The organism is Marinobacterium nitratireducens, from assembly GCF_014645375.1.
Taxonomy (GTDB): Bacteria; Pseudomonadota; Gammaproteobacteria; order Pseudomonadales; family Balneatricaceae; genus Marinobacterium_A; species Marinobacterium_A nitratireducens.
The window spans coordinates 173014-230684 of the sequence record NZ_BMLT01000007.1 but is presented as its reverse complement, the minus strand read 5'-3'; the positions used below and the strand labels follow the sequence as shown (position 1 = coordinate 230684).

The 57671-nt window shown below is 62.0% G+C and carries 48 protein-coding genes (1 of these 48 running past the window's edge); 18 read left to right on the top strand and 30 right to left on the bottom strand.

The genetic code is table 11. The annotated features are described in order from the left end of the window. The 19 genes from IEX85_RS15080 to IEX85_RS14990 form a co-directional block, all read right to left on the bottom strand. Positions 1-621: the 5' portion of an SDR family NAD(P)-dependent oxidoreductase gene (locus IEX85_RS15080; RefSeq protein ID WP_188861435.1), read on the bottom strand. Its footprint begins 153 nt before the window's first position; the window shows 621 of its 774 coding nt (coding positions 1-621); it begins with the start codon at positions 619-621; its stop codon lies off the left edge, out of view. Beyond that, positions 618-821: a hypothetical protein gene (locus IEX85_RS15075; protein WP_188861434.1), complete on the bottom strand. Its 204-nt coding sequence runs from the start codon at positions 819-821 to the stop codon at positions 618-620. The genes IEX85_RS15080 and IEX85_RS15075 overlap by 4 nt, the downstream gene beginning before the upstream one ends. Positions 822-889: 68 nt before the next feature. Then, entirely contained in the window at positions 890-2074 is a 1185-nt protein-coding gene (locus IEX85_RS15070; protein WP_188861433.1) for an acetyl-CoA C-acyltransferase, read from the bottom strand. A gap of 29 nt (positions 2075-2103) precedes the next feature. Then, positions 2104-4203, bottom strand: a complete 2100-nt coding sequence (locus tag IEX85_RS15065; protein ID WP_188861432.1) for a 3-hydroxyacyl-CoA dehydrogenase NAD-binding domain-containing protein — start codon at positions 4201-4203, stop codon at positions 2104-2106. Positions 4204-4252: 49 nt separating this feature from the next. Beyond that, entirely contained in the window at positions 4253-6058 is a 1806-nt protein-coding gene (locus IEX85_RS15060; RefSeq protein WP_188861431.1) for an acyl-CoA dehydrogenase, read from the bottom strand. Positions 6059-6214: 156 nt separating this feature from the next. Then, positions 6215-8005, bottom strand: coding sequence for an acyl-CoA dehydrogenase C-terminal domain-containing protein (locus IEX85_RS15055; protein ID WP_188861430.1), 1791 nt, complete (start codon positions 8003-8005; stop codon positions 6215-6217). Positions 8006-8169: 164 nt separating this feature from the next. Then, positions 8170-10890, bottom strand: a complete 2721-nt coding sequence (locus IEX85_RS15050; RefSeq protein ID WP_188861429.1) for a winged helix-turn-helix domain-containing protein — start codon at positions 10888-10890, stop codon at positions 8170-8172. Next, on the bottom strand, positions 10883-13294 hold the full coding sequence (locus IEX85_RS15045; RefSeq protein ID WP_188861428.1) for an efflux RND transporter permease subunit: 2412 nt from the start codon (positions 13292-13294) through the stop codon (positions 10883-10885). The genes IEX85_RS15050 and IEX85_RS15045 overlap by 8 nt, the downstream gene beginning before the upstream one ends. A gap of 16 nt (positions 13295-13310) precedes the next feature. After that, positions 13311-14396 carry a WD40/YVTN/BNR-like repeat-containing protein gene (locus tag IEX85_RS15040; protein WP_188861427.1) on the bottom strand — a complete coding sequence of 362 codons (1086 nt, stop codon included), beginning with the start codon at positions 14394-14396 and terminating at the stop codon, positions 13311-13313. Between the two features lie 120 nt (positions 14397-14516). Further along, positions 14517-15890: a DUF1329 domain-containing protein gene (locus IEX85_RS15035; protein WP_188861426.1), complete on the bottom strand. Its 1374-nt coding sequence runs from the start codon at positions 15888-15890 to the stop codon at positions 14517-14519. 26 nt (positions 15891-15916) lie between these two features. Then, complete coding sequence (locus IEX85_RS15030; protein WP_188861425.1) at positions 15917-17758, bottom strand: DUF1302 domain-containing protein; 1842 nt, start codon at positions 17756-17758, stop codon at positions 15917-15919. Between the two features lie 162 nt (positions 17759-17920). Beyond that, a complete protein-coding gene (locus IEX85_RS15025) occupies positions 17921-18499 on the bottom strand; it encodes an RBBP9/YdeN family alpha/beta hydrolase (protein ID WP_229721951.1) in 579 nt (192 codons plus the stop codon). 367 nt (positions 18500-18866) lie between these two features. After that, positions 18867-19877, bottom strand: coding sequence for a YeiH family protein (locus IEX85_RS15020; RefSeq protein ID WP_188861423.1), 1011 nt, complete (start codon positions 19875-19877; stop codon positions 18867-18869). Beyond that, entirely contained in the window at positions 19874-20197 is a 324-nt protein-coding gene (locus tag IEX85_RS15015; protein ID WP_188861422.1) for a Rieske (2Fe-2S) protein, read from the bottom strand. The genes IEX85_RS15020 and IEX85_RS15015 overlap by 4 nt, the downstream gene beginning before the upstream one ends. After that, a complete protein-coding gene (locus tag IEX85_RS15010; protein ID WP_188861421.1) occupies positions 20194-20862 on the bottom strand; it encodes a DsbA family oxidoreductase in 669 nt (222 codons plus the stop codon). The genes IEX85_RS15015 and IEX85_RS15010 overlap by 4 nt, the downstream gene beginning before the upstream one ends. Continuing rightward, positions 20859-22184 carry an MFS transporter gene (locus IEX85_RS15005; RefSeq protein WP_188861420.1) on the bottom strand — a complete coding sequence of 442 codons (1326 nt, stop codon included), beginning with the start codon at positions 22182-22184 and terminating at the stop codon, positions 20859-20861. The genes IEX85_RS15010 and IEX85_RS15005 overlap by 4 nt, the downstream gene beginning before the upstream one ends. Before the next feature lie 102 nt (positions 22185-22286). Then, a complete protein-coding gene (locus IEX85_RS15000) occupies positions 22287-23342 on the bottom strand; it encodes a beta-keto acid cleavage family enzyme (protein ID WP_188861419.1) in 1056 nt (351 codons plus the stop codon). 74 nt (positions 23343-23416) lie between these two features. Next, positions 23417-24265: a TauD/TfdA dioxygenase family protein gene (locus tag IEX85_RS14995; RefSeq protein ID WP_188861418.1), complete on the bottom strand. Its 849-nt coding sequence runs from the start codon at positions 24263-24265 to the stop codon at positions 23417-23419. 11 nt (positions 24266-24276) lie between these two features. Then, the gene (locus IEX85_RS14990; RefSeq protein WP_188861417.1) at positions 24277-25257 is read right to left on the bottom strand and encodes a quinone oxidoreductase family protein; all 981 of its coding nucleotides are present in this window, start codon (positions 25255-25257) and stop codon (positions 24277-24279) included. Between the two features lie 238 nt (positions 25258-25495). Between IEX85_RS14990 and IEX85_RS14985 the strand changes: the two genes are divergently transcribed. The 3 genes from IEX85_RS14985 to IEX85_RS14975 all read left to right on the top strand — a co-directional run bounded on the left by IEX85_RS14985 (position 25496) and on the right by IEX85_RS14975 (position 29165). Further along, complete coding sequence (locus IEX85_RS14985; protein ID WP_229721950.1) at positions 25496-26482, top strand: AraC family transcriptional regulator; 987 nt, start codon at positions 25496-25498, stop codon at positions 26480-26482. A 137-nt stretch (positions 26483-26619) separates the two neighbouring features. Next, complete coding sequence (locus IEX85_RS14980; RefSeq protein ID WP_188861415.1) at positions 26620-28272, top strand: fatty acid--CoA ligase; 1653 nt, start codon at positions 26620-26622, stop codon at positions 28270-28272. A gap of 155 nt (positions 28273-28427) precedes the next feature. Continuing rightward, positions 28428-29165: a GntR family transcriptional regulator gene (locus IEX85_RS14975; protein WP_188861414.1), complete on the top strand. Its 738-nt coding sequence runs from the start codon at positions 28428-28430 to the stop codon at positions 29163-29165. Here the strand turns inward: IEX85_RS14975 and IEX85_RS14970 are convergent. The 8 genes from IEX85_RS14970 to IEX85_RS14935 all read right to left on the bottom strand — a co-directional run bounded on the left by IEX85_RS14970 (position 29144) and on the right by IEX85_RS14935 (position 37672). After that, positions 29144-30616: an inorganic phosphate transporter gene (locus IEX85_RS14970; protein WP_188861413.1), complete on the bottom strand. Its 1473-nt coding sequence runs from the start codon at positions 30614-30616 to the stop codon at positions 29144-29146. The two genes, IEX85_RS14975 and IEX85_RS14970, sit on opposite strands and share 22 nt — an antisense overlap. A gap of 11 nt (positions 30617-30627) precedes the next feature. Next, on the bottom strand, positions 30628-31287 hold the full coding sequence (locus IEX85_RS14965; protein WP_188861412.1) for a DUF47 domain-containing protein: 660 nt from the start codon (positions 31285-31287) through the stop codon (positions 30628-30630). A 116-nt stretch (positions 31288-31403) separates the two neighbouring features. After that, positions 31404-32207: a histidinol-phosphatase gene (hisN, locus tag IEX85_RS14960; protein WP_188861411.1), complete on the bottom strand. Its 804-nt coding sequence runs from the start codon at positions 32205-32207 to the stop codon at positions 31404-31406. Positions 32208-32250: 43 nt separating this feature from the next. Continuing rightward, a complete protein-coding gene (locus IEX85_RS14955) occupies positions 32251-33117 on the bottom strand; it encodes an ABC transporter permease (protein ID WP_188861410.1) in 867 nt (288 codons plus the stop codon). A gap of 1 nt (position 33118) precedes the next feature. Next, positions 33119-34051 (bottom strand): ABC transporter permease, encoded by a 933-nt coding sequence (locus IEX85_RS14950; RefSeq protein ID WP_188861409.1) that lies wholly within the window; start codon positions 34049-34051, stop codon positions 33119-33121. After that, entirely contained in the window at positions 34051-35073 is a 1023-nt protein-coding gene (locus IEX85_RS14945) for an ABC transporter ATP-binding protein (protein ID WP_229721949.1), read from the bottom strand. Before IEX85_RS14945 ends, IEX85_RS14950 begins: the two co-directional genes overlap by 1 nt. Beyond that, positions 35070-36062, bottom strand: a complete 993-nt coding sequence (locus tag IEX85_RS14940; RefSeq protein WP_188861408.1) for an ABC transporter ATP-binding protein — start codon at positions 36060-36062, stop codon at positions 35070-35072. The genes IEX85_RS14945 and IEX85_RS14940 overlap by 4 nt, the downstream gene beginning before the upstream one ends. 62 nt (positions 36063-36124) lie before the next feature. Then, entirely contained in the window at positions 36125-37672 is a 1548-nt protein-coding gene (locus IEX85_RS14935) for an ABC transporter substrate-binding protein (protein ID WP_188861407.1), read from the bottom strand. A gap of 207 nt (positions 37673-37879) precedes the next feature. On the opposite strand from IEX85_RS14935, the gene IEX85_RS14930 reads away from it, so the two are divergent. From IEX85_RS14930 to IEX85_RS14915, 4 genes are all read left to right on the top strand, one after another. Next, the gene (locus IEX85_RS14930) at positions 37880-38590 is read left to right on the top strand and encodes a GntR family transcriptional regulator (protein WP_188861406.1); all 711 of its coding nucleotides are present in this window, start codon (positions 37880-37882) and stop codon (positions 38588-38590) included. Beyond that, complete coding sequence (locus tag IEX85_RS14925) at positions 38587-39615, top strand: sugar phosphate isomerase/epimerase family protein (protein ID WP_188861405.1); 1029 nt, start codon at positions 38587-38589, stop codon at positions 39613-39615. The genes IEX85_RS14930 and IEX85_RS14925 overlap by 4 nt, the downstream gene beginning before the upstream one ends. 263 nt (positions 39616-39878) lie before the next feature. Further along, complete coding sequence (locus IEX85_RS14920; RefSeq protein WP_188861404.1) at positions 39879-40091, top strand: hypothetical protein; 213 nt, start codon at positions 39879-39881, stop codon at positions 40089-40091. 2 nt (positions 40092-40093) lie between these two features. After that, positions 40094-41584: a purine-cytosine permease family protein gene (locus tag IEX85_RS14915; protein ID WP_188861403.1), complete on the top strand. Its 1491-nt coding sequence runs from the start codon at positions 40094-40096 to the stop codon at positions 41582-41584. 158 nt (positions 41585-41742) lie between these two features. Here the strand turns inward: IEX85_RS14915 and IEX85_RS14910 are convergent, their stop codons facing one another. Further along, positions 41743-42666: a LysR family transcriptional regulator gene (locus IEX85_RS14910; protein ID WP_188861402.1), complete on the bottom strand. Its 924-nt coding sequence runs from the start codon at positions 42664-42666 to the stop codon at positions 41743-41745. 278 nt (positions 42667-42944) lie between these two features. Beyond that, the gene (betA, locus tag IEX85_RS14905) at positions 42945-44630 is read right to left on the bottom strand and encodes a choline dehydrogenase (RefSeq protein WP_188861401.1); all 1686 of its coding nucleotides are present in this window, start codon (positions 44628-44630) and stop codon (positions 42945-42947) included. A 351-nt stretch (positions 44631-44981) separates the two neighbouring features. Between betA and IEX85_RS14900 the strand changes: the two genes are divergently transcribed. The 7 genes from IEX85_RS14900 to IEX85_RS14870 all read left to right on the top strand — a co-directional run bounded on the left by IEX85_RS14900 (position 44982) and on the right by IEX85_RS14870 (position 53451). After that, a complete protein-coding gene (locus IEX85_RS14900) occupies positions 44982-46493 on the top strand; it encodes an aldehyde dehydrogenase family protein (RefSeq protein WP_188861400.1) in 1512 nt (503 codons plus the stop codon). Between the two features lie 61 nt (positions 46494-46554). After that, positions 46555-47523, top strand: a complete 969-nt coding sequence (locus IEX85_RS14895) for an agmatinase (protein ID WP_188861399.1) — start codon at positions 46555-46557, stop codon at positions 47521-47523. 545 nt (positions 47524-48068) lie between these two features. Continuing rightward, positions 48069-48341 carry a GNAT family N-acetyltransferase gene (locus IEX85_RS14890; protein WP_373290917.1) on the top strand — a complete coding sequence of 91 codons (273 nt, stop codon included), beginning with the start codon at positions 48069-48071 and terminating at the stop codon, positions 48339-48341. A gap of 108 nt (positions 48342-48449) precedes the next feature. Then, positions 48450-48938: a cyclic nucleotide-binding domain-containing protein gene (locus IEX85_RS14885; RefSeq protein WP_188861398.1), complete on the top strand. Its 489-nt coding sequence runs from the start codon at positions 48450-48452 to the stop codon at positions 48936-48938. Between the two features lie 322 nt (positions 48939-49260). Continuing rightward, entirely contained in the window at positions 49261-50241 is a 981-nt protein-coding gene (locus IEX85_RS14880; protein WP_188861397.1) for a tripartite tricarboxylate transporter substrate binding protein, read from the top strand. 15 nt (positions 50242-50256) lie between these two features. Then, the gene (locus IEX85_RS14875; RefSeq protein WP_188861396.1) at positions 50257-52272 is read left to right on the top strand and encodes a tripartite tricarboxylate transporter permease; all 2016 of its coding nucleotides are present in this window, start codon (positions 50257-50259) and stop codon (positions 52270-52272) included. A gap of 108 nt (positions 52273-52380) precedes the next feature. Further along, entirely contained in the window at positions 52381-53451 is a 1071-nt protein-coding gene (locus tag IEX85_RS14870; RefSeq protein WP_188861395.1) for a tartrate dehydrogenase, read from the top strand. A gap of 82 nt (positions 53452-53533) precedes the next feature. Here IEX85_RS14870 and IEX85_RS14865 read toward each other — a convergent pair whose 3' ends face one another. After that, positions 53534-54454, bottom strand: coding sequence for a LysR family transcriptional regulator (locus IEX85_RS14865; protein ID WP_188861394.1), 921 nt, complete (start codon positions 54452-54454; stop codon positions 53534-53536). A gap of 221 nt (positions 54455-54675) precedes the next feature. Between IEX85_RS14865 and ttdA the strand changes: the two genes are divergently transcribed. The 4 genes from ttdA (at position 54676) to thmT (ending at position 57424) form a co-directional block, all read left to right on the top strand. Then, positions 54676-55575, top strand: a complete 900-nt coding sequence (ttdA, locus tag IEX85_RS14860; protein WP_188861393.1) for a L(+)-tartrate dehydratase subunit alpha — start codon at positions 54676-54678, stop codon at positions 55573-55575. Continuing rightward, positions 55572-56180, top strand: a complete 609-nt coding sequence (gene ttdB / locus IEX85_RS14855) for a L(+)-tartrate dehydratase subunit beta (RefSeq protein ID WP_188861392.1) — start codon at positions 55572-55574, stop codon at positions 56178-56180. The genes ttdA and ttdB overlap by 4 nt, the downstream gene beginning before the upstream one ends. A gap of 107 nt (positions 56181-56287) precedes the next feature. After that, positions 56288-57127: an isocitrate lyase/PEP mutase family protein gene (locus tag IEX85_RS14850; RefSeq protein ID WP_188861391.1), complete on the top strand. Its 840-nt coding sequence runs from the start codon at positions 56288-56290 to the stop codon at positions 57125-57127. A gap of 105 nt (positions 57128-57232) precedes the next feature. Beyond that, positions 57233-57424 carry a 2-hydroxymuconate tautomerase gene (thmT, locus tag IEX85_RS14845; RefSeq protein ID WP_188861390.1) on the top strand — a complete coding sequence of 64 codons (192 nt, stop codon included), beginning with the start codon at positions 57233-57235 and terminating at the stop codon, positions 57422-57424. Positions 57425-57671: the final 247 nt, after the last annotated feature.

Here is a 57671-nt window from a genome sequence, read left to right as displayed (position 1 = left end):
GCCCTGATCGGAGGCGAAGAAGTCCTGGTTCATCTCGGTGCAAAAGTAACCCGGCGCGATGCTGTTGACGCGGATGCCGTGGCGGGCGAGCTCGAGTGCAAGCGCGCGGGTCAGCTGCACCACGCCCGCCTTGGCAACGGCGTAATGGCTGAGCTGACTGCCGACACGCAGACCCAGGATCGAGGAAATGTTGATAATGCTGCCCGGCTGTCCCGCCTTGACCAGGCGCTTGCTGGCTTCCTGGCCGATGCGCCAGGCACTCTTGAGATTGACGTCCATCATGCCGTCCCAGGCCGCTTCGGCCATTTTCAGGAAAGGCTGGGGATCGCCAATACCGGCGTTGTTGACCAGCACATCGATCACCCCGAATTCCGCTTCGGCGCGATCGAAGGCCTCAACGATGGAGCCGCTGTCGGTCACATCCATCGCCATGGCGAGGGCCCTGCCGCCGGCCGCTTCTATCTGCGCCACCAGGGCGTCGAGGCGTTCGAGGCGCCTTGCCGTGACCACCACCGCGGCGCCGGCGTCGGCGAGCACCCTGGAGAAGTGCCAGCCCAGACCACTGGATGCGCCGGTAACCAGGGCATTTCGGCCCTGCAGTGAAAAGCGTTCAGGGTTCATGTTCTTCTCCTGGCAGAGGGGTGAAACGATCCCATCCAGTGGCGGACGAGGCTGTTGTACAGCAGGTAGGTCGGCATACCGCCCCCCCAGGACGACAGGGGGCTGCGACGTGCGCGCCTTTGCGGGATTGGGGTGGCCGGCTCGTTTTTGGGTTTCTGGTTATCGGGTCTCAGTTCGTCGAGATCGTTGGCGGTCAGCATATCGACTTCCTCGCGCGTCGGAGTGTGGAAAAGACGCCGGGCCAATCCAGCCCGGCTGCCGGGTGTGATCAGCAGACCTCGAACAGACCCGCCGCGCCCATACCGCCGCCGACGCACATGGTGACGACGACATAGCGGACGCCGCGACGTTTGCCCTCGATCAGTGCGTGGCCGATCATGCGGGCGCCGCTCATGCCGTAGGGGTGGCCGATGGAGATGCTGCCGCCGTTGACGTTGAGCCTGTCGTTGTCGATCCCAAGCCGGTCGCGGGAGTGGATCACCTGGCAGGCAAAGGCTTCGTTCAACTCCCAGAGGCCGATATCGTCGATACCAAGGCCATGCTGCTTCAACAGCTTCGGTACGGCGTAGACCGGGCCTATGCCCATCTCCTCGGGCGCGAGCCCCGCGACGGCGATGCCGCGGTAGACGCCAAGCGGTGAAAGGCCGCGCTGTTCGGCGAGGCTGCGCTCCATCAGCACGCAGGCAGCGGCGCCGTCGGACAGCTGGCTGGCATTGCCCGCGGTGATCGCGCCACCATCGATGACCGGCCTCAGATCGTTCAGACTCTGCAGGGTGGTTTGGGGACGGTTGCCCTCGTCCTGACTCAGGGTGACGTCGCGGTAGCTGGTTTCCTGGGTGTCCCTGTTCAGTACCGCCTGGGTCACGCTGATCGGCACGATTTCATCGTCGAACCTGCCGGCGGCCTGGGCGGCTGCGGTACGCTGCTGGGACTGCAGCGCATAGTCGTCCTGGGCTTCGCGACTGATACCGTACTTGCGCACCACATTTTCGGCCGTCTGCAGCATCGGCATATAGGCGTGTTCGGCATGCCTGAGCACCTGTTCGTCCCTGGCCTCGAAGGCCCAGGCCAGGGCCTGGTTCTGCACCGCGCTGATGTTTTCCTGGCCGGCGCCGATCACGACGTTCATGCCATCGACCATGATCTGCTTGGCTGCGACGGCAACGGCCATGAGTCCCGAGGCGCACTGGCGGTCCAGGGTCTGGCCGCTGACGGACAGGGGCAGGCCGGCGGCCAGGGCGCTCATGCGGCCAAGGTTCCAGCCGGCGGTGCCACCCTGCATGGCGCTGCCCATCACCAGGTCGTCAATCTCGCCAGGATCGACGCCGGCGCGTTCAACGGCGGCGCGAATCGCGTGCGCCGCAAGGCTTGGTGAGGTGGTGTTATTCAGGGCGCCCCGGAATGCCTTGCCGATAGGTGTGCGGGCGGTGGATACAATAACGGCTTCTCTCATGGTGACTGACTCCGTGGTGGATGATGGGCTTAGCAGGAAAAGCGCTTGCCTTCGGCGACGAGCCGCTCGAGCAGCGGGGACGGGCGAAACCACATCTCGCCGTAGCTGCCCAGGGATTCGCGATAGTGCCTGATTGCCTCCAGTACCGGTTCGAGACCGATCTCGTCGGCATACTGCAGCGGGCCGCCGCGCCAGGCCGGGAAGCCGTAGCCATTGACCCAGACGAGGTCGCAGTCGCCGGACCGGCAGGCGATCCCCTCGTCGAGGATCTGGGCGCCTTCGTTGATCAGCATGTAGATGCAACGTTCGAGCACTTCACGGTCGGATATCTCGCGCCGCTCGATACCAAGCTCCCCGGCGATGGTTTGGGCCAGGGCCAGCAGCTCTGGATCCTCGCGCTTGTCCCGGCCCTCGTAGATATAGAAGCCACGGCCGGTCTTCTGGCCGTAACGGCCGAGGGCGTAAAGTCGGTCGGCGATGAGGTTGTAGCTCGGGTCATGACCGATGGCGTCGCGGCGCGATTCGCGGACCATAAAGCCGACGTCGATGCCGGCCAGGTCGTACATGGACAGGGGCCCCATCGCCAGGCCAAAGTCGGTCAGCACCCGGTCGATCTGGGCCGGTGTTGCGCCTTCGAGTAAGAGCCGGTGCGCTTCGCGGGCGTAGGGCTCGAGCATGCGGTTGCCGACAAAGCCGAAGCAAACCCCGACCACCACCGGCACCTTGCGGATCGTCCTGGCGACGTTCAGCGCGGTGACGATGACGTCGTCGGCGGTCTGCCTGCCGCGGACGATCTCGAGCAGGCGCATGACGTTCGCCGGGCTGAAGAAGTGCAGGCCGATCACGTCCCCGGGACGGCGGGTGAAGGACGCGATACGGTCGAGGTCCAGGGTCGAGGTGTTGGAGGCGAGGATGGCGCCGGGCTTGCAGACCTGATCGAGCTTTTCGAACACCGCTCGCTTGACCTCCAGGCTCTCGAACACCGCCTCGATCACCAGATCCGCATCGGCCAGGTCGTCGTAGTCCAGGGTGCCCTGCAGAAGCGTCATGCGTTCCTGGACCTGGCGCTCGGTGAGGCGCCCTCTGGCGGCGGAAATCTCGTAATTCCCCCGAATCTGTGCGAGGCCCCGTGCCAGGGCATCCTCCTTGAGCTCGAGCAACTTCACCGGGATCCCGGCATTGGCGAAGTTCATCGCGATACCGCCGCCCATGGTGCCGGCGCCGACAATGGCGACCTGGCGAATGCTGCGCGCTGGCGTCTTGGGGTCGACGCCTGGCACGCGGTTTGCCGCGCGCTCGGCGAAAAACAGGTGTTGCTGCGCGCGCGCCTGGGGGGTATCCAGGCAGGCATTGAACAGCTCGCGCTCCTTCTCAAGTCCCTGCGCCAGCGGCAGCTCGCAGGCGGCTTCGATCGCCTGGATGCAGCATTCGGGGGCGAAGTAACCGCGGGTTTTGCGAGCGATGCCGGCACGGAAATCGTTGAAGTAGCGCTCCGGCAACTGGCCCATGTCGACGGTCAGATCGGCGCAGGAGCGTACCGGTGCGTCGGAGTCGAGCAACTCCTGCGCAAAGGCGAGGGCGGCGGCGAGAAGGTCGCCCTCGGCCACGCGGTCCACGAGCCCTGAACTGGCGGCCTCGGTGGCGCCGATCGGTTGACCGGAGGTGATCATGTCCAGTGCCAGCCCGACATTCGCCAGGCGTGGCAATCGCTGGGTGCCGCCGGCGCCCGGCAGCAGCCCGAGGTGGACTTCGGGCAGGCCGAGCCGGGCAGATGCGTCGCAGATGCGGTAGTCGCAGGCCAGCGCCAGTTCCAGGCCGCCGCCAAGGGCCATGCCGCCGATTGCCGCGATCAGGGGTTTGCCGGAGTCTTCCAGCTCGTCGCACAGCTGCGGCAGCGCGGGGTCTCGCCAGGTGAGGTCGGTACCGAACTCTGCGATATCGGCGCCGCCGCAGAACAGGCGGCCCTCGGACGTCAACAGGATGGCGTCGACGGTCTCGTCGGCCAGGGCCTGGCGGTAGCAGTTCCGCAGGCCCGCGCGGGTCTGGAACCCGAGCGCGTTAACCGGTGGATTGTCGAGGCTGATGATGGCGATACGGCCCCGGGTGCGATAGCGTACGGTGTTTGTCATGTTCTGGTTCCCGTCAAAAGGGTGCAGTCGAGTGGTAGCGGGGCAGCATTCAGAACCAGCTGTCCTGCATATCGAAACAGACGCTGTTACCCTGCCTGAGCAGCTCGGCCTGAGGGCCTGTCTGCGGCAGTTCCCAGTCCAGGTAATAACGTGCCGCCTGCAGCTTGCCGCGATAGAAAGCCGCGTCCGCCTCACTGATACCGGGGCGGGTCAGCCCCTCGGCGGCCTTCTGCGCCTGGCGCAGCCAGATCCAGGTGGCGACGATGCGCCCGAACAGATCCAGGTAGAGGGTGGCGTTGGCGAGGCCCTGGTCGATCTGGTCGCCCATCCGGCACTGCAGGCTGTCGGTGACCTCGTCGAGGGTGTGCAGCGCGGACTCCAGCGGGGCGATGAAAGGCGCCGTTTCGCTGTAACGGGCCGCCAGGGCCAGGCTCTCGCGCACGTCGGTCTTGAAGTCGTCGTAGGCGGCCATGCGATTGAGCGAGACCTTGCGCCCCAGCAGATCCAGGCCGTGGATCGCCTCGGTGCCCTCGTGGATCGGATTCAGGCGGTTGTCGCGGTAATACTGCTCGACCGGGTACTCGCGTATGTAACCGGATCCGCCGAGCACCTGGATCGCCAGCTCGTTCGCCTGCAGGCAGTACTTCGACGGCCAGGATTTGACGATCGGCGTCAGCAGGTCCAGCAGGCCCGCCGCACGCCGGCGCGCTTCGGGCGTTTCGGCCGTACGCTGGTCCTCGAACAGCGCGCTGGCGTAGAGGCACATCGACAGAGCGCCCTCGGCGTAGCTTTTCTGCGCCAGCAGCATGCGCCTTACATCGGCGTGTTCGATGATAAACGCCTGCTTGCTGAGCGGATCCTTGTTCGAGGGAAGGCGGCCCTGGGGCCGCTGGCGGGCGTAGTCGAGCGAGTACTGGAAACCCTGGTAGCCGAGCGCCGCCGCGCCGAGCGCAACGCCGATGCGGGCTTCGTTCATCATCTGGAACATGTACTGCAGGCCCTTGTGGGGCTCGCCGACCAGGTAGCCGATGGCGCCATCCTTCTCGCCGAAGTTCAGCACCGTCGATGTGGTGTTGCGGTAGCCCATCTTGTGCAGCAGGCCCGCCAGGGCGACGTCGTTGCGCGCCCCGGTACTGCCGTCGTCATTGACCAAAAACTTCGGAACCACGAACAGCGAGATGCCGCGTACGCCGGCGGGGGCGCCGTCGATCTTGGCCAGCACCAGATGCACGATGTTCTCGGTCAGTTCATGATCGCCGCCGGAAATGAACATCTTGTGGCCGCGGACAAGGTAATGACCCTCGTCGGCGGGGGTGGCGCGGGTCCTGATGTCGCCCAGGGCCGAGCCCTGGCCCGGCTCCGTCAGGGCCATGGTGCCGCTGAAACGGCCTTCGAGCATCGGCGGCAGAAAACGGGCCTGCAGCGCTTCGCTCGCAAAGGATCGGATCAGGTTGGCGGCGCCGATGCTGAGAAAGGGATATCCGGTGGTGGCGATGTTGGCGGCGTTGAAATAGGCCATCGAGGCACGCAGTATCACTTCCGGCAGCTGCATGCCACCGTCCTCGAAGTCGTGATGCGCCGCCAGGAACCCCGCCTCGGCAAAGGCATCCCAGGCATCCTGGGTCTGCGGAATCAGCTGCACCTTCTTGCCGTCGAACGTCGGCTCGTGGGCATCGCCCTCCCGGTTGTGGTTGGCGAAATACTTTTGCGCGATCCGGCGCCCGGTGTCCAGGGTGGCCGCGAATACCTCGAGGGAGTGATCCTGATAGCGCTCACGCTGCAGCAGGGCCTCGGTGTCCAGCACTTCGTACAGCTGAAACGCGATATCCCGTTCGTTCAGTAGTCTTTCGGTCATCGGTAATTCCTTGGCCCTATCGGGGACGGGCGTCCAATTGGAGATGCGAGACTAGTTGTAACAGTGCGCCCGGTGGGGCGGCTTCCACCCCCGGGTGGATTTGGGGGTGGAAATTGGCGCGCCGGGATCGGGGAGCTTCTCGGCTCACGGCTGGCGTCAGATCGCGAAATCCGCTTCGTCCATCGCCATCAGGCTCTGTGCGCCGGCATTGACCGATGCGACCAGCGAAAGCGTACGGGGCAGCAGGCGCTGGAAGTAGAAGCGGGCGGTCTGAAGCTTGGCGCGGTAGAAGCCGGTATCGTCGCAGCCTTCATCCAGGTGCGCCTGAGCGGTGACGGCGCTTAACGCCCAAAGGTAGGCGAGCACCGTGTAGCCCGAGTACATCAGGAAATCGACGGCCGCCGCGCCGACTTCGTCCGGGTCCTGCCGGACGGCGTCGCCGATCTGCCGGCTCAGTGTCAGCCACTGGCGTACCTGCAAACGCAGCGGCCCGATAAACTCGCCGAGCCTGTGCTGCTGCGCATCACAGAAGGCTTCGATCTCGCCCGTGAACGCCTCGAGCAGTCCGCCGTCGGCGTCGAGCACCTTGCGGCCGAGCAGGTCGATCCCCTGGATGCCGTTAGTGCCCTCGTAAATCGCCGTGATGCGGGCGTCCCGTGCGATCTGTTCCATGCCCCATTCGCGGATGAAACCGTGGCCGCCAAGCACCTGGATACCGAGGCTCGCGGCCTCCTGAGCGGCTTCGGTGAGAAAGCCCTTGGCGATCGGTGTCAGCAGCGCCAGCCGCTGCCCGGCGGTGCGGCGCACCTCGGGGTCATCCGACAGATGCGCCAGATCGATCTGCCGGGCGCAGTAGGCGTTCAGCAGGCGTCCCCCCTCGGCGAAGGCTTTCTGGGTCAGCAGCATGCGGCGCACATCCGGATGGGCAATGATCGGGTCCGCGGGCCGGTCGGGATGCGTCCGTTTTGGCGCGCGCATCTGCAGGCGTTCCCGGGCGTAGCGCAATGCCCCCTGGAAGGACGCCTCGGTATGGCCCTGACCCTGCTGAGCAACACCCAGACGGGATTCGTTGATGAAGGTGAACATGCAGTTCATGCCTTTGTTGGGTGGGCCGATCAGGTAGCCGCGGGCGCCGTCGAAGTTCAGCACGCAGGTGGCGTTGCCGTGGATGCCCATCTTGTGTTCGATCGAACCGCAGCTGACGGCGTTGCGCCCGTCCAGCGAACCGTCGTCCCGGACAGTGACCTTGGGCACCAGAAATAGCGAGATGCCCTTGACGCCCGCGGGGGCGCCCGGCAGCCGGGCCAGCACCAGGTGCAGGATGTTTTCGGTCAGGTCCTGCTCGCCGGCGGAAATGAACATCTTGCTGCCGCTGATGCGGTAGCTGCCGTCGGACTGGGGCTCGGCGGTGGTGCGCAGCAGGCCGAGATCCGAACCGCAGTGGGCTTCCGTCAGGCACATGGTGCCGCTCCAGCGCCCCTCGATCAGCCGAGGCAGGAAAAGGCGCTTCTGTTCCTCGCTGCCGTGGGCCTGGAGGGTGCTGATCGCGCCGAGGCTCAGCATCGGATACATGGTCCAGGCATGGTTGGCACTGGTGAGCATCTCGATCACCAGAGTGCCGAGCGACGGCGGCAGCGCCTGGCCGCCCCATTCCGGCGCCTGTGCCAGTGACAGCCAGCCGCCGTCGATGAACTGCCGGTAGGCGTTGCGGAAGCCGGGCGGGGTAGAGACCTCGCCGTCGTGCCAGCGGCAGCCTTCACGGTCGCCGATGGGGTTGAGGGGCGAGAGGACGTTTTCGGCGAACTTCGCGGCCTCGTCGAGAATGGCGGACACGATATCGGGCGTCGCATCCTCGCCCCCTGGCAAGCTGGCGTAGTGACCGGGAAAGTCGAGCACATCGTTGATGGCGAAGTGTATATCGCGCAGGGGCGCCTTGTATGCGGGCATGGGAAATCCTCAGGTACAGGGTTCGTCCAGCCAGCCCGGCGGGACTGCTGTCCCGACCGGCCTGCTGTGTTTGGCAGTTCGACCTGACTTGTATCAAAAGGCGCGGCCGGGCAGCCTCCACCCCCGGGTGGATTTCGGGGTGGATTTCGGAATGGTGTGGCGGCTCAGGAGCAGAGATTCAGGCGCCGGGCGCGGAGGATCGCGTCGTCCCTCGAGGCAACGTCGAGTTTCTTGAAGATGTTGTTGATATGGGTCTTGACCGTGCTGACACCGACGTAGAGAGCCTCGGCGATCTCCTGGTTGCCCCGGCCCTCGATCACCAGGGCGAGCACATCGCGTTCACGACGAGTCAGCTGCTCGAACGGCAGCGGCAGCAGCGGCACCGCACAGGCGGCGTCGGTGGTTCGCAGTCGCGCCGCCAGCAAGGGTTCGACGAAGGCGCGCAGCGGCGCCGGTATCCGGGCCTGCTGCGGCCCGCGGTCCCGATCCGAGAGTCCCTGCTGGATCAGGCCGGTCAGCTCCTGTCCCTCGTGAAACAACAGCCGGGGCAGATCGTGGTCCGCCGCCAGTTGCAGCGCTTCGTTCAGGGCCTGCATTGCGGCTTTGTCGTCATCGCCCCGCTGGTACAGGGTGGCCAGCAGCAACCAGGCGTCGATCTGCAGCGGAATATGGCCTTGGACGCCGAGGTCGGCGATGAGTCGCTCGCAGGTGCGCAGCGCCTCGTTTCGGCTGCCCTGACGGCACTGTACCCAGCCGTAGGCAAGTCGCTCTTCCGGCAGGCTGTGTTCACCCTGAAGCCGCAATACCGCATCCCATTCCTGCAGCCAGCAGTGCACGATGTCGCCGTTTGGCGGTTGACGCAACGCCAACCTGACGCGATAGGCGCCGCACAGCCGGTAGATGCCGTAGAGCCTGTGTTTGAGGGCGATGTCGCGGGCCTCGTTCAGGGTCTCGATGGCGCGCTCGAGATGGCCGTTGGCACTCTGTACCAATGCCAGTTGGTGAAGCACCCAGGGCAGGGCCGCGGATGGCGGCAGCTTGAGCGCGATGGCGGCGGCCCGGTTGAGCAGGCGCTCGGCCTCCGGCAACCGGTTCTGCTCGGTGCGTACCAGGCCAAGGCCAAGATAGTGGAAAACATCGTAAAAGCCCTGCGGAGTGGCGGCGAGGTCGTGCCGGGGGCCGAGATGCAGGAAGCGTCGCTCCGCGGCGGCTGTCCGCCCCTGCGCCAGTTCGATCTGGCCTGCCAGGAAACTGAGCGCGTTGGTATAGCCCGTCAGACCGAAGCGTTCCAGCTCCGACAGCGCCTGGAGGGCATCCCCGGCGGCGCGGCTCAGCGAGCCGAGAGCGAAGTGGCAGTTGGCGCGGTGAAAACGCATGACCGAGAGGGCGGCATTGGCGTCCCGGCATCGCTGCAACTCCCGGTCGCACAATCGAATCCCGTGACGGAAATTGCCGCCGAGGTAGGCAAGCTGGGCGCGTAGATAGAGGCTGGTTTGCAGCAGGCGCCCGCGACTGGCGTAGGGCGGCGGCTGGCGCAACAGTCGCTGTATCCGTCCGAGACAACGCCCGATGCGTCCGGTGTCCCTGACGACGTGGACGACCGAGGCCTCGGTGACGGCCAGGGTGAAGTGATCCTCACCCAGTCCGGCGGGAATATTGCCCAGGGAACTGACGATCTCGCTGACCTCGCCTTCGCGCAGCAGGTCGAAGGCGTGCTTTTCCACCACCGCCAGCAGGGCGCTGACATCGTGGCTGCGACCGTACTGGTAAAGCGCCTCGGTATAGTGGCCCTGCTGCAGCAGCCGGTCGGCGGCGAGCCGGTGCAGGGTACGCACCTGTTCGGGGTCGCGGCGATTGAGCCGTCGGTAGAGGCTGTGCTGCAGCAGTGGATGGTAGCGATACCAGCCGTCGCGCCGCGTTGCCGGCTGCACGAAGAGTTCGGGCCGCAGCAGCGGCTTGAGCGTCGGTGGTTGCGCGGGCGACTCCGGTGCCAGGTGCAGGGCCAGCGGCGGGTCGAAGCAATTGACCACGCAGGTCTGCAGGAGCAGGTGCAGCATCGGCCGGGACAGGGTGCTCAGTACCTCCTCGCGGAAGTAGTCTTCGATGTAGCCGTAGGCGAGCGCCTGCACCGCCGGATCCCAAAGGCTGTCGGCCCGGGGCGACGCGGTTGCGGCGGCGAGCCAGAGGCGAATACCCGTGACCCAGCCTTCGGTGAGATTTGTCAGGCGATAGATATCCCCCGCACAGACGTCGGCACCGGCCCGCTGACACAGCAGCGAGATTTCTTCGGCGCCGAATGCAAGATCCGCGGCATCCAGCTCCAGCAGTCGCGCGCCTGCGCGCAGCCAGCCGGTGGCGACCGCTAGGCGCCGCCGGCCGGCGATCACCAGTTGCAGTGTCGGTGGTGCCTGCCGCAGCAAGGCGTCGATCTGGCGGCAGAGCCGGTTGTTGTGAAGCGTGCCGGCATTGTCCAGTACCAGCAGCATCGGCGCGCCATGGCGCTGTACGCAATTGAGCAGAAGCGCCCAGGCGTGCTCCGGCGACCGCGGCAGGGCTGACTGCGCCTGCCCGGCGAGATCGCCAGGCAGAATACCGGCGCGGGTGAAGGCGCCGATCAGATGGGCGAGGAAGCGATCGGGGTCGTTGTCCTGTTCGTCCAGGCTCAACCAAATCAGGGCGCCGTCCCACTGCTGTCCAAATTGCTGCAGCAGGGTGGTCTTGCCGTAGCCGGCCGGCGCGCAGATGAGGGTGAGTCCACTCCCAGCGCGCGGGGCCAGCCGCTCAAGCAGGTGCGCGCGTGCCACGGCCGCCGCGGGCGGCACCGGGGGGTTCAGCTTGCCAAGCAATACCGGCATCTGTGGCTCGAGCGGCCCTGTATCAGACAAAGCGTGCTCCTTTGCTTTCGTTGCGTAACAGGAAGTGAGACAGGGCCGGGATCAGGATCAGCGCGCCGAGCATGTTCCAGAGGAACATGAAGGTCAGCAGCAGACCCATGTCGGCCTGGAACTTGATCGGCGACCAGAACCAGGTGATCACACCCGCCGCCAGGGTCACACCCACCAGGGCAACCACCTTGCCGGTAAAGCCGAGGGCGTGCTTGTAGGCGTCGGCCAGCGGCAGGCCGATCCTCTGGAACTGCAACTGGACGCTGAGCAAATAGAGCGCGTAGTCGACGCCGATGCCGACGCCCAGGGCAATGACCGGCAGCGTCGCGACCTTGACGCCAATCCCCATCCAGACCATCAGGGCCTCGCAGAGGATGGATGTTAGCACCAGCGGCAGGATCGCGACCAGCGCCGCGCGCCAGCTGCGGAAGGTGATCAGGCAGAACAGGCTCACCGCGGCGTAGACGTAGAACAGCATGGTACGGTTGGCGTCGCGCACCACTTTGTTGGTGGCCGCCTCGATCCCCGCGTTGCCCGCCGCCAGCAGGAACTGGTGCTCGTCGGTGCTGTTTTCCCGCGCGAAGCGCTCGGCGATGGCGGCGACTTCGTCCAGCGTCTGCGCCTTGTGATCCTTGAGGAAGGCGACGACCGGCATCATCGAGCACTCGGTGTTGAACAGCTCCGGACGGTTCACCGATGCCTGCTGCGCACCGTAGTTGAGTACATCCTGATTGCGCTGGAGACTGAAGAATTTCGGATTGCCCTCGTAGGTGCCGGCGGTGATCTGTCGCATCGCGTCGACCAGCGACTGGGTGACCTGAACGCCGGGATGCTGCTGCAGCTGCCATGCCAGCCGGTCGGCGAGCACCAGGGTGCGATAGTCGAGGCAGCCCTCCGGCGGCGTCTTGACCATTACGGCGAAGAGGTCGCTGGAGAGGGTGTAATGCGTGGTGATGTAGGCGTTGTCGCGGTTGTAGCGCGAATCCGGCCGCAATTCGGGCGCACCGGCGTCGAGGTCGCCGATCTGCAGCTGAAGACTGACAGCGAAGCCGCCCGCGCCCATCAGCAGCGCGACGAGCAGCGCGCCGGTCGCCCAGCGGCGCGAGGTAAAGCGGTCCAGCAGGTCCCAGAGCCGCCCCAGCCCCCGGTGCTGTGCCGCCGAGCGGTCATCGCGCAGCGAGCGCTGCGCCGCGGCGGTGCTGACCCCGCTGTAGGAGAGCGCTACCGGCATCAGCAGCAGGTTGGTGAAAATCAGCACCGCGACCCCGATGCTGGCGGTGATAGCCAGCTCCTTGATGACCGGGATGTCGATCAGCATCAGCACGGCGAAGCCGACGGCATCCGACAGCAACGCCGTCACGCCCGCGAGAAACAGCCGCCGGAAGGTGAAACGCGCCGCCACCAGGCGGTGCGCGCCGCGCCCGATATCCTGCATGATGCCGTTCATCTTCTGGGTGGCGTGGGAGACGCCGATGGCGAATACCAGGAAGGGCACCAGGATCGAGTAGGGATCTATGGCGAAACCGAGCCAGGAAACGATGCCCAGCTGCCAGACGACCGCCAGCAGCGAGCAGCTCACGACGAGCAGCGTACTGCGGATACAGCGGGTATAGGCGAAGATGATGAGCGCGGCGATGGCGACCGCCAGAGCGAAGAAGATCATTACCTTCATCAGGCCTTCTATCAGGTCGCCGATAAGCTTGGCGAAGCCGATCACGCGAATCCTGAACTTGCCGGTGTCTTCGTAACGCTCGCGCACCTGTTCCAGCGACCGGGAAAAGGCGAAATAGTCGATACCCTTGCCGGTGGCCGAATCGCGATCGAGCAGCGGCACGCTCAGCATGCTCGAGCGGAAATCGTTGGCGACCAGGCTGCCGACGATGCCGGCGCGGGCGATGTTCTGCCGCAACTGGTCGATGCTCTCCGGCGAGCCGTCGTAGTTGTCGGGCATCACCGGGCCGCCCTGGAAACCCTCTTCGGTCACTTCGGTCCAGCGTACCCCGGGAGACCAGAGCGACTTCATCCAGGCGCGGTCGACGCCGGCTGTGAGGAAGAGTTCGTCGTTGATCTGCTTGAGCGCTTCGAGATAGTCGGGATCGAAAATATCGCCGTCGGTATTTTCGACGACCACCCGTACCGAGTTGCCGAGGCCGCGCAAGGCGTCGCGATTGTCGAGAAAGGCGCGGATGTACGGGTGGCTCTGGGGAATCATTTTTTCGAAGCTGGGTTTGAGCTCCAGCCGCGTTGCCGCCGTGTACGCCAGCAGCACCGTCAGCAGCGCGATGGCCGCCATAAACAGCAGGCGATTGTTGAAGATGACCCGCTCCAGCAGATTGCCGCTTTTCGGATCGAACTCCGTCAGTGCGGGGATCGCGGGCAGCCCGCCCTGCTTGATATTGCCCATGTCGGTTGGCCCTTGTTCAGTCTTTTTGTTGTTCGTGGGTGATCCGGTGTATACCCCGTTGTCCCGTCAGGACCAGGCTGCCGTCCGCGGCGGTGCCGGCGCCGGCAATCGCCGACAGGTCATGCGCCGGCAGTGGCGCGAAGCTGATACCCCTGTCGTTGCTGACGAAGGTCTGACCCGCCTGATTGGCGAGGAAAATCCGCCCGTGTGTATCGGCGGCGGCCGCGGTGAGGCTGACCGCGCTGCCAACATCGATCGCGTGCCAGCGTTCACCCTGGTCGGTGCTGCGAAACAGATGCCCGCGCAGTCCATAGGCCAGCAGCAGGCCGGGCTGACCGAGCAGGCCGAAATAACTGCCGTCGTAAGACGACGCCATCTGGCGGAAATAGCCGGTGTCGGGATCTCGCTTGAGCAGCAGTCCCTGCTCGCCGGCGATATAGAGATTGTTGCCGGCGGCGTCGATGGCATTGAGGTGCAGGGCGTAGGGGTTTTCGGTCAGGTGTTGCTGCGGCAGCCAGTGTGCGCCGCCGTCGTCGGTGCGAAGGATCAGGTTGAAGGCGCCAACCACGTAGCCGGTGCGCGCATTTTCGAACCAGACATCGAGAAACGGCTTGTCCGCGCCTTCGGCGACGATGCGCTTCGATTCCTCGACCAGCTGGCCGACACGATCGTCATCGGGACGGGCGAGCGCCAGGGCGCTGTAATAGTCCAGCATCAGCTGACCCAGCACACGGCCGTCGAGTTGCCGTTCCCAGGTCCGGCCCGCATCGCGACTGCGCAGCACGACGCCGTCATGACCGACGGCCCAGCCTTCCTCGGCAGTGGCAAAATGAACGGCATTGAGGTCCGAGCTGACCGGTACCTCGGCCTGTTGCCAGCTGCGGCCATCGTCATCGGATAGCAGGATGTGACCGCGCTGGCCCACGGCGACCAGACGGGCACCGGCGCGGGTAATCGCGGTCAACGGTGATGTGGCGGCAAGATCGGAAGGCATGGCCGGCAGGTCCAGCACGTCGGTGAAATCGCTGGCCAGACTGGCGGACGGTTGCTGCAGTAAAGCAGCCATCAGCAAGGCGATAAACAGCGTTTGTCGGGGCAACATCGAATGTCCTCGCAAAGAAGGACCGCGGGGCAGGGTCGTAGCCCCCGCGGCCAAGAGGGATGCTCGACAGACGCCCTCGTCTTGGGTGACGGGGCGCTGTCCGCGGTTTGAAAAGAACGCTTAGCGAATGCCTGAGCCCGCCAGCGATTGGGATGACCATTTGGCCGCCGACAACGGTTCGATGTAGCCGATGCCGCCGTACGGACCGACAATGCCGTTGATGTTGTAGGTGCCGCCGATCAGGTCATAGACCATGTGCGGTGTGGCGTCGGGGATGTCCCGGTCGTAACTCTGGGTCAGGAAGGCGAAAGAGCCGCGATAGAGCTGCCCCCGCGCATCGTACTCATCCGACGCCAGCGCGACCCAGCTGTCCTCGTCGAGGTAGAAGGTGCGTGTCTGGTAGACATGGCGCTTGTCGTCCTTGAGGGCAGCTTCGACCACCCAGACGCGGTGCTTCTCCCAGCGTACGAATTCCGGTGCCAGGTGGTTCGGCGTGGTCAGCTTCTTCGGATCGTCGATGTAGGTGAGATCGTAGGTGTTGTAGGGGACGTACATCTCCTTTTTGCCCAGCAGCTTCCAGTCGAAACGGTCCATGGCGCCACTGAAGACGAAGATGTCATCAAAGGTCGAGGAACCGGCCGTGCCGGGGTTGGGCGTGTCGTAGGCCAGGCTCGGCGCCAGTTTAACCCGGCGCTGTCCGGGCAGGTACTGCCAGGCACGGCGCGGCTGCTGCAGCGGATTAGCGGCGTCCTGCACCATCAGCGCTTCGCCGGCACGGCGTGCGGGACCGGAGTAGTAGATTTTGGAGCGGTAGTAGATATCGTCGCCGGCGATCGGCTTGGACATGTCATGGTAGATCGGATAGTCGTTGAAGGCCGTACCGGTGGTAGCGAGCGTGGCGACGCCCGCGGCGTCCACGTTCCAGGAGTCGTACTTGGATTCGATGGCTTTTCCCTGAAAGCGCAGAAGATGGTTCCACATCGCTTCACGACCCGTCTGGGGGATGGGGAAGGGGACGCCCGGCAGGACGTTCTCCAACGCCAGGCCCTGTTCGGTCGCCCGGGCGTCGACGGCATTCCTGAGCGTATTGTCGAGGTTCGCCTGGGGCAGAGTGGCTGTGCGGTGTGTCGGATAGACCTCGACCCGGAAGCTCGGGAAGCGAGAGATCAGCTCGACCGTGGTCGCGCTCAGGTTGTCTTTGAACGTGGCGAGATTGCTGCTGTCGATCACAAGCGTCGGCTTTTCGTCGGCAAAGGGGTTGGGGCGAACGTTGCTGCCGACCTGAAAGCCTGCCGGCGCCGTGCGCAGACCGCCGTTGTACTCGGGGATCGAGCCGTCTGCGTTGGCGGCCTTTTCGGCGCCGACGATCGTCAGGCTGGCGCCAAGCTTGGCGGCTTCTTCCGGCGAGACGCCGGCATAGGCCGCGGCGCTCAATGCAGTCGCCAGTACAAAAACGGTAAAGGACGGCAGTGTGGCTCTGGATTCGGATTTCATTGTTATTGTCTCCTGTTTATCAGCTGTCAGAAGGTCGTCTTGAACGACGCGACGATCATGCCGCGATCCTTCATCAGGGGTGCCAGACCCGCCTGGGAGGTGATCTGTCCCGGAATGCACTGGTAGGCGCCGTTGGCTCCCGGCGTGTTGTTGTCGGTGCCGCTCTTGCAGGTTTCGATATCGCCGAAGGCGTCGACGTATTTGAGATCGAACTGATACTTCTGGTAGAGATCGCCCGACAGCCCGACGGAGAAGTCGCCGGAGTCTTCATTGCCGCCGAACTGGACCGCCGAATTACCGTGCAGGCCGACGCTCACGCTCATCGGCATCGAGAGATTGAAGCCCGGCAGAACCTGGTACCAGGTCGGTGTGAATTTCGCCGCCAGGGTGTAGGCGTTGGTCGTAACCTTATCGAGACCCCTGTAACTTTCGTGGCCCTTGAAGGTCTGCTCGCCCTCGGTGACGTCTACCAGATGGGTCATGGCGCCTTCAACCGCCAGTACCGAGGCGTCCCACAGCGGCGTGTCGCCGAACGCGACCAGACCGTTCAGCACGACATGGAAGGTGTCACCGCGGGCGAGACCCGTTTCACCGCTGCCGGGCTTGCCGGCGATGATGTTGGCGCCGTCGATCAGACCGGCCTTGCCCGCGTCGTACAGTACCTGATTCACCGTGCTGAAGTTGCTGGCGAGTGCCATGTTGCGGCGGTAGTTGACGTCCATGCCGACGCTGACCGGTCCGAGGCTTTTCGACAGGCTGACACCGAAGATGTCGATATCGTCCGCGTAGGTGGTGAAATAGTTGAGATCGGCCAGCCCCGCGAGACCCGGCTGATGCAGGTTGGGCGCATCGACGAGCAGAAACGGCAGGGTGTCGGAGGTATTGCGGTAGAAGAAGCCCAGGGTGCCATCCAGCCACTGCGGACTCCAGGAGGCCCGAAGGCCGAAGTCGCCGCTGTTGTCCGGTCGTACGTCGCCGCCGCGGGGCGCGCCGTAAAAGGCATTTTGCGCCGCGATCGGCAGCCAGAACACTTCGCCGCCATCCAGTGCCATGTCGTAGGGGCCGCGGTAGGTGCCGCCTTCCGGGAACCGCGAGTTCTCGAATTCCAGGAAATACTGGGCACCGAGGGTCAGTTCCGGCGTCAGGGTCAGCGAGGCCGACACCTGGTTGCGGGGGATGAACAGCTCCTTCGCCTCGGTGCCGGGCACGCTGAACAGCTTGCCGAGGTCCAGTGCCGACTGACCGTAGTTGATACCGTTGGCGGCGTTGAACAGCGTCTCGCCCCAGTACTGGGTATGGCGGCCGATCTTGATGTTGAACAGCGAGTCGCCGATTTCGGCGTTATAAAACAGGAAGGCATCCAGCAGCTCACCCGAAGGGCCGTGGTAATAGCGGTTGGCGAAATTGCTCAGGCCCCGGGTGCGTGGCTCTGTACCGATCAGCCGGGCGCCGGCCGGAGACGCCGACACCAGGTTGCCGGCGTTGGCCGCAAGTCCCGGATAGGGATTGTCGTCGTTACCGATATCGCTGTAGGCGTGGTCATACCAGGCCGCACCGCTAAGGCGAAAACCCATGCGGTCCTGATAGATGACGTCCAGCTCGGTCAGCAGGTCGACGCGCTCATTGATGGCGTCGCCGCTGTCAAAATGCAGATCGCCGTCGTTGAAGTTCGCGCTGTTGGCGATCGACGGGTTGCGGCCCTCGACGCGCTGGCCGTAGTTCAGCTTGACGGTGTTGTCGAAACGCACGGACAGGTCGGGGTTGCCGGTGTCGACCTCGAATGCCTGGGCACTGGAGATGCCCATCGCGACCAGTACCGCAGTGGACAGCAGACGCCGGTGCAGCCGGGGCGCATTGTTATCGTTCATGAAGGTTACTCCGCTTATTGTTATGTTGTTTTCACAGCGTTTTACATCGGGCCCGCGTGCCGGCGGGCCGCGGCAGGTCCCGGTTCTACAGCCTGTCGGACACCGGGGCGCCACAGGAACGACGCGGCCGTTGGCGCGCGCCGAAGGTTTGGTTCGGGTCTCTCAGCCCTCCAGTCGTTGAATCAGCGCCTCGGCCTCGGGCCATTCGCCGAAGCCGGACGCGGGGTTGAGGTGCCCGACCTCGCCGAGATCGACGAGCTCGCTGTTCCAGTCCCTCGCCAGGGCGGCGGCGGCGTCGAAGCTCGCCAGGTAGTCGTTGCTGCTGGCGGCCAGAATGCTCGGGAAGGGCAGCGGCTCGCGCGGCAGCGGCGCCCAGCCGTTCGCGCGCAGCGAGTCCGGCGTCGGGTAGTTGTCCGGCCAGGTCGCATCGAGATCGGGAGGCGCGGCCAGCAGCGCACCCTTTATCGGGCGCCGGGCGGTCGCCGCCCAATGCGCGACCATCAGAACGCCGGCACTGTGGGCGACCAGGATGACGGGGCCGTCGATCCGGTCCAGTTCGGCTTGTATGGCCTCAACGCGCGCGGCGCAGCTGAGCTTGTTCGCTTCCAGCGGTGGCACCGTACGCACCCGCGGCAGCTTCTCCGCGAGCAGCGTTTGCCAGTGTTCGGCGACGTGGTCGCGCAGCCCGGGTACTATCAATACGGTTGTGGGCAGAACTGTCGTGGAAAGTTGGTCTTGCACGTGGTGATCCTTGTTTCGTTGATTCGCGGATGGACGGCAACAGCAAACCGATACCCCTGACATTAAGGTTCCGGCGCCCGATGCGCTTTTCATTAGGTGACTTTTGATTTTCATTTGATGACAACATGGTTTTCATTCGATGACAGCCAGGCAAGCCGAAACCGCACCGGCAGGCACCGGGTGCCGCTTGTGGGCGGAAGGACTTTCAGAAGTGGGAATGGCGGTAAAAAGAAGCGGGGGGCTTCCTGGCGTCAAAGCGGTAGGGCAGGCAGGGTGGTCTGGTGCGGGGCGGAGCCTATCGAACGCCATCCTGAGTTAAAACTGGCACGTCCCTGTGCCGAACCGGCGGCGCGGAATCCTTTCTCGCCTAAAAGCCCCAGCGCAACATCAGCAACACGAGCACGGCGAGGAAGACGGTTTCGCCGATCATCAGCAGGATGGGCTTCAGACCTACGCTGGCCAGCTCCTTCAGCTGGGTCTTCATGCCCAAGGCGCTGATGGCGATCACCAGGCACCAGCGCGACAGCTCGTTGCCGAGATCCTGGATCGCGGGCGCGACCCAGCCGGTGCTGTTGACGGTCGCCAGCAGGATAAAGCCAACCGCGAACCAGGGCAGCAGCGGCGGGCGCTTGGCGCCGGGCTCGGCGCCCCGGGCGCGGGTGATCATGGCCGCGCAGAGGATCACCGGCAGCAGCATCGCCACGCGCATCAGCTTCACAACGGTCGCGGTGTCTCCGGTCTCGGTGGACAGGCTGTAACCGGCGCCGACCACCTGGGCGACATCGTGAATGGTGCCGCCAAGGAAGATTCCGGCGTGCTCGGGGGAAAGGTCGAAGTACTGGGTGATCATCGGGTAGAGGATCATGGCCAGGGTCGACAGCGCCGACACCCCTATCACGGTAAAGAGGGTGGCGCGCTCCTTCTGCGGGTGTCCGGGCAGGGCGGCGGCCAGCGCCAGGGCTGCCGAGGCGCCGCAGATGGCCGTGGCGCCGCCGGTGAGCATACCGAACAGTGGCTGGAATCCCAGCGCCCGGGCCGCCAGCACGGACACCAGGATGGTCAGTACAACGAGGCCGACCACCAGTGCCACCGGTTGCCAGCCCAGCGCCGCGATCTGCTCCAGGGTGATACGCATCCCGAGCAGGGCTACACCGATGCGCAGCACCGAGCGGGCGGTGAATTCGATGCCGGGCCGGCACTTTTCGTCGGAGGCAAGAAAGCTCAGTGCCATACCCAGCAGCAGGGCGAAGAGCATGACGGGGGCGCCATAATGCTCGGATAGAAAGCTGGCGGCGGCGGCGACGATCAGGCTGACAGCAAAGCCAGGCGCGTATTGACGCGCCCGGTCCGGGAAACAGGCAACAGCGGCGGTATTCATGGCGCATTATCCTCTGCCAGAACCAGGTAAATTCGGTCACCCCTGCGCTCAATGGGGTAGGTGGCGACTCTGACGTTGGTTGAATTAAACAGGTACCCGCTCGCCAGGTCGTAACGCAGGCCGTGGGCGCAGCATTGAATCGTGCGCCCCTCGAGCCGCCCGCCGGCGAGCGATGCGCCCTGGTGGGGGCAACTGTCGTCGATGGCATAAAGTTCGCCGTCGACATTGAACAGCGCGACGCAGCCGTCATCGATCCACAGCAGCGACCGGCTGCCCCTCGCAGGGATTTTCTCGGACGGTATTTCGTAACACCGGGTCATGCCGTTCGGCCTCCCGCTTCGGCAGGCGCCAGTGCGCCGTACAGGGCACCCTCCAGCACGTCGGCCGGTTGCGCGCCTGAAATCCGGTATTTCCCGTTGATGACGAACAGCGGCACCATCGCGGGGCCGGTATCCGGAAACGCCGGGACGAAGCGTCCGCCGTTGCCGCGCAGCAGGGGGTCGATACCGTCCGTCGGGAAGCCGCATTCCTGCATGATGCGCGAGAGCGTCGCCGGGTCCCCCAGGTCTTCGCCGCGCTGGAAATAAGCGCTGAACAAACGCTCCAGCAGGGCATCACGCTGTGCGGTCGTGCCGAGGGTACCGGCATGGGCGAACAGCCGGTGCGCGGCGGCAGTATTCGGCATTCTGCGGATGCTGGCCAGGTCGATGGCGACGCCGGCGTCAGCTGCGGCCTGCCGGACCTGATGCTGACGCCGGGCGACGGCTTCGGCACTGCCCAAACGGTTGCGATAAAAGGCGTCGAAGGGCTCACCCTCTATCGGCAGGTCCTGCAGCAGCTGGACGCCCTGCCAGCGGATCTCGACGTCGATCCCGGGGTGGTCGGCATGCAACCCGGCAAGCGCCAGTTCCAGCTTCCGCTTGCCGATCAGGCACCAGGGACAGATGAAGTCGAAGTAGACGTCGATGGACAGTTTTGGGGTCATGTCGGGGTCTCCGCGGCTTCTGCTTTCATCGCCACGGCTTCAGACTTTGGGCTTGAACCCCGGGCGATATCCTTCAGATAACTGCGTTTCGCGTAAAAAAAGACAGCCGCCGCGGCAATGCTGACCAGCGGCACCAGTTGAAAGGCGGCCTGAAGTCCGATCAGGTCCGATACCTTGCCGGTGATAAAGGGGCCCGGCGCCAGTCCCAGCAGGTTGTTGACCAGCGTCAGGGTCGCGAAGGCGGTGCCGTGGACCGAGTAGTGGGTCAGGTTGGCGACCATCGCGCTGGAGGGGCCATTGGTGCCTGCCGCCAACATCATGCCTAGGGCGAGCAACAGCAATTGTCCGGTGCCGTGGGGCAGCGCGAAGGCCAGCGACAGCAGCACGCAGCTGCCAAGGCAGTAAGTGATGGCAAGGGAGATCTTGCGCGATGGCGACTGCTGGCACATCCGGTCGCTGAGCATGCCGCACAGGATCATGCCTGCGCCGCTGCACAGCAGAATGACGGCGGCGAAAGCGCCGGCCTTGTCCGTGCTCATGTCGTAATAGCGGTTCAGGTAACTGGGAATCCAGACGATCATGGTGCCGGCGACGAACAGTTGCAGGCCGCTGCCAACATAGGCGCAGAGCACCGAGCGGCAGCCGAACAGGGTCCGCAGCGGATGTCCGGCCGCTTTGTCGCGCGGCCGTACCCGGGGGCGTCGCGGAGCGATGCGCTTCTCGCGCACGACAATGGGATAGAGCATCGCCAGGCACAGTCCGAACAGCGCCATGCCGCCAAATGCCCAGCGCCAGCCCAGGTGTGCGGCCAGCAGGCCGCCGAGGCCGACACCCAGCACCGAGCCGAACATGCCGCCGGCCATGAAGGCTGCGGCCAGGGTCGCGCGCAGGCGCTTGGGGAAGACGGACAGCACGACGGCAATCCCGACGCTGCCGTAGGCGGCTTCGCCGACGCCGACCAGAAAGCGGGCGACAAACATCTGCTCGTAGGTCTGGGCGAGGGCGCAGCCCAGGGTCGCAAGACTCCAGAGGCCGGCCATCAGCGCCAGGCTCTTGACGCGGCCCCAGCGGTCGGCGGCCAGTGACAGCGGAAAGGTCAGCAGGCCGACCATCAGTGCGACGATGCCGCTGAGCAGTCCTAACTGGTAGTCGGTCAGGGTCCATTCACCCTTCAGCAGGGGAAAGACGGCGTTGAGGACCTGGCGGGACATGTAGTCGGAGATCAACAGTCCGAACGTCAGGGCGAAGACGATCCAGGCGTAGGGGCGAGGCACATAGCCGGACACGTCCTCGGCATCGTCCTGTGCTACGTAGTGGGCCATGAGACTTCCTCTTTTAATTATTGTTATTGCGGGTGCAGTTTGGTGAACCGTCGCCGGGACCGTCAATCGCGGTATTCCGTTCCCGGCGACGGCGCTATCCGGCTAGCGGCCGCGCAACGGCACGTTTTTCTGTCCCGGTCGACGGTTCGGCGCCAGGCCGTTGGCCGCCAGTGTCTCGTCGGCGTCCTTGTACCAGGTGCCGATCTTGTAAATCTCGCGCGCTTCCGGGCCGCTGGCCACTTCGCGGCCCAATTCCCGGGCGATGCGGACCAGCTGGTGGATCTGCTCCACCGAGGTCATGCGGTTGCCGTGCTGGTCGATCAGGGTGTCCTCGATGCCGCAGCGCGGGTGAAGGCCCAGCGCCATGGCGACGGTGTTGATCGGCAGTACATTCTTCATCAACGATTCAAGCGTCAGGCAGGCACCGTCCGGCGCGCGGCGGATGAACTCCATGAAGTTGTAGGGGTTCGGACCGTCGAAACCGCCGCCGATACCGACCCAGGTGAGATTGAGGGGGCCGCGGTAGACGCCGCGGCGCACCAGCCGCTCGAGGGTTTCCAGCGAGTGCATGCCGGTCAGCTGGAAGTGGGGCTGGATACCGGAGGCCTGCAGGCGGCGCAGGTGCTCCTCGACCCAGGCGGGACCCGCCGGCACCGTCATTTCGCGATATGCTTCCCAGTAGACCGGTTCGCACAGGCTGGTGCCGCCGACTTCGTCCTCGTTCATCAGCTCGGTGATGTTCATCTGCACGGTGTTGATGGCGACGGTGACCTGGTCCGGCTTGGGGGTCAGCTCCGCCAGCATGTGGCGGGTATCGTCCGACAGCCACTTGGCCGCTTCGCCGTCGCTTTCCGGTGCGAACGAGATGGAACCACCAACCTGGATGATCATCTCGGGTACGGCTTCACGGACGCCGGCGATCAGTTCATTGAACTTGGACAGACGCTTGGAACCCTTGCCGTCCAGCTCCCGTACGTGCAGGTGCAGTACCGTCGCACCGGCTTCGTAGCAATCGACGGCTTTTTGGATCTGCTCGTCCATGGTCACCGGGATATCTTCCGGGAAGTCTTCCGGCATCCATTCCGGTCCGTAGGGCGCGACCGTGATTACGACTTTATCCTGATTCTGCGGGTGCAGAGAATCGTCTAGAAATTGCATGGGTGTCTCCTGGTTCTTCAATGGCACCCGATACCGCACCGCGCGGTATCGGGCAGGCGTGAAGCGATGCGGGATCAGTAAGGTTTGTCGCCGACGATGCCGGCGCGCTCCATCTTGCGGTGGCACGGCGGGTAGTCCATGACGGCGTAGTGCTGGGTCGAGCGGTTGTCCCAGATCGCCACGCTGTTGGGCTTCCAGCGCCAGCGCACCTGATACTCGGGGTTGAACGCCTGTCGAATCAGGTACTGCAGCAACTCGGCCGCGCCGGGGGCGAAATCCTGGCCGTAGCGGATATTCTCGGGCCGGTGGTAGTTGGTGAAGTGGGTGGTGAAGGCGTTGACGTACAGCACCTTTTCGCCGGTCTCCGGATGGGTGCGTACGACGGGATGCTCCGGGTCGGGATACTGCGCCTTCAGCGCCAGGCGCTTCTCGATCGGCATGGCGGCGCCGAACGTGGCCTCGATACTGTGCCGCGCACGCAGGTCGGCGATCCTGCGCTTGATGTCGTCCGGCAGTTTCTCGTAGGCGAGCGCCATGTTGGCCCACATGGTATCGCCGCCGACCGGCGGACATTCCACGCAGCGCAACACACAGCCGAGCGGCGGCGCTTCGCGCCAGGTGGCGTCGGTGTGCCAGGCGTTCTCGTAACGGTCGTTGGGCTGATCCGGCGTTTTGTAGATGCGCACGAGTCCTGGATTCTCCGGATCGCTGCCGGCGACCGGATGGTCTTCCAGCTCGCCGAAGCGTCGTGCGAAGGCGACGTGCTCGGCGCGGCTGATCGTCTGATCCCGCAGAAACAGCACCTTGTGCTCGAGCAGGAGGGCGCGGATCTCGTCGAACAGGCCGTTATCCGTGACGGCGGCGGCTAGATTGACATCGACGAGTTCCGCGCCGATCGCGCAGGTAAGCGGTTCTACACGCATGGCTTGTTTCCTCAGATGATGAAGATCGACGAACCAGTGGTTTTGCGGGCTTCAAGGTCTCGGTGAGCCTGGACGGCATCTTCCAGCGCGTAGTGCTGGTTGATCTCGATCCTGATGCGGCCGCTGCCGACGTGATCGAACAGCTCGCCGGCCAGAGCCGCCTTTTCGGCGGGGTCCGCGATGTAGTCGGCCAGGGCGGGACGGGTCAGGTACAGCGACCCCTTCATCGCCAGTAGCTGCGGATCGAACGGCGGGATGGTGCCGGATGCGGTACCGACGCAGACCATCAGCCCCCGGCGCCGGAGGGAATTCAGAGACGCCTCGAAGGTATCCCGGCCGACGCTGTCGAACACCACGTTGACACCGACGCCGTCGGTCAGTTCGCGCACCCGGGCGGCGACATCCTCGTGGCTGTAGTTAATGACATGATCGCAGCCGTGGGCCAGGGCGACCTCCGCCTTGGCGTCGGTGGACACGGTGCCTATCACGGTCAGCCCCAGCAGTTTCGCCCACTGGGATACGATCAGCCCGACGCCGCCGGCGGCGGCGTGCAGCAGGATGCTGTCGCCGGCCTTGAAGTCGTAGATGCGGCGCATCAGGTACGCGGAGGTAAGGCCGCGCATGGTCATCGCCGCGGCGGTCTCGAACGAGATGGTATCCGGAAGCTTGATCAGGGGCGCCGCCGGCACCAGACGCTCGGTGCAGTAGGCGCCAAGGGTATTGATGAAGCCGGTGTAGGTGACGCGGTCGCCAACGGCGACATTGCTGACATTGGTGCCGGTTGCCACGACCACGCCGGCGGCCTCCACGCCGATGCCGTTCGGCAGCGGTATCGGATAGGTACCGTCGCGAAAATAGGTGTCGGCATAGTTCAGGCCAACGGCGACATGACGGACACGCACTTCGTCGGGGGCTGGTTCTCCCACCTCGATGTCCTCATAGCGCATGACGTCGGGGCTACCGGTTTCGTAAAATCGTACGGCTTTGGCCATACCTGTTCTCCAGTCTTTGTTTTTGTGAATGGCTGCAGTTGCGCCTCTCCGTTGTATTCGAATGTAGGGGAGCGGTCAGCAGTATGCTTTTCATTAGGTGACAGTTGCTTTTCATTGCATGACAGCTTATCTCTATAACTCGCGCCGCCGGTTGCCCGGGGCGGGTGTTTAAGGTTTTGATAGACGCGAACTGAATTCGGCAAAGGTGCCCAATATGGCCGCATTGACCAGAGCGGGAGTGCTCACAAACTACATCGAAGTGGCGCAGCATCTGGGGTTAAATCCCCATGAGATGTTGCGGCGGGTCGGGTTGAGCAAAGCCTTGATCGAGCAGCCGGAACAGCGCATTCCGACGGTCGCGGCGGTCACGCTGCTCGAAGAGTCGGCGCGGGAAAGCGGCTGTCAGACCTTTGGACTTCGAATGGCGGAGTCGCGCCAGCTGGCGGATTTCGGCGCCATCAGCCTGATGCTGATGCATCAGCCAACGCTGCGAGACGCCATCAGGACCACCGTGCAGTACCGTCATATGCTTAACGAGGCGCTGGCGGTATACCTGGAAGAGGCCGGCAGGACGGTGATCATACGCGAAGAGGTCGTGACCGATGTGCCGATGCCGACCCGGCAGGCGATCGAACTGGCCATCGGTATCATGTACCGCCTTTCGGGTGCCCTGCTCGGTGCGAACTGGCGTCCACACAGCGTCAACTTCACCCATGAGGCGCCCGCCGACCTGCATCTGCACCGTCGCCTGTTCCGCTGCAACCTCGAGTTCGGCGCCGAGTTCAACGGCATCGTCTGCGCCGCCGCGGATCTCGACAAACCGAACCCGCTTGCCGATTCCGCGCTCGCGCGTTTCGCCCAGCACTATGTCGACTCGCTGGCCGTGACGGACGCGCGTTCGGTGGTGCTCGATGTGCGCAAGGCGATCTATCTGCTGTTGCCGATGGGGCGCGCCAGTATCGAGCAGATTGCAGAAGCCCTCGGCATGAACGTGCGCTCGCTGCAGCGTCGGCTGGCGGAGCACGACGAAACCTTCTCGAACCTGATCAACAGCGTGCGCCGCGAGCTTGTGATGCGCTACATGGAAAACGAAAGTTACTCCATGAGCCAGATCGCCGACCTGCTGGGTTACGGTATGCCGAGCTCCTTCACCCGCTGGTTCATTGCTCAATTCGGGGTCGCACCGGTGCAATGGCGCGCTTCGATTACCGCTCCCGAACCTTAGCGACTGTGGAGTCGGGACGCTCTGTCACGAAATGAAAACTCCTTGGCGTCCAGTGCTAAGTAGCGCAGGCCGTACTTTTCTAGATTCGATTGCTAACGCCTGTCGGCGACTCCCAAAGACGAATCCGGAAAACGACCATGAATACAAAAATAATCGAGCCCTGCGACGGCGCCTACCAGTATCCGCTGCTGATCAAGCGCCTGCTGCTGTCGGGGCAGCGCTACGCTCCCGGAAATGAAATAGTCTGCGCAGATCGCCGTTACGACTATCGTGAACTGAACAGGCGCATCGCCAGGCTGGCGAACGTACTGCGCGCGGCGGGCATCGGCCCCGGTGACACGGTGGCAGTGATGGACTGGGACAGCCATCGTTATCTCGAAGCCTATTTCGCGGTGCCGATGATCGGCGCCGTGCTGCACCACGTCAACGTGCGCCTGAGCGTCGATCAGATCGGCTATACCATGGCCCACGCCGAAGACCGCCTGGTGCTGGTTCACGACGACTTCCTGCCGATCGTCGAGGAACTTGCGGGGCGGCTGCCGCTGGTGCGGGGCTTTATCCGACTGAGCGACAGCGATGCAGTCGCCGACACCTCACTCAACAGCCTCGGCGAGTACGAGGCGCTGCTGGACGCGGCGTCTGCGGACTGCGACTTCCCGGATTTCGATGAAAACTCCGTCGCCACGACGTTCTACACAACCGGCACCACCGGCAATCCCAAGGGGGTGTTCTTCAGCCACCGGCAACTGGTGCTGCACACGCTGAACATGGCGACAACGCTCGCCGCGCACGACGGCGTGCCGCTGTTACGCTCCCAGGACGTCTATATGCCGATGACGCCGATGTTCCATGTCCACGCCTGGGGCGTTCCCTATGTCGCGACGCTGCTGGGGGTCAAGCAGGTCTACCCGGGGCGCTATGAGCCCAATCGGCTGGTGAAGTTGTACCGGGAAGAGGGGGTGACCTTTTCCCACGGTGTACCGACGGTGCTGCAGATGGTACTCAACTGCGACGAAGCGAAGGACACCGACCTCGGACGCTGGAAGCTCCTCACCGGAGGCGCCGCCCCGACGGAGGGGCTGGTCAGGCAAATGTCGGAGCGCGGTATAGGCTTCTATACCGGGTACGGCATGTCCGAAACCTGCCCGTTGCTGAGTCTGACCTACCTCGATGCCCGCCAGGCCGAGCTGCCAGCGGCCGAGCAGGTGGCGCTGCGGATGCGTACCGGCGTGCCGATCCCGCTGGTCGATCTTCGTATCGTCGACGAGGCCGGCCGCGAGGTGGAACCGGATGACCGCGGCGTCGGCGAGGTGCAGGTGCGTGCGCCCTGGCTCACCCAGGGTTACCTGCGTGAACCGGAAAAGGGTGCCGAGTTGTGGCAGGGGGGCTGGCTGCACACCGGCGATGTCGCCTCGATCAACCGGGACGGTGTGCTGCAGATCCGCGACCGCATCAAGGATGTGATCAAGACCGGCGGCGAGTGGATCTCCTCGCTGCTGCTCGAGAGCCTGATCAGCCGGCACCCGAAGGTGGCCAACGTCGCCGTGATCGGGGTACCCGACGCCCGCTGGGACGAGCGCCCGCTGGCACTGGTGGTGCCGGCCGCCGGCGAAACGCTTGACAGCGAGATGCTGAAGCGCCACCTGGCACAGTTCGTCGCCAGCGGCGAGATCAACAAGTGGGCGATCCCGGACGACATTCGATTCGTCGAATCGATCCCGGTGACCAGCGTCGGCAAGGTCAACAAGAAGCAGATCCGCGAGCGAATCGCGCAGAGTGCAACCCTGTAACGATCTTGACGGATCGGTGTGGCTTTCGGCGGCGATTATTCCCCCGGGGCTGGCGCTGTTCGCGCAAAAGAGTGTACTTTCCCGTTTTAAGCCACGTGCCGTCGGCGATCCGACGCCCGTGGGGCAACCAAAGGGATGCAGGGGAAATACACAGGATGTCGACGACGGCCGCAGTCACTTCAGCCAGTCTGGCCCGGCAGGCTTTACAGCAGGCATTGCAGGAACCACGCTGGAAGGCCGGCGAAAAGTTGCCGCCCGAAAGAGAGCTTTGCGAAAGCCTGGGGGTCAAGCGGATGTCGCTGCGCCAGGCGTTGCTGTCGCTTGAAAACGAGGGGGCGATCTTTCGCATCGACCGCAAGGGCTGGTTTGTCGCCCAGTCCCGCTTCATTTACGATCCCCTCGGTTACGTCAGCTTCCAGAAGGCGTCCCAGGGTCAGGGAGAGGCTAGCTGGGAGGATCTGGAGCAGCACCGGATCGCCTGTGACCCGGAACAGGCGGCGGATTTCGGCATCGAGCCCGGCGCACCGCTGTTCAGGGTATTTGGCTGGGGCGCATTCAATGGCCACCGGATTTTCGTTCACGACGTGCTGATCAACTGCGCGTTGGCGCCCGACTATCCTGAAAAACTGGCAGGAGGCTCTTTTACCGATGTCTGGGAGCAGGAGTTCCATATCCGTCCGCAACTTGCGGATCTGCTGATCCGCCCGGTGCGGCTCGAGGGCAGACCGCAGCAGCTGCTGGGCTGCACAAGCGGCGCGCCCGGGCTTTATATCAAGCGCACCAAGACCGATCATAGCGGGCGGGTGATCCAGATCGACCGGGAGTACTGGCGCTTCGAAGCGCTTGAGCTGCACTTTTCCCTCGGTGCCGCTCAGCGCTCCAGTATCCGGTAGAGGTAGTCGAATTTCTGCTGCAGCTCGCGGTTGAACAACCGGTTGGCCGGCACCTCCCTGTCTTCTCTCGGACGCCAGTCCTCGCTGAGCGACGCCAGCGCATCCCTTATCTGCCAGCGGTACTCGAAACGTTCGCCTGCAAGGGCGGAGAGCGCCTGCCGCTGGCCGGTCGAAAACCAGCTGTCATCGACTGCGTCGGCGTCGAGCTGGTAGTCGCTGCGGTAGCTGAAGTGAAGCAGCGCCTGCCGCTCTGCTTTCTCGAGCGGTTCGCGGCGTTCGGCGCTGGCAATCAATGCTTGGGCCGAGTCGTAACGACGGCCGTCAAGTATTCCAAGCGTGTCGGCATCGAGCCCCTCAGCCCGCAGGCGTTGCATGACCGGTGGTGAGACAACGAACTGCTGCTGGCGGGCCACGCTGAGGTGAAGCAGCTCCTGCAGTACGAAAAGACAGAAGACGCAGATTGTTGCGGCGACCAGGGGAGTCGCCACCCAGCCGCATCCGATGCGGCCGATCAGTCGCCAGTTCACGGCATGGCCTCCCTTCAACAGACCTATGCCGACCATGGCCCCGACGATGGCCTGGGTGCTGCTGACGGGGACCAGCGGAATCGGCGGCAACTCCCAATCGATCAGCTGCCGCTCCAGCGACCGGGAGGAAAACAGAAACAGCACCAGCGAATGTGAAATAACGGCCACCCAGGCGGAAACCGGGGACACCTGGAGCAGCCGGTTACCGACCGTTTGCATCACCCGGCTGGAATAGGTGTAGACGCCGACCGCAATGGCCAGCGCGCCGAGCAGGAACAGTTGCTGGGTGGCACTGAAGCGCCAGCCGGCCACGGCAATATCCTGCAGGGGCGAGACGGTGGTGAACACGCCCATGACGTTGGAGATGTTGTTCGCACCCAGGGTATAGGCACCGAACGCACCGGTCAGTATCAGCGCCAGCCGGGTCAGGGCGTCCTGGGTCAGTAGATGGGGGCGTAAACGACGCAAACTCCATTCGACGGCTTTCGAGAGCGTCATCGCCAGCAGTGCCGCGAGCACGGGGCAGAACACCCAGGTGGCAAGGATCGTCAGCAGCGTATCGGCATCCGTGTACGCGCCGGTGAAGCAGTTCCAGCCGACAATGGCACCGACGATGGCCTGGGTGGTCGAGGCGGTCATTCCGGCGCGGACCAGGAGAAATACGGCGAGCGCTGCGGCCAAGGCAGTCGCGAAGGCGCCTGCAATCTCGTTCACAGCACCCAGCGAACCGAGTGTGCGGGCGGCGCCGGCGCCATCGACGACGGCGCCGAGCACCACGAACACCGAACAGAGCAGCGCCGCGGTCGAGAAGCGCAGCATGCGCGAGCCGACAGCCGTGCCAAAGATATTGGCGGCATCGTTGGCCCCCAGCGACCAGCCGAGAAACAGTCCGCTGGACACGAAGAACAGAAAACTCAGGTCCATGCCGTCATTCCTCAGATGCGCCGTTTGATGGCATAGATCGAAAGCCGGTCGCTGATGTCCTCGGCAGTGTTGGCCAGCATGTCGATGCGTTCGACGAAGTAGCGCAGGTGAATCTTGCGGGATACATCCAGCTCGGACGCGAAGATCCGCCTCAGCAATGCGGTGCTCAGCTTGTCGGCCTCGGTTTCGAGTAACTGTACCCGGCAGTTGTTATCGCGTACCGCCCTGATGTCGCGGAAGAAGGCGCGGGCGGAGGCGATCAGCACCTCGACGCAGTCGCAGACGGTGTCCAGCAACCGGGCGAGGTCCGGCAGGGTGGGCAACGGGAACTGCGGCTGTTCGATATGGAATTTGAACAGCGCTGCCTCGTAGAGATTGAGCAGTACGTCGACATCCTCCAGCAGTGACATGACGTCGGCACGGAGGTCCGGTATCAGGGTATGGACGTAAATTTCGGTTTCGATCTCACGTCGAAGCTGGTCATTTTCGCTCTCCAACGCCTCCACGCGCGCCAGCTTTTCCTCGAACTCGACGCAGACGCCGTGTTCCATATATAGCTTCATCGCCTGGCGGAACAGGAGTCCCGCCAGTACGACACGGTCGAAAAAGCTGTCGATATTGTCTTCTACCCGGCTGGTCCGATTGAACAGAGTAGGCAGTTTGAATTTCATTGATATGTCCTGTTGTCACAGAGGGCTCCGGTCGTTCGAACGGGAGCCCTGTACCTCGGCCGTTGATGGCTTTCGGCTAAACCTGCCGGTGTTTATGCTGGCCGGGATATCCCGGGTCAGGCGTCGAGTGACGCAACCGTCGTCGTTTCGGCCTGCAGCACCGAAAGCGCCTGACGGTGCAGGGTCGCTGAAGCGGATGCCAGCAGGCTGCCGTCCCAGTTCGGGCCGCCGACCGCCTGACCGTGCCAGTCGCTGATACAGCCGCCGGCTTCCTCGATGACCGTCACCATCGCCATGACGTCGTAGACCTTCAGACCTGCCTCGACGAGCAGGTCGATGTGACCGCTGGCGAGCAGTCCCGCGAGGTAGCAGTCGCCTCCGAAGCGACGGAGCTTCACCCGCCGGGCCAGGTCGTTGAAACGTTGCAGCTGGGAGGGGCTGAAGGGGTCCGGCTCGGTGCTGTAGAGAATGGCCTCCCGTAACTCGGAGACGCCCGAGGTCCGGCAGATCTGTCCGTTGCAGCGGGTGCCCTGACCGCGCTGCGCCAGCCAGCGCTCGTCCGAGAAGGGTATGTCGATCAGGCCCATGAGCGGCCGGTCGTCGTGCTGCAGGCTGATCAGGGTGCCGAAGGTGGGCATACCCGAGATAAAGCTTTTGGTGCCGTCGATGGGGTCGATCACCCAGGTGAAGTCGCTGCCCCGCTGTTGCTGGCCATGTTCCTCGCCAATGATGTTGTGGTGCGGGAAGTGGTTCAACAGCAGCTCCCGCAGGGCCGCTTCGGTATCGCGGTCCGCGATGGTGACGGGACTGGTGTCCGCCTTGTCCTGCACCTGGATACGGGTGCGGAAGTAGGGCTTGAGGATGGCGCGAGCGCGGTCGGCCATCCGGTTGGCCAGATCGGCCGGAGACAGGGTCGTCATTGTGCTTGGTTCTCTCGTAGGGGATATCGGGGGATGTATTTGCCTAGCGGCTGGTCGGGTCAAGTTTGTCCCTCACCCAGTCGCCCAGCAGCGCAAAGGCGAGAGTCGTGAAGAAGATCACCAGCGCCGGTATGGAGGCGAGCCACCAGGCGGTCAAAAGATAATCGCGACCGAAGCCGACCATGTTGCCGAGGCTGGTCATGGGCGGCTGGATGCCGAGGCCGAGGAAACTCAGCGATGTTTCCAGCATGATGGTCTGGGGGAAGTTGAGCGTCATATTGACGATCAGGGCGTTGGCAATATTGGGCAGAATGTGGCGGCTGTAGATGCGCCACGGCGAGGCGCCCAGGGTGCGTACGGCGACAGCGTAACCTTGCCGCACCGACGATAGCGCCAGCCCGCGGCTGATACGGGCGTAGCGCTCCCAGCCGAAAATACCCATCAGAAGAACGAACAGCACCAGGCTGTTGCTGAAGAAGGCCACCACCGCCAGTGCCAGGATCATGAACGGGATCGAGGCCTGGTAGTCGATGGCGATCATCACCAGGTCGTCCACCCAGCCGCGGAAATGGGCGGCCAGCAGCCCCAGAAGGGTGCCGAGCAGGGCACCGATCAGGGTACCGATCAGGGCGACCAGCAGGCTGATCTGGATGGAGGTGACCAGTCGGCTCAGGACATCGCGACCCAGATGGTCAGTGCCGAACGGGTGGTGCCAGTTGCCGCCTTCAAGCCATGCGGGCGGCTGCAGCCGGGCGCGCAGGTCGATACCCTGGTAATCGAAAGGCACCCAGAGATCGCCACTGACCGCAACCAGCAGCATCAGGGCAAGCCATCCAAGCGACAGCCAGATCAGCAGCGGCAGGCGGAGCCTGGACTTAAGGGGCGGGGCGGTTACCGTCATAGTCGTCATCTCAGTCTCCTGTTCTCAGGCTGCCGACGCGGGGGTCGAGCCATCCATACATCAGGTCGATCAGCAGGTTGGTGAAAACCATCGAGCAGGCAATCAGCATGACGATGATCTGCACCACGGCCAGGTCGCGGTTGGCCACGGAGCTGACCAGCAGCCGTCCGAGTCCCGGCCAGGCGAAAAGGCTTTCGGTTACCACGCCACCGGCGACCAGGGTGCCGACGAAGAAGCCCACCAGGGTGATCAGCGGTATGGCGGCGTTGGGCAGCGCGTGGCGGCGCACGGCCTGGTGCCAGCGCAGGCCCTTGGCCCTGGCCGTGCGCATGTAGGGTTGGTGCAGCACTTCGAGCATGGCGGAGCGCGTGAAGCGGGCGAATATGGCGGCCTCGGCCACGGTCATGGTCAGGACCGGCATCACGAGGTGCTGCCAGGTGCCGCTGCCGCTGGAGGGTAACAACTGCCACGTAACCGAAAACAGCAGGATCAGGAAAATGCCGAGTACGAAGTTGGGCAGGCTGAAGCCGGCCACCGATACCAGCATGGTGAACCGGTCGATCCAGCTGTTATGGTGCAGCGCCGCATAGATACCGGCGGGAATCCCGATCAACAGGGTCAGTACGCCGGTAACGCCCATCAGCAGCAGCGTCTTCGGCAGGCGTTCGAGAACGGCTTCCATGGCGCCCCTTTCCTCGAAGTACGAGTAGCCAAAATCCCCTTGCACAGCGTTGGCGAGAAACTGCAGATACTGCTGCCAGATCGGCCTGTTCAGGCCCCACTGATCACGGAAGGCTTCGATTGCGGCGGCGTCCGCATCCAGACCCAGCACGTAGACGGCGGGATCGCCGGAGAGCCGCAGCACCACAAATACGGTGGTGACGATGAGCAATACAGTCAGGAATGAACGGGCGAGTTTCTGCATGATGTACAGAGCATTCATCAGGACACCTCCCGAAGGTCAAGGCGGGCCTCAAAGCAGGCCACCGCCTGGCCCGTGCCATCGTCGGTCAGTGCCGGTGTGTCCTGGCGACAACGGTCGGAGGCCATGGCGCAGCGGGGGTGGAAAGCACAGCCATCCGGCGGCTGGGCCGGACTGGGAGGCTCGCCGGTAAGGACGATACGGGCGTGAGGGGAGGCCTGCGCCGTGTGAGGGATTGCCGAAACCAGCGCCTGGGTATAGGGATGGCGCGGCGTCGAAAACAGCTGACGGGCGGGACCTGTTTCAACGATCCGGCCGAGATACATCACCGCGACCCGGTCACAGAGGTGATGCACGACGGACAGGTCGTGGCTGATGAACAGCAACGTCAGGCCAAGTTCGCGCCTCAGGCTTTGCAGCAAGTTGACGATCTGGGCCTGGATCGAAACATCGAGCGCCGAGATCGGCTCGTCGCATATCAGCAACTCCGGTTGCAGTATAAGCGCCCGCGCCAGCACCACACGTTGTCGCTGGCCGCCGCTGAGCTCATGCGGGTACTTGCCGTGCTGTCCCGGCTGCAGGCCGACACTCTGCAACAGCTCGGCGGCAAGGCGGCGACGGGTCGCCGGGGCGTGCAGCTGGTGGATACAGAGGGGCTCGATCACCTGGTCCAGCACCCTCATGCGTGGGTCCAGCGCACCCAGCGGGTCCTGGAATACGTACTGCAGTTTCCGGCGTAGCGGCTTCCAGGCGCTGTCATCCAGGCCGAGCAGCTCCTGGTCGCGTAACCGCACCGAGCCTGCAGAAGCATTGGCCATGTTCAGGATCAGCTTGGCGGTGGTCGACTTGCCGCAGCCGCTCTCGCCGACGATGCCGAAGGCTTCGCCCGGCAGGACATCGAAGCTGACGCCATTGACGGCCTGGATACGTTTCAGGGGACCGAACAGGCGGCTGCGTGTGCCGCCCTTGAAACTGCAGCGCAGGTCGCGAACGCTCAGCAGCGGCGCAGTAGCGGTTTTGGGGGAAGTGCTGATGTTCATCATCGCGTGGCTCGGCTCGACTGGACAGATATGGGATAGAAGCAACTGAACAACTGATCCTGTTCGCCATACTGCGGTGGCGGCGAATCGCTGTAGCATCCGCCTGCGGCGTTGGGGCAGCGCGGTGCGAAGGCGCAGCCATCGCCGATTTGATGGGGCTGCGGCACCAGACCGGGTATCGGTTTAAGGGACCTATCCTGGCTGTCGAGCCGGGGCAGGGAGGCAAGCAGACCCTGGGTATAGGGGTGACGTGGCGAGTCGAACACAGTTGCCACGGGCCCGCTTTCGACGACACGCCCGCAGTACATGACCAGCACCCGATCGCAGGTCTGTGCCACCACCCCGAGGTCGTGGGTCACCAGGATGATCGACATGCCGCGACTGTCCCGAATGGTGCGCAACAACTCGATGATCTGCGCCTGTACCGTGACATCCAGCGCCGTCGTCGGCTCGTCGGCGATCAGCAGGCGAGGGTTGCCGGCCAGCATCATGGCGATCACCACACGCTGGCATAGTCCGCCCGAAAGCTGGTGCGGATAAGCCTTCAGGCGCTGCTCCGGTGCAGGCACGCCGACATCGCGAAGCAGGGCGATGGCGCGTGCCGCCAGCTCGCGGCGCCCGGGCCGGTCCGCACTGTGGAGGCGGATCGCCTCGAATAGCTGCTTGCCAATCGTCTGTACCGGGTTCAGTGCACTCATCGGGTCCTGGAATATCATCGCCAGTTCCCGGCCGCGTAGCCGGCTCATGCAGACATCGTCCTGCACGGACAATGGTTTTCCATCCCAGCGAACCTCGCCACTGAGGTGTGCATGTTCGTCCAGCAGGCCCATCGCCGCCATGCAGGTGACGCTCTTGCCGCTGCCGCTTTCCCCCACCAGGCCGACGATCTCGCCGCGCCCAATACTGAAGTCGACGCCTCTGACAACCGGGGCCCGGGACTGCTCAAGGGCAAAAGCGACGTGCAGGTCCCGGGTTTCCAAAAGAGCTTGCATCCGAAACTCCTGTTCGTGGTTGAGGGGCGGGTGATACCCGCCCGTTTAACGGGAGAGGCCTGTCAGCCCTTGAATCGCAGCATCCGGCTGCTCAGGTCCATGTAGGGGGTGTCACTGGGAATCCATTCCAGGCTGGTCCGGACGCCGTAGAACATCGGCAGGGTATGCAGGTAGGTGCCCGGCGGGTCCAGACGCTCATAGATGTCGAGTATCTGACGCGCGGCTTCGACGCGCTTGGCCTTGTCGCTGCTCTTGAGTTGCTCACCCCAGTTATTGAAGGCTTCGCTCTGGTAGGTGTGGTTGCGCTGGAACCAGCCGTCGGGGCCATAGAGGCGGTAGATCTGACCGAGTGGATCGGGGTACTCGGCGTTGTTGGACCAGTTGAAGATACCCCGGCCTTCGGGAGCGTCCTCGATCTGGGCCCAGTTCTCCTTCAGTTCGAGCTTGACGTTGATGCCGACCTGTCGCCACATGTCGGCGAGGATCTCGGCGGTGCTGACTTCGCCGGTATAGTAGTCCTGCAGGTATCGGTAGGAGATTTCCTCGCCCTTGTAGCCGGCCTCTTTCAGCAGCTGGCGGGCCTTGTCCGGGTCGTAGCCGATGCTGCGGTGATCCTCGATGTAAAGATCCCCGAAGGCCTTCATCTGCAGCCCGTTCGGTACGCTGGCACGACCGTCATAAAGAGCGTCGGCGATCAGTTGACGGTCGATGGCGTAGCTCAGGGCCTGCCGAATTTTCGGATCTTTCAGCTGCGGGTGACTTTCATCGTAGATCACCACCCGGATGCTCTGCACCGGGCCGCCGGCGATGGCGGTATCGGGATCGTCCTGCAGCAGGCTGAACTGATCCGGCGTCAACTCGGTGGCGATCTGGTATTCACCGGTCTTCAAACCGGCGATGCGCGCCGAGGTTTCCGGTACTTCCTTGAAGGTCACGCTTTTCGCCGGCGGCGTGCCGCCCCAATAGCCGTCGAAGGCCTCGAGCTTGATGTAGTCACCGTACTTGACCTCGGCCAGGCGGTAGGGGCCGGTACCGACGGGGTGCTTGAGCCAGTTTTCCCAGCTCCCGGCCGCCTCGAAGGCGTCCTTGCAGACCATTTCGCTCATCCAGTTGGCGAAACGCAGCTCGAGCAGTGGGTCGTCCTCCTTGAAGCGGATGTGCACGGTGTGACTGTCGACCACCTCGACCTGCTCCAGTTCTCCGAAGTACTGGCTTCCAATGCCCCATCCGGGCGCCTGTTCTCCGAGAAAACGCTTGGGTCCCAGGCTGTATGCGACGTCTTCGGCATCGAAGGGCTCGCCGTTATGGCACTGCACACCCGCGCGGAGTTTAAGCGCCAGGGTGCGTCCGTCGAGCCGTTGCCAGCTTTCGGCGAGTCCCGGCTTGAGCGCGCCGTCGTTCTGGCTGTCGGTGTAGATCAATGTCTCGAGAACATTCTTCATGACGCGCGCGTTGACGTTGCTGTTCTCCGCCATCGGATCAAGGCGCACGGGGTTCTTCGCGACCGCGACGGTCAGGTCGGGACGCGCGTCAGCCAGTGCGGATCCGGCAAAAGTGCCGAGCAGCATGCTGGCGAGGAGGGGGGGAAGCCTGCGAGAGACTGAATTCATCTGTCATTTCTCCGGTTGTTATGGGGCTGCAGGTCGTGAATCCGATACCGTCTGATGAGCGCCGGTAACCGGATTGGTCTAAACCATAGCACCTGTTTTGGTTTAAACCAATATGTTTGGTTTAAACCATATTGGTTGCTATTATGGTTTAAACCAAAAGTGTTGCATTAGTGTTAACGGCAGGGAAATCTGGGTATGGGAGCAGAGATGACAATGACGTCGGCCGGCAGCGCCCGACTGGCGTTGCAGAGTGCGTTACGTCAGCGGCGCTGGCAGGCCGGTGAGAAACTGCCGCCGGAGCGGGAGCTGTGCGAGAGCCTCGGGGTCAAACGGATGTCGTTGCGTCAGGCGTTGCTGGCGCTGGAAAACGAGGGGGCTGTTTTCCGTCTTGACCGGCGCGGCTGGTTCGTCGCTCAGCCGCGCTACGTTTACGACCCGCTCAGTCACGTCGGGTTCGAGCGCGCCGCCCGGGTCCAGGGTGAGGCCAGCTGGCAGGATCTGGAGCAGGAGATCATCATCGCCGATACCAATCAGGCGTCGGACTTCGGCATCGCGCCGGGCAGTCCGCTGCTGAGGGTGTTTGGCTGGGGGGCGCTCAACGGCCACCGCATCTTCGTACATGATGTCCTCATCAACGGGCTGCTGGCGCCGGACTATCTGGCCAGGCTCGATGGTCGCTCCTTTACCGAGGTCTGGGAGCAGGAGTTCGGCATCCAGCCGCGACTGGCGAACCTGATGGTGCGCCCCGTCCGTCTCGAGGGCGTAGCGCAACAGCTTCTGGGGTGCACCAACGGTGCTCCCGGTCTCTATATCAAGCGCACCCGGACCGACGCCGAGGGGCGAACGTTACAGATCGACCGCGAATTCTGGCGCTTCGAGGGGCTGGAACTGCAGCTTTCCCTGGAGAATATCAAATGAAGTCCATCCTGAATCAAACCTGGCCCGAGTTGTCGCCCGCGCAGGCGCGACGGCTGATCGAGCGTAGCCAGCGGATCCCGCTCTATGCCCATGCCTATGCCTTTCACCTCAATTTCCGCAGCAATCGGATCGCGATCGAAGACCTGCTTGGTTTTGCCAGGGATCACCGGCTCAGGGGCATCAAGATCCATCTCGATGATGGCGAGGCGCAGAGTCTCCGGCACTGCGATGACGCCCGCTTGCAGGTGTTGCATTCGCTGGCGCAGCAGTATGGCCTCGAGATCCACCTCGAGGTGAGCGCCACCGATCGGGCCGAACTTGAGACGGCCGTCAGAGTCGGCCGTGCGCTGGCGGCGACCTCGATCCGCTGTTATCCGCGGTACGCAGGGCGGGTTTCGGAAATCATCGACTGGACGATTCACGATCTGCGTCGGCTGAAGGAGCTGGACCCGCACGGGCAGTTCCGTTTTACGCTGGAACAGCACGAAGATCTCAGGGGCGAGGAGCTGGTGCGCATCGTCGAGGCAGTCGGCAATCCGAGGCTCGGGCTGCTGTTTGATTTCGCCAATATGCTCAACGCCCGGGAGCGACCGCTCGACGCGCTGGCGGCGATGGGGCCCTGGATAAGCGATGTGCATATCAAGGATGCGCAACTCGTTACGGAGCGCAACGGCTGGGGACACAGGGCCTGCCGCAGCGGCCAGGGGGAACTTCCGATGGCACTGTTGCTGATGGAGCTCCTGCTGCTCGGCGACGAACAACCCCAGGTGGTGGCCTACGGTCTGGAGGAGGAGGTCGATTACTACGCGCCGCCGTTGCGTTTTGCGGACGAGCCGGCTGATCCCTTCATCCCCTGGCGTGACGTCAGCGAAACCGAGATGCCGGAACCGGGCGAGCTCGAGCATCGACTGGCGCAGGAGCGCCAGGACGCCCGGGGTCAGCTGCACCATGTGCAGGGGCTTATGGCGCGGCTGCGTCGTTACGCCGAAGGCTTCCTGGCTGAACCTCGTACAGAATCCCCATGAGGCGATATATTCTCTGGATCACCGCCGACCCACGGGAGCGGTCTGCGGCGGATCCGGCGCTACGCAGCTTCGAAGGCGTACCCTCTGGGGTACTCGCGACCGGACGTTTTAAGCCTTGGTTTTTATCAAAGTATGTATTGATACGGTGATATTGTTCAATGAAAACCCCTTTTCCATACTGCTGAAAGGAGGGCGCAGACGCTCTTTTGATTACCCAAAGCGTATTGCGTCCGGACCGAAAACAATAAAAGCCGGAGTCTTCAATGGAAAAGAACAACAGCGACAGTCTGGTTTACGACGCGTCCAGACAGGACCCGGGCGACGACGCGGCCCGGGACCTCGAGCGACGCCTACGCCACTACGAGACGCTTGAAGCGCGAGGTCCGCTCGAAGGCGCTCTCGGCGTCGGCGACTACAGTGCCATGGTCCTGCTGACCCTCGGTCTGGTGGTTACTTTTTATCTCTGGGGGTATTGAGCATGGCATCGATCGACAAAGCTGACCTGAGACTGGCTGCGGAGCGTGGCGATGCGCCGCTTCTGCCCGCCGAGCGCATGTGGGGTTTCTGGGAGTTCACCTACGCCAACTCGGCTCTGGCAATCGCGACCTGGGCCTTCCTGATCGGCGGTGCCACCGCGTTGTTCGTCGGAGTAAAGGCCGGAATCGCCGCCATCGTGATCGGCAATATTCTCGGTGTGCTGATCATGGCACTGTCCAGCTGCATCGCCGCCGGCAAATACGGCACCGAGCAGTTCACCTTCCTGCGCAGCCAGTTCGGCGTCAACGGCAGTCGACTGGTTTACCTGCTGGCGGTGGTGTTCCTGACGATGGGATGGCTCGCGGTGCTGGGGTTGATGTTCGGACGCTCGATCGACAGCCTGACGGGGCTCGTCACCGAGCGGGCGGCGGAGCCCCAGGGCATGCTGGTCTACCTGGCGGCCTTTTTCGCCATCGTGCTGACTGCCTTTATCGTCGCCAGGGGACCGACGTCGATCAAGGTATTCAACACCATCATCGCGCCGACGCTGGTACTGATCATGGGCGTCATGCTGTATCTGATCTTCAGCAACAGTTCCTGGTCGGAGCTGATGGCGCTGCCGGCCATCGATGAACCCTTCGAGGACAAGCACCTGAATTTCATGATCGCGGTCGAGGTGAACATGGCCGCCGGCTTCTCCTGGTGGCCCTATATCGGCAACCTGGCGCGGCTGAGCAAGAACGAGCGCACGGCCTTCTGGCCCAATATCGTCGGTGTCTTCGGCGCGGCGGTCTTGGGCGAAATCGTTGGCCTGCTGGCCGCCGCCAGGTTCGGCGACAGTGACCCTACCGTGTGGATGATGCAGATTGGCGGCTTCACCTTCGGGATCATCGCACTCGGCTTTATCGCCTTCGCAAACGTTACCAGCATGGCCAATATTCTCTATACCTCCATCGTCGGATTGCGGCAGGTAGTCGGGGAGCGTCTTCGGCATATCAGCTGGGAGCTCCTGGTGGTGCTGTTCTGTATCGCACCGGTGGTGATCGTGTTCACGGTGCCAGGCATTTACGACGGCTTCTTTATCTTCCTGGTCTGGACCTCGGCCCTGAACAGCGCTCTGGCGGGGATCGGCATCGCGGATTACTTCCTGCTGCGGCGTCAGCGGGTCAGCCTGCGTGCGGTCTTCACCGATGAGCGGCTTTCGCCTTTCCGTTACTGGGCGGGCTTCAACCCGGTCGCGCTGGTGGCGCTGGTGGTTGGCTTCGCCACCTATGTGCTCATCTTCAATCCGCAGACGCTGGAGAACAGCACCCCGTTTGCCTACCTGTCCGCATCGTTGCCGTCCTGCGTTCTGGCTGGAATTGTCCATATCGCCGGTACCCGACTGTTCGCGACACGATTCGGCTGGGGAGATTATCCTCGGAGCACGAAGGGCTGCGCTTACGAAGGCGGGATGGCACCTGAACTCGGGCCCGTTGCCGCGAAAGACTGAATAACGTTCTTAACCCGCCAAAACGGCCGCCTTCAACAAAGGCGGCCGTTTTTTTCGGCTGGACAAACCGCATCGTGCAGCCGCCACGAACCGGTCTGACGCCGCGGTCATTTACGCCGGCGCGGCACTCCCTGGAGGAAATGCGTCAGCATACCCCGTCAGGCCTCCGGCTCCATCTGCTGCTGCAGGCACTGCGCGAACGCCTGGGCGGCGCGGTTGCGCTCGCTCTTGCGGTGGGCGAGGTAGAACTGTTCGTCGTACGCAAGCCGTTCCTGGAGAAGCGGGCGCATCAGACCTGATTGCACCCAGTTCTCAGCGAAGTGTGACGGCAGATATCCCAGGTAGCTGCCGGACAGGATCATCAGTGCGATGCTTTCCATATGGGACGCGGTGGCGCGGTGGTTCAGCTCAAGGTCCTGCGGCGGTTGCCAGTCGCGCATGTAGGTGCGTCCGGCATAGGCGGACTGCGCGATCAGGCTGGCGTCGATTTCCTCCCCCTTCATGCTGAAGAAGGGGTGGTCTGCGCCGCAGAAAAGCACCTGCTGCTCGCGAAAGGTCGGGATGAAATGGACCGAGCTGTGCAGCCGGGACATCGGTGACAGTATGACGTGGTAGTGCTCCTCCATCAGCCCCTGCAGCAGCTCCTGGGGTGACGAGACGTCGATGTGCAGCTTCACTTCCGGTGCCAGTCGCGCGAATTCGCCAATGCCGCGATGCAGGTTGATCGACTGGTTGCTGGCGATGGCATCGACGATACCGAAGTGGACCTCCCCGATCAGTTGCCCCCGGGTACTGCCAATGGTGCCACGAAAGTTTTCCACCGCCCGGAACAGGCTCTGCGAAGCCTCGAACACGATTTGCCCTTCGTCGGTCAGGTGAAAGCCCTTGCGTCCGCGTTCGCAAAGCCGCATACCCAACCGGTCCTCGAGCTGGCCGATCTGGATGCTGATGGTGGACTGGGAAACGCCCAACTCGTCCTGCGCCGCGGCGAAGCCCTTGTTATGCACGACGGCGTGGAAGACCCGCAACAGGCGCAGGTCGAAGTCGGCGATATTCGGCAGGCTGTGGTGTCGGGCGGTCATATACTTTCTCTCATATCAAACTAATCATCATTACCGCATTACCGCATTACCGCATTACCGCATTACCGCATTATCGCTCAGGGGTATGCAGTACGTCACGGTAACCGGTCCTTTCTCTAACCCGCAGGTTCCCGACTTCGTACCGGGATTCTTCGGATTCCTGCAATGAAAAAGGGCCGATAAGCTGGCTTATCGGCCCTTTTTCACTCCTCAGGTCCTTACTATCGTCCGGCAGCAGAACCCGTCTAACCGCTACCCATGCAGAAGAGCCGGCCCCGTCAGACGTCCACCTTGCGTGCCGGTACACGGGGGCGCTGTTGCGTTTCCCAGCCGTCCACCAGGCCGACCTCGACGTTGGCGGGGGGCAACGGCCGGCGGCCACGGACCAGGTCCGCGGCACGTTCGGCCAGCATGATGGTCGGGGCATTGAGATTGCCGTTGGTTTCGCTGGGGAACACCGAGGAATCGATCACGCGCAGGCCGGCGATGCCGCGCACGCGCAGTTCCGAATCCACCACCGCCATCTCGTCCTCGCCCATGCGGCAGGTGCCGCAGGGGTGGTAGGTACTTTCGAGGTTATCGCGCACGAAAGCGTCAATCTCGTCGTCGGTACGCACGTCCGGCCCCGGCGCGATTTCGCCATCGACGTAGGGGTCCATTGCCGGCTGGCCGATGATTTCCCGCGTCAGGCGCACGCATCTGCGAAACCCTTCACGATCCTCTTCCCGTTCCAGGTAGTTGAACTGGATTGCCGGATGGGTTTCAGGGTCGGGCGAAACGACTCGCACGTGGCCGCGACTCTTCGGCTTGTTCGGCCCGGTCAGCACCATGAAGCCGTGCCCCTTGATCGGGGCGTGACCGTCGTAGCGCATTGCGGCGGGCAGGAAGTGGAACTGCACATCCGGCCACTTGAGCCCGGCTTCGGAGCGGATGAAACCGCAGGACTCGAAATGATTGGTGGCGCCAAGTCCGTTCTTGAACAGCATCCAGCGCGCGCCGATCAGCGCCTTGCTGAGCAGGTCCATTTTGTTGTTCAGCGTGATCGGTTGCTTGCACCTGAACTGGATGTAGATCTCGGCGTGATCCTGCAGGTTCTCGCCAACGCCGGGCAGTTCGTGCCGCTGGACAATACCGGCATCGCGCAGTACCCGGGTGGGTCCGATGCCCGACAGCTGCAGCAGATGCGGCGAGCCGATCGGGCCGCCCGACAGCAGTACCTCACGATTGCACAGGACCTTGAGAGTCTGGCCGCCGCGGGCGTACTCGACGCCGGTGGCGCGCTTGCCGTCCAGCAGGATCCGGCGCGTCGTCGCGTGGGTGATGACGGTCAGGTTCGGGCGTTTCATCGCCGGGCGCAGGTAGGCGTTGGCGGTCGACCAGCGCACGCCGTTCTTCACCGTCATGTGCATCGGGCCGAAGCCCTCCTGCATCTGGCCATTGCAGTCGTCGGTGCGGATGTAGCCGGCCTCTTCGCCGGCATCGACGAAGGCGCGGTACAGGGGGTTGGCCATATTGTTGCCGTTGTTGGTGTGCAGCGGGCCGTTATCCCCGCGGTAGTCGTCGCCGCCGTGGGCGAAGGTTTCGGCCTTGCGGAAGTAGGGCAGGCAGTTCTGATAGCCCCAGCCCCGGGCGCCCAACTCCTCCCATTCGTCGAAATCGCAGGCGTGGCCACGGATGTAGACCAGGCCGTTGATCGACGAGGACCCGCCCAGCACCTTGCCGCGCGGACAGTGCACGCGACGCCCGTCCAGGTGCGGCTCCGGCACCGTTTCGTAGCGCCAGTTGTACTTGGTGGTGTTCATCGGCATCGAAAAGGCGGTCGGCATCTGGATGATAACGCTCCTGTCGCTGCCGCCGGACTCCAGCAGCAGGACCGAGACGGAGGGGTCTTCGGTAAGCCGGTTGGCCAGTACACAGCCTGCAGAGCCCGCGCCAATGATGATGTAGTCGTACCGATCGGTCATGTTCGAAACCCCATGGTTCTGCTTATTAGGAGGGACCTTCCATCCGGGCCGCGTGGTTGTAGCAGGATCCCGATCACAGTCCGTTCAGGAGTCCTATTTTTCGCCAACACGTGTCATTGATAAATCAAAATGTATCAATCATTAGGTTTATAAATATCCATGCAATAGTGCGCCAATGCCTTCTCGGAGCCTGGCTTTAATGGCCGTTCGATCCGCCCTTTATGCTCATATTTTTATCAATGTATGAATTGATAGATATATATTTTTAAACGTAATTCGCTTTTCCATACTGACCTCTACAGGTTCTCGGGCAGCATCCTGTCCACCCAACCGCAATGAAAAGAGGCAAAGATGGACACAACCGTAAAGGCATATCTCGACCGTTATCAGGTTTCACAGGCGACCCTGGACTTCCTCGACCGGCAGCCGCGCATGTTTATAGGCGGCGATTGGGTGGCGTCCAGCGACGGTGCCGTCAGCGAGTCGATCGAACCCTCGACCGGTGGAGTGCTGGCGCTGATTCCCGAAGGCACCGCCGAGGATCTGGATCGCGCCGTGGCCGCCGCCCGTCACCAGTTCGACGAAGGGGCCTGGAGCCGACTCAAGCCGTTGGAACGCGAGCGTCTGCTGCATCGCCTGGCGGATCTGCTGGAGGCGAACGCAGATCAGCTCGCCGAGATCGAATCGATCGACATGGGCAAGTCGGTGGCGCAGGCTCGCGACGTCGATATCCAGGGCACCATCGATACTTTCCGTTATTTCGCCGGCTGGGCCTCCAAAATACAGGGCCGCAGCGCCGAGCCTGCGTCTCTTCCCGGCAGCTATGTTGCCTATACGCGCAAGGAAGCGGTCGGCGTGGTCGGCTCGATCATTCCCTGGAACTTCCCGCTGCAGACCATGGCGTGGAAGCTCGGTGCCGCGCTGGCGGTGGGGTGCACGGTGGTGGTCAAGCCGGCGGAGCTGACGTCGCTGAGCACCCTGCGGTTTGCCGAGCTGGTGCAGGAAGCCGGCATTCCGGACGGTGTGGTGAACATCGTCACCGGACGCGGCTCGGTGATCGGCGCCGCCATGTCCTGCCATTCGGGCATCGACAAGATCACCTTCACCGGATCGACACCGGTGGGACAGACCGTGGGCCGGGCGGCGCTCGACGATATGAAGCGCGTGACGCTGGAACTCGGCGGCAAGTCGCCGGTACTGGTGTTCGACGATGTCGATATCGAGGCGACAGCCGAAGCCGTCGCCCAGGGGATCTTCTTCAACTCCGGACAGGTATGCGACGCCGGTTCCCGCCTGTACGTGCACGAGTCGATCTACGACCGTTTCCTTGAAGCGCTGGCGGACTATGCCCGTGGTCTCAAGGTCGCGCCGGGGCTCGATCCCGACTGCTTTATCAGCCCGATGGTCTCGGCGAAGCAGCAGGACAGCGTGCTCGGCTATATCGAGGCCGGCAAACAGGAGGGCGCGCGCCTGGTGTGCGGCGGTCAGGCGCCGGAGGGCCCCGGCTTCTTCGTCGAGCCGACGTTGTTCGCCGACTGCCGGAATGACATGAAGATCGTGCAGGAGGAGATCTTCGGGCCGGTACTGGTCAGCCAGGCGTTCGGCAGCGAAGCGGAAGCGGTGGCGCTGGCGAACGACTCCATCTACGGCCTGGCGGCGGCGATTTACTCGAACGATCTCAACCGGGTACACCGGCTGATTCCGCAGTTGAAAGCGGGGTCTGTCTACGTCAATGCCCACAGCACCATCGACCCGGCAATGCCGTTTGGCGGTTACAAACAGTCCGGTGTCGGTCGCGACCTGGGCCCCGAGCAGCTGGACAGCCTGCTGGAAACCAAGTCGGTCTGGATCACGCTGGGCTGATACGACTTTCGAATGAGCGCGCCGGTCGCACAGGCCGGCCCGTAATCGGGGATTAAGAACGATGAGTGAAAATGCATACGAAAAGGGCCGACTGAACCTGCCGTTCGTCGGTTTCTGCACCTTTGCCAAGAGCAGAACCTGTGAAGACTGGGACAGCATCAAGGCCGATGTGGCATTCATGGGCGCGCCCTTTGACTGCGGCACCCAGTGGCGCTCGGGCGCCCGCATGGGGCCGCGCTCGATCCGCGAGGCCTCGACGCTGTTCTCCTTCGGCCACAGCGGCGCCTACTCCTACGAAGACGATGTCATGTACCTCGAGGGTGTCGACATCGTCGATATCGGTGACGCCGACATGGTACACACCAATACCGAGAAGAGTCATGCCAACATCGAGTACGGCGTTCGCAAGATGCTCGACGCCGGCGCACTGCCGGTGGTCGTCGGCGGCGACCACTCGGTCAACGCACCCTGCATCCGCGCCTTCGAGGGCCGTGGGCCGATCCATATCATCCAGATCGACGCGCACCTGGACTTCGTCGACGAGCGCCACGGCGTTCGCTTCGGCCACGGCAACCCCATCCGTCGTGCCTCGGAACAGGATCACATCACCGGCATGACGCAGCTCGGCATCCGCAACGTCTCGTCCTCGAACCGCGCCGACCACAAGGCAGCGGAAGCGGCCGGCTCCACCATCCTGTCGGTGCGCGACGTGCGCCGCCTGGGCACCGAGGGCGTGCTGGAGCTGATCCCGAAGGGAGTCAACTACTACATCACCATCGACATCGACGGCTTCGACCCGTCGATCGCGCCGGGTACCGGCACGCCGAGTCACGGTGGTTTCCAGTACTACGAAGTGATGGAGATTCTGCAGGGCGTGGCGCTGGCGGGTGACGTGGTTGGCATCGATCTGTGCGAGGTCGCGCCGGACTATGACCGGACCGGCAGTACCAGCATCCTGGCCGCGCAGGTGCTGATGAACCTGATCGGCTACGTCTTCCACGGCCGTCAGCTGCGTCAGCAGCCGAGATAGCGTCTCGACGTATCCGGGCGACTGACCTGAAAGCAGGCGCCCGGAACGGGCGTGAGCTGATCCTTGTCACAGGGGCCCTGCGAATCGTGGATAGGTTAGCAGCGTAGGATTGTACGCCGTAAACAGTGCCATTGAGACTGGATCTACAATTCGGAAATTCTGTTCATCACCGGCTTTACCAGTCTCAAAAACGCTACTGAGCGGATTGCACAGACGCCTATTTGTGCTGACACCCATTCGTGACGAACGTACAATAATCCCGCTTTCAAAATAAGCAATTTAACATAATGTAGGTTATGCGCATATAAGTTATTGATTTATATGTGTTTTATGATTGCGCGTGATGTTCGGTCAACGCTTGCAGGCGGCTTTCAATCTGGGGGCTCCAAGCCCCATCAAGCACGACCGGTCCGCTCCACTCCTCGTAGTCCAGGACTCCCAGCGGTCGTTTTTCGGAAGGCGACTGCACGGAAATTCAGAAACCTACAGCACTACGATGGTGGGCAGATTTAACAAAACTGCCTAGCCTTGCTTGCAAGTACACAGTGGAGCACGAGGTGTATGTGCATAAGGAGCATCGTGGCCACGAATTCGGCCGGGCGATGGTGCAACAACTGATCGCTGTAGCCTGGCAGAACGACGTGCACGCAGTGCTCGGTGGCTTTGATGCGGTAAACGCCGGGTGCATCGCGCTGCATGACCAACTTGGCTTCAAGCACGTGCGTACACTGCCCGGGGGCGGCTTCAAGTTTGGACGCTGGCTTGACCCGGCCTTCTGTCAGTTACTGCTGTACACCCCGGCCCATTCTGTCGATTGATAACCCATTAAAGATGCTCTCTTGCCTCGAGACTATACTTTTTCGACGAAAGGCTTTCATTCAGGTAGATGCTAACAATGAGGGCGTCTATCGAAACGGGGCAAGACCGTGCGCACAGATGAATTGGCTTTGATATTGCAGCGCACCCCATACGAATCCTTGCATGAGATGTCGGCATTCGGGGCGCTTCCGGACACCTTTATCGAGAAAGTCCTGCAGTTTGGTGAGCTTGTGCATCTCGAAAAGGGCGAACTGCTGTTTCGCAAGGGGGAGCGGCCAGAGTCCTTTTTCATCGTACTGTCGGGCGATATTACGATCTACGATGATACGGATGCTGGGCGGCATAACATACGAACTACGGACATAGGCGAAAGCCTCGGGTTTCCGGCGATGATCGCTCTTCGCCCAAGAATGTTCAGTAGCGTGGCAAATTGCGACTGTCTCGTGTTGCGAATCACAAGTCAGCACTTTGCTGAACTGTACGAATGGAACCTTCCGCAGTTTGCGATATTTTACATGAACCTATCGCGGGACATGAGTCGGTTTTTACGCAACTGCGCTGGAGTATCCGACGAAAACGACGCGGTTTCAGACTGATCCGTCACCGGATCCTACCCTTTACAACACGCACTCCGGCTCGTAGCAAGGCTTCCAGCCAACTCGCCGGCCTGTGATCCAGCGGTCTGCCATCTTAGAGAGTCTGACCCTTGCACGTGTGCTCGAACAGCCCCCTGCGCCACTGAAAATCCGTGCCTAGGAGCGACGCCACTACAACCCAAATCCGGGCGGTGGACATGGGATCAAAACGTAGTCGTGATTTTAGTTCAATTCTGTAGTGATCCAGAGTTAATGGTTCAGCAGAGGTTCTAGGGTACAAAGTAACGGCGAACAACAACTACAACCCCGCGAGGTGATCGAAGTGTTCTCCAATAACCTGAAAAAAGTCATCGCGTCCATCGCCGCTACTGCCGCACTTACTGTGACACCGTTCACGAACTCCGCATCCGCTGATGACTATCCCAGCAAACCGGTCAATTACATCATTCCATTCAATGCCGGTGGCGAGTCCGACCTCTCCGCCCGTTTCCAGCAGGCATCATTTGAGAAAATTGCCGGCGTACCCACCGTCATTCAGTACATGGCAGGTGCCGGCGGCGCAGTTGCCTGGTCCCAACTGAACGGCATGCCTAACGATGGCTACACCATCATGGGCATCAACATTCCGCATACCATTCTGCAACCGCTGCAAAAAGACGTCGGTTACCAAACTGATGACCTGACCCCGGTCCACTATTTCCATTACACGCCCGATGCGATCTTCGTCCCCGTCGACAGTCGATTCACTAACCTGAACGATCTGATCGAGTACGCCAAGCAAAACCCGGCCATGGTGACCTTCAGCGGCTCCGGCTCCAACTCCTCCAACAATATCGCCCAGGTGCGGCTCGATGAGATGGCCGGCATTACCACGACGTACATTCCGTTCAGTGGTACCGGTCCTGCCATTACCGCCGTTCTCGGCAGCCAGGTGATGGCGGGGTTCAACTATGCCACCTCCGGCTCCAACTACGGTGACAAGTTGCGCATGCTGGCGGTCGCATCCGACGAGCGCCTGCCGGCCTTCCCTGAGGTTCCCACCTTCAAGGAACTGGGCTTCGACCTGGTTGGCGGCGCCTACCGTGGTGTGGCCGTGCCGGCATCGACCCCGGAAGCGATCAAACGACAAGTGTCGGATATCGTATCGAACATCAACGCCGATCCTGAGTTCAAGAAGAAGATGGAAGAAGGCGGCTTCGTGCTCACCGATATCACCTACGACAAGATGGACGAGTTCATTGCAGCGAAGAAAAAGGAATACGGCGCTGCCGCTGAAAAACTCGGCATCGTAGCGAAGAAGTAAGGGAGCGGCCCTAGTATGGAACTCCTGTCGTATCTTCTTGAGGCCCTGACGCCGATCAACCTGCTGCTGGCGCTTGCCGGCGTTGTGGCCGGGACCATCATCGGTTCCATGCCGGGCCTCTCTGCAACCATGGCGGTGGCGGTACTGGTACCGTTCACCTATACGATGGCACCGGCGTCCGGCCTCATAATGCTGGGCGCCATCTATACCGGAGCGATCTATGGCGGTGCCTTTGCCGCCATCCTGGTGAACACGCCCGGCACACCGTCCGCCATAGCAACCACCTTTGACGGCTTTCCGATGGCCAAGCGGGGAGAGGGCGCCCTCGCCATCACCCTGGCAACGGTGGCCTCAGTCGTCGGTGGATTGGTCGGCGGCATCAGTCTTCTGTTGCTTGCCCCGCCTCTGGCGGAAGTGGCGCTGGCGTTCGGGCCTGCCGAGTACTTCTGGTTGGCAATTTTCGGCCTGACACTGATTTCGGCGCTGTCGGTCGGCAACACCATCAAGGGGCTGATTGGCGCCTGCATCGGTCTGCTGCTGTCTGTCGTCGGTGTCGCGGTTGTCGGTGGTGATATCCGTTATACCTTTGACAGCCAAGCGCTGCTGGGTGGAATCGATATCACCTCGGCGATCATCGGGCTCTACTGCATTCCCGTGCTGATTGATCTGGTTGCCACCAAGGACCCGCATATCACGATGCAATCGGTGGACCAGCGCTCGCACCTGAGAGAAGCCTTCCGTTTTGCGCTGGGCAGAAAACTCAATATGCTGCGCAGCTCGGTCATCGGCACTATCGTAGGCATTCTGCCTGGCGCAGGTGGCTCGATCGCTGGTCTAGTTGCCTATACCGAAGCCCGCCGGGCATCGCGTCACCCTGAGCGTTTTGGCAAAGGGGAACCTGACGGCTTGATTGCCACCGAATCGGCGAACAACGCCACCGTTGGCGGCGGCTTTATTCCGACGCTGGTTCTGGGGATTCCCGGTACCCCGCCCGACGCGATTATTCTCGGCGCGCTGCTGGTACAGGGTATCAAGATCGGACCGACCCTTTTCACCGCCCAGGGCGATGTCGTTTACACCTTTATCTATGGTCTACTGATCGCAACTCTGTTGATGCTGCCGGCGGGGCTGTTGCTGGGACGCTATGCCTTCAAGTCGATCTCCAAGACACCGAAGACGCTGCTGGTCCCCACGGTTGCGTTCCTGACCGTCATCGGCAGCTTTGCGATCCATAGCAATGCTCACGATACGCTGATGATGTGCATTCTCGGTGTGGCGGCCTGGATCCTGAACCGCTTCGGCTTTGCGCCCTCTCCCATCGTGTTGGGACTGGTGCTCGGTCAGATCGCGGAACAGGGCTTTGTGCAGACATACCTGATCGGCAATGCTCAGGGCGCGATCTTCGACACCTTCTTTGGACGGCCGATCAGCCTGGGCATCATCATCTGTGCGGCATTGGCGCTGTTCTACCCACTCATCGCTGAACACCTCAAGCGTCGTAAGGACCGCAAGGAGAAGGGTGCAATTGATGTGCTGACCGAGGCCAAGCAGGCGAATACCAGTTGCCGTTCTTCCGCAGCTATCGGCTTCGCCGCACTGTTTATCGCGACCGGTGTCGGGGCTTACGTGGAAACGCAGGATATGTCAGCGATGGGAGCCGTGTTCCCGGGTACGATCGCCGTGATAATGGTCGTGCTGGCGGTAATTCTGGCGTTCCAGCAGCTCCGGCTCCCGCGCGGACAAAAGGTGTCAGTCGAAGGTCACGAGCTCGATGCGCCAAGGGAATCGAATATCCGTCGAATTTTGGCTGTGGTGGTCTTAGGCGCCTGGGCTGTCCTGTTGCCGGTCCTCGGCTTCTGTGTCTCCAGTCTGTTGGCCTTCATTGCGTTGACAGCCAATGCCACGTTCGAGCGGCCCAGCAAAAAAGAGATCGTTGTCAATCTGCTCAGCGCAGTCGTGATCGTCGGTGGCTTCTACCTTCTGATGACGGAAGTGCTGCTTATCAGGATGCCGGAGAGCCTTTTCTTCTAAGCATTTCGGGAGTTCAGGCCACTCGCTGTCCGGCGTGTGGCCTGCGCCACTCGATTCTCAAAACATTGCGGTGAAAGTGTTCGCCGTAATCTTAAAGGAACTCGGAATATGAATAGCAATACCAAAAAGCACAAGATAGCCGTTATTCCCGGTGATGGTATCGGCCACGAAGTCGTACCAGAAGGCCTTCGCGTGCTGGATGCAGTCAAAAACAAATTCGATATCGACTTGGAGTTTGAACATTTCGAGTTTGCATCTTGCGACTATTACTTGAAGCATCGTCAGATGATGCCTGACGACTGGAAACAGCAGATCGGCAATCACGACGCCATTTTCTTTGGCGCTGTCGGCTGGCCCGACAAGGTACCCGATCATATCTCTCTCTGGGGTTCCCTGATCCAGTTCCGGCGCCAATTCGACCAGTATGTCTGCCTCCGCCCGGTCAAACTGATGCCGGGTGTCCCCTCCCCGCTTGCCAACCGAAAGGTCGGTGATATCGACTTCTACGTCGTGCGGGAAAACAGCGAAGGCGAATACTCCAGCATGGGCGGCAGAATCTTCGATGGCACCGATCAGGAAACCGTGCTTCAGGAAAGTGTGTTCACGCGGCGCGGAACCGACCGAATTATGAAATATGCCTTTGAGCTCGCCCGCAGACGTAACAAACACGTGACGTCAGCGACAAAATCAAACGGTATTTCGATTTCCATGCCTTTCTGGGATGAGCGCTTCGCGGCCATGGCGGACCAGTACCCGGATGTCGCAACGGATAAATATCATATCGACATACTGACGGCGCACTTCGTCCGCAATCCGGACTGGTTCGATGTCGTGGTCGCTTCGAACCTCTTTGGCGACATCCTGTCCGATCTCGGCCCCGCCTGCACCGGTACCATTGGGATCGCGCCTTCAGCCAATCTGAATCCGGAAAACCTCTTTCCGTCGCTGTTTGAGCCCGTCCATGGCTCTGCGCCGGATATCTACGGCAGGGGTATCGCCAACCCTATAGGTCAGATCTGGAGCGGCGCGATGATGCTCGAGCACTTCGGTCACTTCGATGCTGCCAACGCGATCATGGCAGCCATCGAGACCGTCCTTGCAGAGGGGCCTCGGACGCCAGACATGGGGGGTAACGCGACGACCGAGGATGTTGGCAAGGCCGTGGCCTCAGCTGTCTGATCGTCGTTTCTAAACAAGTTCAAACGTCGATGCAGTGCCCGCGATAGCGCACCCTGTTTCGGGCACCTGCTTCGACGCCCCGTCACCAGATGGCCAACTTAATCTTGCCCGCCTCTTCAATCAGGAATGACTCTCTTAGGTAATCGACAAATACCGATACCTTCGCCGAAAGGTTGGCTTTCTCAAGATAGACAGCGAAGATATCGGCCGCCGGCGTCGCGTAATCTTCCAGCACCAGCTCCAGTCGGCCACTTCGAACGTATTTGGCCAGATCCCATTCCGCACGCATCAGAATACCATGGCCGTCCAACGCCCACTTCAAGGCGACCTCGCCGTCATTGGTACTCAGCTTCGAATGCACCTTGATCGACTCGGTCCGGTCGTCACGGGTAAGCCGCCACAGGTTGGAGGTCTGATTGTTCTGACGTAGAAGAATGCAGTTATGCTTTAGAAGGTCATGGGGGAGTTGAGGCCGACCGTGCACGGTCAGGTAGGAAGGCGCTGCGCAAAGCAGCCGTCTGTTGTCGGCAACTTTCCGAGCGACCAAACGCGAGTCTGGGATATCGCCCAAGCGTATGACAACGTCTATTGACTTGTCGGGAAGGCTTACCGGAGTGTCCGTCAGCGTCAACTGAACCTCGACACCGGGATACAGCTTGATGAATTCTGAAATCACGGGTGCCAAATAACGACGACCAAAGCCTAGCGGGGCATTAACCCTGAGCAGCCCTCCGGGCGTCTCCTTCCTGTTGGAGACGAGCAACTCCATTTCCTCTATGTCCGCCAGGATGGTTATCGCATGGGAAAGGTAGACCTCTCCTTCTGTTGTCAAACTAAGTTTTCGGGTCGTTCGGTTGACCAGTCGTACGCCGAGTCGTTCTTCCATCAACGCCAGGCGTTTGGTCACCGCTGACGGTGTGACATCAAGATCGCGCGCCGCAGCCGCAAGCGATTGATTTTTCGATAAGGTAACAAAGAAATCCAGCTCAGAAATCTGACTCATCATAAACCTACTGGAAATTCTAATTTGAGTTATATTCAATCATACAGGGATTTTCGCGTATAGAATAGCAAACATAGTCGGCGCTACAGGTTCATTCTTTTCACTGGCTGGATAACTGAAGGGAATTAATCGTTGCAAACGACTTTACAGCACAGTTGTTAAGGCGAATTAAAACTCTAACCGCCGGACGTAAAGCTACCCATTAAAAGAGGAAAAGAACCTTGAATAAAGAAGAAGCGATTCTAAGCCTCACCGACACGATGGCGAAATTTACCAGCTATATTGGTAAGCGACTGCCAACGGACGTGAAAAATAAGCAGGCCGAGCTGCGTAAAAAAGAAACCAACCCGATGGCCATCGAAATTTACGATGTCATGGCCGAAAACCAGGACGCGGCCGACAAGCTGGATCGTCCCAGTTGCCAGGACACTGGGGTCATACAGTATTTTATTGCTGCCGGCTCTAACTTCCCGTTCTTGGGTGAGCTTGAAGGCATTCTTGAAAACGCCACACTCGAAGCTACCCGTAAAGGTCCCCTTCGCCACAATGCCGTCGAGACCTTCGACGAGAAAAATACCGGTACCAATACGGGCTCGAAAATTCCCTGGCTGGACTGGGAAATCGTGCCCGGAGAAGACACTGCAACCATCGACGTCTACATGGCTGGCGGCGGCTGCACCCTGCCGGGCGCATCCAAAGTATTGATGCCGGGTCAGGGCTACGAGGGCGTCGCCGAGTTCGTGCTGGACGTGATCACCTCACGCGGTATCAATGCCTGTCCGCCGCTACTCGTCGGGGTGGGTGTCTCAACCTCCGCCGAAACAGCCGCGCGCCTGTCCAAGAAGGCCATTCTGCGACCCGTCGACTCGCGCCATCCGAACGAGAATGCGGCACTGATGGAAGAGCTGCTGACCGACGGTCTCAACGAACTGGGTATCGGGCCTCAGGGACTCACCGGCAACAACAGCGTCATGGGCGTGAATATCGAGTCCTCCGCTCGCCATCCTTCAACCATCGGTGTGGCCGTATCGACCGGCTGCTGGGCACACAGACGGGGCAAGATCCGTATCAATCCGGACCTGTCTTACGAAATCCTGTCCCATGAAGGAGTAGTGCTGTGAAAAAGATCCTGACGACCCCGATCAAAGACGAAGATCTAGAAGACCTGAAGGCTGGTGACATCGTGTACCTGACCGGCCAACTGGTAACCTGCCGTGACGTTGCACACCGGCGTCTGATCGAACTAGGCCGAGAGCTTCCCGTGGATCTGGTGGGCGGCGCCATTTTCCATGCAGGTCCCATCGTCCGTGAAAAGGACGACGGTAGCTACGAAATGGTATCGATCGGCCCCACCACGAGCATGCGCATGGAGAAGTTCGAGCGCCATTTCATCGAAGAAACGGGCGTCAAACTCATTGTTGGCAAGGGTGGCATGGGGCCGGAAACAGCCGCCGGCTGTCGCGAAAACAAAGCGGTCCATGCCGTTTTCCCGGGCGGCTGCGCGGTCGTAGCAGCAACCAAAGTGGAAGCGATCGAAGGTGCCGAGTGGACCGATCTCGGCATGCCCGAGACCCTTTGGATCAACCGGGTGCGGGAATTCGGTCCCTTGATCATCTCCATCGATACGAAAGGCAATAATATTTTCGAGACCAATAAGGCACGCTTCAACGAGAAGAAGGGCCCGATTCTCGAAAAAATCTCGAGCCAGCTTAAGTTTATCAAGTAGACGAAAGCACAGGCGGTTCGCGCAGCACCAACAATTCCCTCATTGGGAGCTGCGCGACCCCATCGAAGAAAAGCGACATTCGTTCCGGTACCGAGAGGCGCTACCTAATGATCAAAGGCTCATTTAAAAACACTCTCAGCAATTTAGAATTAGAACGTCTGGCCTCAGTATACAGTCCTATGACCGCAAGAATAGCTCAGGACGTAGGGTTCAACTTCGGTATCGTCGGCGGATCAATCGCCTCCATGGCCTTACTCGGATCACCAGACCTGAGCCTGCTAACCTCGACAGAACTCGTAGAGTTTGTGCGGAAAATCACGCAATCCACGACCCTACCTATCATCGTCGACGGAGACGGTGGCTACGGTAACGCTTTGAACGCCATGCGACTGGTGCGCGATCTCGAGCACGCCGGCGCCACAGCGGTTACACTGGAAGACACGGCCCTTCCGCTTCAATTCAAGGAACAAAGCGTCAGCCTGGTCAAACCGCAAGAGCATGCGGCAAAATTGAGATCCGCTGTCCAGGCTCGTACATCGCTGTCGTTTGGTATCATTGCAAGAACCTCCGTGCTCGAAAGTGATGACGACGAATCTGTGCTCGAGCGAATCGCTCTGTACTCAACAACAGGGGTAGATGCGATTTGTGTTACCAATGTGAAAGACCAAAGTGTACTCCATTCCATCTCGTCATCTACCGACCTCCCGCTAATGATTATTAGCTACAGCGAAGATGAGCTTTTACCGGAAGAAGAGCTTATCGACAATAGAGTAAAAATTTATCTATGCGGACATCAGCCCTTCCAGGATGCAATCGCTGCAAGTTATTTATCATACATTTCAATGAGAAGAAAAAATTCCTCATTTGATATTCCAGCAGCAAAAGAAATCATAAAGAACTACAGCAACGACCAATACTTCAACAATCTAATAAAAGAATACTTGTAGATAGATATCAGGATATAGAGCCTTATTCGGTGACTGCGTAAATAAGTGAGGCGGTGTTTTTGAAACAGTACTGATTCTGTCTACTTCACAAAAGGAGTTCATAATATGCCGGTGATACAGGTTAATATGATTGAGGGGCGTAGCGAAAAGCAAAAGGAGGCGCTTATTCAAGAACTGACCGAGGCATGTTACAAGGCCATTTCCGCCCCCCATGAGTCTGTGCGAGTCCTGATTAACGAGATACCGAAAAAGCATTACGGTATTGGTGGCAAGACGGCAGAAAAGCTCGGCCGATAATGCGCTAGTCCACTTCATCGCCTCCTGCATTGATAGCATGTATCTATGAACGGCTTCCGGGATGTGAACTCGTCCCCGGTCGCGTCTCGCATACCCTGGTGACTGGCTGGCAGATCCAGGGCCAGGCGCAACCCTTTGACGTCGATCGCTACTTTCAACGCCCGCCATTCAGCTCCAGGCAGGAGTGTCGGGCGATCGATACTCTCCAGCAGCATCACGTCGCCCGAGCGGGCATCGGCGAGGAGAC

Excerpts from the sequence above, each read along its gene's own strand:
- IEX85_RS15075 (WP_188861434.1), bottom strand. The coding sequence starts at position 821 with ATGCTGACCGCCAACGATCTCGACGAACTGAGACCCGATAACCAGAAA.
- IEX85_RS15070 (WP_188861433.1), bottom strand. The coding sequence starts at position 2,074 with ATGAGAGAAGCCGTTATTGTATCCACCGCCCGCACACCTATCGGCAAG.
- IEX85_RS15065 (WP_188861432.1), bottom strand. The coding sequence starts at position 4,203 with ATGACAAACACCGTACGCTATCGCACCCGGGGCCGTATCGCCATCATC.
- IEX85_RS15060 (WP_188861431.1), bottom strand. The coding sequence starts at position 6,058 with ATGACCGAAAGACTACTGAACGAACGGGATATCGCGTTTCAGCTGTAC.
- IEX85_RS15055 (WP_188861430.1), bottom strand. The coding sequence starts at position 8,005 with ATGCCCGCATACAAGGCGCCCCTGCGCGATATACACTTCGCCATCAAC.
- IEX85_RS15045 (WP_188861428.1), bottom strand. The coding sequence starts at position 13,294 with ATGGGCAATATCAAGCAGGGCGGGCTGCCCGCGATCCCCGCACTGACG.
- IEX85_RS15040 (WP_188861427.1), bottom strand. The coding sequence starts at position 14,396 with ATGTTGCCCCGACAAACGCTGTTTATCGCCTTGCTGATGGCTGCTTTA.
- IEX85_RS15035 (WP_188861426.1), bottom strand. The coding sequence starts at position 15,890 with ATGAAATCCGAATCCAGAGCCACACTGCCGTCCTTTACCGTTTTTGTA.
- IEX85_RS15030 (WP_188861425.1), bottom strand. The coding sequence starts at position 17,758 with ATGAACGATAACAATGCGCCCCGGCTGCACCGGCGTCTGCTGTCCACT.
- IEX85_RS15020 (WP_188861423.1), bottom strand. The coding sequence starts at position 19,877 with ATGAATACCGCCGCTGTTGCCTGTTTCCCGGACCGGGCGCGTCAATAC.
- IEX85_RS15015 (WP_188861422.1), bottom strand. The coding sequence starts at position 20,197 with ATGACCCGGTGTTACGAAATACCGTCCGAGAAAATCCCTGCGAGGGGC.
- IEX85_RS15010 (WP_188861421.1), bottom strand. The coding sequence starts at position 20,862 with ATGACCCCAAAACTGTCCATCGACGTCTACTTCGACTTCATCTGTCCC.
- IEX85_RS15005 (WP_188861420.1), bottom strand. The coding sequence starts at position 22,184 with ATGGCCCACTACGTAGCACAGGACGATGCCGAGGACGTGTCCGGCTAT.
- IEX85_RS15000 (WP_188861419.1), bottom strand. The coding sequence starts at position 23,342 with ATGCAATTTCTAGACGATTCTCTGCACCCGCAGAATCAGGATAAAGTC.
- IEX85_RS14995 (WP_188861418.1), bottom strand. The coding sequence starts at position 24,265 with ATGCGTGTAGAACCGCTTACCTGCGCGATCGGCGCGGAACTCGTCGAT.
- IEX85_RS14990 (WP_188861417.1), bottom strand. The coding sequence starts at position 25,257 with ATGGCCAAAGCCGTACGATTTTACGAAACCGGTAGCCCCGACGTCATG.
- IEX85_RS14980 (WP_188861415.1), top strand. The coding sequence starts at position 26,620 with ATGAATACAAAAATAATCGAGCCCTGCGACGGCGCCTACCAGTATCCG.
- IEX85_RS14975 (WP_188861414.1), top strand. The coding sequence starts at position 28,428 with ATGTCGACGACGGCCGCAGTCACTTCAGCCAGTCTGGCCCGGCAGGCT.
- IEX85_RS14970 (WP_188861413.1), bottom strand. The coding sequence starts at position 30,616 with ATGGACCTGAGTTTTCTGTTCTTCGTGTCCAGCGGACTGTTTCTCGGC.
- IEX85_RS14965 (WP_188861412.1), bottom strand. The coding sequence starts at position 31,287 with ATGAAATTCAAACTGCCTACTCTGTTCAATCGGACCAGCCGGGTAGAA.
- hisN (WP_188861411.1), bottom strand. The coding sequence starts at position 32,207 with ATGACGACCCTGTCTCCGGCCGATCTGGCCAACCGGATGGCCGACCGC.
- IEX85_RS14955 (WP_188861410.1), bottom strand. The coding sequence starts at position 33,117 with ATGACGACTATGACGGTAACCGCCCCGCCCCTTAAGTCCAGGCTCCGC.
- IEX85_RS14950 (WP_188861409.1), bottom strand. The coding sequence starts at position 34,051 with ATGAATGCTCTGTACATCATGCAGAAACTCGCCCGTTCATTCCTGACT.
- IEX85_RS14945 (WP_229721949.1), bottom strand. The coding sequence starts at position 35,073 with ATGATGAACATCAGCACTTCCCCCAAAACCGCTACTGCGCCGCTGCTG.
- IEX85_RS14940 (WP_188861408.1), bottom strand. The coding sequence starts at position 36,062 with ATGCAAGCTCTTTTGGAAACCCGGGACCTGCACGTCGCTTTTGCCCTT.
- IEX85_RS14935 (WP_188861407.1), bottom strand. The coding sequence starts at position 37,672 with ATGAATTCAGTCTCTCGCAGGCTTCCCCCCCTCCTCGCCAGCATGCTG.
- IEX85_RS14930 (WP_188861406.1), top strand. The coding sequence starts at position 37,880 with ATGACAATGACGTCGGCCGGCAGCGCCCGACTGGCGTTGCAGAGTGCG.
- IEX85_RS14925 (WP_188861405.1), top strand. The coding sequence starts at position 38,587 with ATGAAGTCCATCCTGAATCAAACCTGGCCCGAGTTGTCGCCCGCGCAG.
- IEX85_RS14920 (WP_188861404.1), top strand. The coding sequence starts at position 39,879 with ATGGAAAAGAACAACAGCGACAGTCTGGTTTACGACGCGTCCAGACAG.
- IEX85_RS14915 (WP_188861403.1), top strand. The coding sequence starts at position 40,094 with ATGGCATCGATCGACAAAGCTGACCTGAGACTGGCTGCGGAGCGTGGC.
- IEX85_RS14910 (WP_188861402.1), bottom strand. The coding sequence starts at position 42,666 with ATGACCGCCCGACACCACAGCCTGCCGAATATCGCCGACTTCGACCTG.
- betA (WP_188861401.1), bottom strand. The coding sequence starts at position 44,630 with ATGACCGATCGGTACGACTACATCATCATTGGCGCGGGCTCTGCAGGC.
- IEX85_RS14900 (WP_188861400.1), top strand. The coding sequence starts at position 44,982 with ATGGACACAACCGTAAAGGCATATCTCGACCGTTATCAGGTTTCACAG.
- IEX85_RS14895 (WP_188861399.1), top strand. The coding sequence starts at position 46,555 with ATGAGTGAAAATGCATACGAAAAGGGCCGACTGAACCTGCCGTTCGTC.
- IEX85_RS14875 (WP_188861396.1), top strand. The coding sequence starts at position 50,257 with ATGGAACTCCTGTCGTATCTTCTTGAGGCCCTGACGCCGATCAACCTG.
- IEX85_RS14870 (WP_188861395.1), top strand. The coding sequence starts at position 52,381 with ATGAATAGCAATACCAAAAAGCACAAGATAGCCGTTATTCCCGGTGAT.
- IEX85_RS14865 (WP_188861394.1), bottom strand. The coding sequence starts at position 54,454 with ATGAGTCAGATTTCTGAGCTGGATTTCTTTGTTACCTTATCGAAAAAT.
- IEX85_RS14850 (WP_188861391.1), top strand. The coding sequence starts at position 56,288 with ATGATCAAAGGCTCATTTAAAAACACTCTCAGCAATTTAGAATTAGAA.
- thmT (WP_188861390.1), top strand. The coding sequence starts at position 57,233 with ATGCCGGTGATACAGGTTAATATGATTGAGGGGCGTAGCGAAAAGCAA.